This window comes from Nonlabens sp. (assembly GCF_047636915.1).
GTDB lineage: Bacteria > Bacteroidota > Bacteroidia > Flavobacteriales > Flavobacteriaceae > Nonlabens.
Genome location: NZ_JBLIGN010000005.1, coordinates 1 through 57671 on the forward strand (window position 1 = coordinate 1; position 57671 = coordinate 57671).

Sequence of the window (57671 nt, forward strand, 5' to 3'; positions counted from 1 at the left end):
GGCATAGGGCTGAGTAATGACGTGTCTTCTTATTATTCGGCAGATTATGCTAATTATTTATTGAATAAAGAATCTAAATTTAATTTAGGTGCGCAATTAGGTGGGTATTATTATAATTTTGATAATAATAATCTGAGTAAGGAAAGCAAACTTTACGGTTCTTTGGCATTTAGCCTTAGATACCAAATCACCGAAAAGTTTACATTACAAGTGGACTCCGGTACAAAAATCCCATTGGGAAAACCAGAGGTGGCGTTTATAGATAGCATGAATAATAAAATTCCCGATTCTGAGATTGGAGTTCATGCGTTTACCATGCCTTTGCTCACTTATGATTTGAATGATGATTTTGGAATATTCTTAGGGTATCACTTTGTTTTTGAGGATCGACTAGATATGAATACACTTTCATTAGGATTACGATTTTCTTTATCTGGGGACTAGTTTATGTAGAAGCACCCTTGTTTTATGGAATAGAATGTAGCAGAGACTTTAGTTTTTTAAAAAGAAAATAGAAAGCGATATAAACAAACTTCTTACATCTTTAACAACATTAATTTTACCATACCGTCATCTTGCACTACTTTTGATTATTCAAATCTATTCTAAATAGTGCCGGTTTAATTTTGATAATGTCGCAAGGTTAAATTGGAGTTTTTTTTCATCTGTGAAGGGGGAAATAAAAGTCTGGAGTTCCTAATTTCATTTTTCACGAATAAAGAAGGGAAAATGAATGATTTGACACGACCTTATAAAGTTAAATTGGCACCATGTTGAGTACTACTGTAGCACACTTAAAAAGAGGAGAAACGGCAATTATCAAGGAATTTGATGAGATTGATGTGCCCTTAAAGTTACTGGAAATGGGTTGCTTACCAGGTAATCGAGTGACCATGATGCAATCTGCGCCATTTAAAGACCCTATTTATCTAGATATAAATGGAACTCACCTTGCGATTAGAAGAGAAACAGCGGTTAAAATTAGGGTAGAGCTCCATGGGTAAATCAATCAATGTATCGCTAATAGGGAATCCCAACACTGGGAAAACCTCTTTATTCAATAGACTTACCGGTCTCAACCAGCAGGTAGGGAACTATCCCGGTATTACCGTAGAGAAAAAAGAAGGGATTTGTAAACTGGATAGAGGCCTTAAGGCCCATATTCTTGACCTTCCAGGAACCTATAGTTTGAATACCACATCCTTAGATGAAAGTATTGTAGTAGAGACCTTACTCAATAGAAACTCTAAAGATTTTCCTGATGTCGCTGTAGTAGTTTCAGATATTGAGAATTTGAAACGTAATTTACTTGTTTTTACACAGATTAAAGATTTAGAAATCCCTACCATATTGGTCATTAACATGGCAGACCGTATGAAACGTAAAGCCATCTCACTGGACATAGAGTTGATGCAGCAAGAGCTGAATACTACTGTTGTTTTGGTGAGTGCGCGTAAAAATCAAGGAATTCAAGAACTTAAAGACGCTATAGCCGATTATAAACACCTTGCTTCTGAGCCTTGCGTCAATGCGTCAGTTATTGATGTGCCCTATTTTGAGAAACTGAAAAGAACCTATCCCAATCAATTGGTTTATAAATTATGGTTGGTCATTACTCAAGATGTAAACTTTGGTAAACTGGACCGCAACAGGGAAATAGAAGACCTTAAAAAACATAAGTTTGAAATAAAATCAGAAGCTGATTTAAAAAGAATGCAACACAAAGAAACGGTGGTGCGGTATCAGTTTATAAATAATTTGCTCAAAAAGGTACTGACCGTTGATGCTTCAAATGCAAAAGATTTAAGAACACGACTCGATCGTGTCTTACTACACAAATTTTGGGGTTATTTGATATTTTTTGTAATTCTACTGGTCATTTTTCAAGCTATTTATGACTGGAGTACCTATCCTATGGACTGGATAGATGGAGCTTTTGCAAGCATGAGTTCTTGGGTAAATAATGTTTTCCCTTCAGGACCTCTCACCGACTTGTTAGCCGAAGGTATTATTCCAGGTTTAGGCGGTATTGTTATTTTTATACCACAAATAGCCTTTCTTTTTCTCTTCATTGCGATTTTAGAAGAAAGTGGTTACATGAGCCGGGTGGTATTCCTTATGGATCATATCATGAAACGTTTTGGTTTGAGTGGTAAAAGTGTGGTGCCCTTAGTTTCTGGAACAGCCTGTGCGATTCCAGCGGTTATGGCTACTAGAAATATTGAAGACTGGAAAGAACGATTGATCACTATTCTGGTGGTTCCATTCACAACCTGTTCCGCTAGATTGCCTGTTTATTTGATTATTATCTCTTTAGTAATTCCTGATCAACGTATTTTAGGAGGTGCTTTTAATATGCAAGGTCTTACTTTAATGCTATTGTACCTTTTAGGCTTTGCAGCTGCCATCTTTTCTGCCTGGGTGCTCAATCAAATCTTACCTATAAATCGCAAATCCTTTTTTGTGATGGAAATGCCTTCCTATAAATTGCCGATGTTTAAAAACGTGGTGATTACCGTTATTGAAAAGACCAAGAGTTTTGTGGTTGGAGCAGGAAAGATCATCATGGCGATCTCTGTAGTGTTATGGATTCTGGCCAGTTATGGGGCAGGAGAGCAGTTCAATAATGCAGATTACATCGTAAGACAGCAGTACAAAGATCAAAATCTTAGTGTTCAAGAAATGGATCAAAAGATTGCTTCTCACGAGTTGGAATACAGTTTTATAGGGTATATGGGTAAAGGAATAGAACCAGTGGTACGACCCTTAGGTTACGACTGGAAGATAGGTATTGCTATTGTAAGTTCGTTTGCAGCTCGCGAGGTTTTTGTAGGAACGCTGGCAACTATTTACAGTGTAGAAAGTGATGGCGAGGAAGAACAAACCATTAAAAAACGAATGGCAGCAGAGACCAATCCTATTTTAGGAGGACCCTTATTTAATTTTGCAAGTGGAATTTCCTTATTATTATTTTATGCTTTTGCTATGCAATGCATGAGCACGCTTGCTATTGTAAAACGAGAGACCAATAGCTGGAAATGGCCGGCAATTCAGTTTTTCTTCATGACGGCCATGGCCTATTTTGCCGCACTGGGCGCTTTTCAAATTTTGAAATAATGTATATTGTACAAACCATAATCGTAGTTCTTCTTGCTGTTGCAGCGATACTTTGGCTGTTTAGAAAATCTATATTTCCTAAAAAATTCGATTCTTCTGACTGTGGTGATGGAGATTGTGGCTGTCATTGATGTTGCTATAGATTACCTAGGAGTTTATATCGAGATGCGAAAGTGTGCCTGTAACAATTTATAAAAATTTACTTTAATATGTTATTATATTCGCAGACTTATTAAAAACATTATGAAATTTAAATTATTAGGTCTTTTGTTATTATGTGCAAGCATGTATTCATTTGCACAACTAGAGGTAGGAAATGTTAACATAAATTTCGGCAAAGAAGTAACGGCTAAAAAAGGTACTGTTGTTCAAATTGCTGGTGAGATCGATGGTGTTACTTATGCGCTAGCGAGCAAAAAGGAAACCTACTATATAGAAACATTTGATGCTACTACTCAAGATTATTTGAATAGTGAGCAAATTGAGTTTGATAAAGTAAATGGTTCTAAAGTGTCTATTGAAGACCTTGCGGTTATGGAAGACAAGATTTATGTCTTTGCAAGTTACTATGACAAGAAAAATAAGCAACACATATTTGCTGCCTATGAAGTGAGTAAAGATTTAAAGCTAGGTGCTGTCCGGAAAGTGATGGCAGTAGATGTAGTGAGCAAGTCAAAAAGAGGTCAGTATTTTTTTGAACCTTCTCATGATGGGTTAAAGTATCTTTTAATGCATGTGAATATAGATGATCGTAAAGAACAATTGCGATACGATATTAATTTAATAGATAAGGATCTTATTTTAATTCAGCAAGATTATAGCGAGCACCAATTTGAAGATCGTAAAGATTTAGAATTTAGTTTAGACGACTTTGAAGTGAATGAATATGGGGATATATTTATAGTTCTAAGCGATAGTTGGAGAAATAAAAAGGAAAAAACGACGGAGACTCATCTTACTGTACATGCCTATTACGCTTCTAAAAACTATGTAAGAGAAGTGATCAATGTAGATCTTAAAGGGAAAAAGGTGCTTAATTGTAATGTGATCAATACACTAGACGGGAGGCTTCAATTAATTGGCTTTTATTCTGGTTTGAGAAAAAGTGGTAAATCGGAATGGCGTATTGAAGGTATTTTCGATGTTGCTTTAAATACGGCAGATAACAGTGTCGTTAAAGAAGTTTTTAATGAATTTACTTTTGATGTTAAAAGGAAATTAATAGGAGAGCGTAGGGCTAAAAAAGGGAAAGATCTTGAGCCTTTCTATCGCAATACACATTTAATAGAGCGTGATAATGGTGGCGTAATTGTACTTTCAGAATGGTATACAAGACAAATAGGCCGTGCCTCTGGCGGTTTAATATCTTTCACTCCTATTACATATAATACAAATGAAATTATAGTGACAGCTCTCGATGCAAATGGTCGTCTAGAATGGAGTAATGTAGTGCCTAAAGAACAAAATGTAAGTGTGGTACAAATGTCTATAGGTTTATTTGCTGGTGGCAGTAATGGCTCTGTAAGTGTAGGAGTAGGTGTTATGTTTCCGCTATCAGTGTTAGGAGAAGGGCCTGAGTTTTTAAGCTCCATTCCTCTATATGAAAACGGTAAGTTAAGTTTGTTAGTTAACGACGATCCTAAAAATATAGGAATAACAGATATGGATGATGTGCGCAAAGTAAGTAATGTTAAGAAAATGATTCCTGTACTCTTCGTATTTGACGATGCAACGGGTAAAATGGAACGTTTTGATCCAACCGAATTTAAAAAAAGACAATTAGTACTTCGTCCTGGGGTAACCTATAAGAGGGGTCCGGGAGAGTATTTAATTTTTGCTACTAACAAAGAATCTAAGCAATTAGGAAAACTAATTGTCCAATAATAATGGACGTTAAGTTTTAATAAAAAAAAGCCTTATAAAATTTATAAGGCTTTTTTTTGATGATTAGATTTAAAAAATGCTCGGGGTATTTATTACTAAACAAACAGGAGTTACTCTAGTAAAACCATTACTTTTATGCATTATGAATAACAATCCAATAGGTTTTTTTGACTCTGGTGTAGGAGGAACGAGTGTATGGAAAGAAGTAATAGAATTACTACCTCACGAAAACACCATCTATCTAGCCGATTCAAAACATGCGCCCTATGGCCGTAAATCTAAGGAAGAGATTGTTAGGCTTTGTATCAAGAATACAGAATACCTCTTGAGTCAAAACTGTAAACTCATCGCAGTACCTTGCAATACAGCAACCACTAATGCGATTTCTTATTTGAGGACTCATTATGAGGTCCCTTTTATAGGAATTGAACCCGCTATAAAGCCTGCAGCGCTTAAAAGTGATACGAGAAAAGTAGGCATTCTTGCTACTCGAGGAACCTTGTCTAGTAAACTTTTTAATGATACTCAAAAAGAGTTTACACAGTATGTAAATACTATTGAAATAGTAGGGACTGGAATTGTAGAATTAATTGAAGCGGGTAAAAAAGATACAGAAGAAATGCGGGACCTTCTCGTAGGGATTACTGAGCCATTTATGATCTCTGGAATTGACTATCTGGTTTTAGGTTGTAGCCATTATCCCTATATAAAAGGAATGCTTCAAGAACTCCTTCCTACGAGAGTTCATATTATTGACTCAGGCGCTGCAGCTGCCAGACAGACTTTAAATATTTTAAAGTCACAAAATCTATTAAATTTGAGCAGTACAGCTGGAAAGCACTTTCTTTATTCTAATCTGCAAATAGAAACTCTAGATTCTTTAACTAGTGAAATTGGGAACAGAGAGGTATCGTTATTGGATTTTTAAAACGTTAGGATGTTTCTGTCCGAGTTATAAGTAAACCTGTTCACTAGAGGTATATAAATCTAATTATTTGTCCGGTCCTAAATCCTTTTCAAAGGCGCTGTATGGAACATGAGTTGAAATGAAAAAACTTTAATTTCTCTTCCCTTTGAGGGAAAATAAGAGAAAGGTGTTTGGTGTTTTTTTAATCCATAAACCTTTTAAAAAAGCAACAGGGAAAGTATTTCTTTTGGCATTTTTAGTAGAAATCGGTACGATCAAATACTATTCTCAAAATGACCATCGAGATGATATCTAGACCATACCAACACTTATGAATGGCAGGTCACATCTTAGCGTTCCATTTTATTAAAAAAAAACTTTTAGAGACCAACATATCAAATCTGAAAAGCATTTGATAAACGAGTAGGCTGATTTTTTTTTAAAGAGGCCTCCTAACTAAAATACCCAAACAAGCCCAACTTCTTACTTGGGCTCACAGGAAGCTCCACAGTTCCCAGCATCACACTACCACCTTTTCCTTTTTTATAGGCCGTAACATGAGAAACATTGATGAGGTGGGATTTATGAATACGCGCAAAACCTTTATCAGACAACATGTCGTCAAAGTGTTTTAAGGTTTTAGAAACTAGTTTTTTGTCGTTCTTTAGATAGATATGTGTATAATTGTCGTCTGCGCTGCAATAGATAATATCTTTAATAGGAAGTACTTCAAAGCCTTGTTGTGTAGGAATGGTAATTTTATCGGTAAGCTGCGAGCTGTTTTGTTCTTTGATGTTTAGGCCTACGTTGATTTCGTTTTCACGTTCTTTAATCGCAAATACGATCTCTGTTGCCTTGATCAACTCATCGATATCGATAGGCTTGGTCAGGTAATAGGCCGCCTGCTGATTGAGCGCATCTTTTGCATATTGATCGTAAGCCGTTACAAAAACAGTTTCAAAAGTACGGTTGGGTAATTTATCCAGTAAATCAAAGGCCGTTCCATAAGGCATTTCTACATCTAGAAAAACCAAGTCTACTTCGGTATTTTGAAGCAACACAAAAGCCTCTTCTACGTTAGTGGCTTCGTTGAGAATTTCTACTTGAGCGCAGTATTTTGCAATATAGTTTTTCAAGATATCTCTTGAAGTCTGCTCGTCTTCAACGATTATGGCGGTTAGTTTCATGTTATACGTTTAATTTATAGGTGGTATCAAGGCTTTTTATTGGGTTCAGACAGGTCGATTCTTGTCTTTAAAAATTCAAGGTATTTGGGATCATCTTCAGAAAACAGTTCTTCTCCTTCAAGAGCATAGGCACGAGTTAATTCATCAGCCGCTTGATCTAGGTCGCCTATTTCAAATTGACATTGTCCTAGCCTTAAATGTAGAAACGGATTTCCGATGGCTCCCGGGCAATGCATAGCATTACTTATATTATCTATTCCCGCTTGGTACTCTTTTTCTAGAAAGTTAGCATCTCCGATGGCAGCTAATACCCAAGTGGTAGCTTCCCATTCATCCTTGGGCTCTGGAATTAAATCGAAAGCGTTCCAGTATTCTATAAGCGCTTGAGGATAGTTTCCTTTTTCGGCTAGGGAATCTCCTAGTTGGGATAAGGTTTTAATTTCCGAATGTGTAATATGATCTAATTCTTTCATGATTTCATTTTTAACGGCATCACTAGGATGCCATTTTAGCATTCAAATGCCGCATATAAACCCTTTTTTTTCGTTCCTTATTCGTTAAATAACAATTCCATAACACCCGCTAATAAATAAATTTCTGCCTTAATAAACATAAAAAACTTGGGCTGAGCGGCGTCGAAGTACCATTCTATTTATTCATAGGCCATTTAAAAACTAAAGGGGTATTAATTCTTAAAACTCACACGAACCATGGTCCCCACATCTGGAGTCAGTCCAGCATCAGTCACCTTCATATGGATCTTGCAATTGTGCAATTCATTCAACAGTGCTACACGGTTTTTGATATTGCCCAGACCTTTAGAATCGCGTTTCTTTTGGTGTTCGGTTTTTATTTCTTTGGACTTTTCTCTACCTATACCGTTATCTGTTATGGTGACTAGGATTCCTTGTTCCGCTTTCGCGAAAGCAACATGTAAAAAGCCCTTTTCCCTTTTATATCTCAACCCATGCCATACCGCATTTTCTATGATAGGTTGCAACAACATAGGCGGCACTTGCATTTTAGCGTTTTTTAAAGAAGGGTCAATCTTTAAGGTAAAATCAAATTTATCTTTAAAACGTTCGTGTTCCAGTTTCAAATACAGTCCTAAAAGATCAATTTCTTTCTCTAAAGGTATAAAATCCAACTCGCTATTTTCCAAAACGCTGCGCATGAGTTTAGAAAAGTCTGCTAGGTATTTGTTTGCCGCACGCTCGTCATTTTGAGCTATGTAATTATTTACAGAGTTGAGGGCATTAAATATAAAATGCGGATTCATCTGACTGCGCAATGATTTTAAAGCTAGTAAATGGTTGTTGATTTTTTGCTGCTTATTGTTGCGGTACATAAAGTAAGCCAGTGAAAGCAACAATAAACTCAAGGCTACAAGTGAGTAAATGATCCAGCGCTGTCGTTGGTTCATCTCTGCGGTAAGTTCACGCTCTGTATTGATCAAGGCGATTTTATTTTCGGTAAGCTCACGGTCTTTTTCTAGTGTGAGAATTCTGGTCTGTTTAGAGACCAGTTCTTTAGCTTTTCTAACGGTCTCTTCTAGTGCATTTTCTTTTTCTAGATAAAGCGCATCGACCGTATGGATATATAATTCATTGTAAGCAAGCGCTTTCTTAGTATTTCCAGCCTTTTTGTTGAGTTCGTACAGACTTTTTGCAGCGTCTTTTTTTACGTCCAGATCGTTATTTATGGTCGCTTCTTCCAGACTGGATTCGTAGTAAGTCATCGCTTCTGCAATTTTATTTTGAGCCTTTAAAGCAACGGCTATATTGAGTTGTTCTTTTTGTTTAGACAAGCCATTGATTCGACCGAGTTTTGAAGGCTCATAAGAATTTACGACAATAGCATCTTCTTCAGAGACATCTTCTAAAGGGTCTTCAGTGATAAGATTTTCGGTTTCGGCCACTTTTATTGTGCTATCCATAAAACCGACATTAGGGTCATCAACTGAAGTTTTAGAAACTCTTTTTTCAGCCTTTTTATCAGCTTCTAAATTCTCTAGAATCTCGATGTTATTTTTACGAAGTGCTATTTCTTTATCAAACTGTGCGTTGCTGCGGTAAAAGTCGGCTGTTTGGGATTGTGTGACCACGTTTGCAGCAGCGCCCTCTTTTTTAGATTCTTTGATCGCCGTGTTGTAATAGACTTCGGCATCATCTACCTGGCCCAATTCATTCAATAGCGCTGCAATTTTAGAATTGATAGAAGTAATTTGCATTTTTAAATTCCCGTTTTGAGCCAGTTGTAAAGCACTTTTATAGGTGTCTAGAGCTTTGCCGGCTTCATTTGTCTTTGCATAAGCTGCCGCAAGTCCCGTCCGTCTTTTTAGTTCCAATAGGGTAGAAATGCGGGTTCCCTTACTTTTTTTAGACCTGTTAGTTTTTGAAATATCGGGCAATAGATAAGCAGTAATTGCTTCTTGATAATTACCATTAAGGCGCAACACATCTGCTTTTTTAATGGTGAGCTGAGGTGTGCTGTTCAAATCTTCGGCTGGTGTATAGTTATCAATGGCAAGATCGTATTGTTTATGGAAGCTATACAAATCGCCCAGCTTTTCATAAGTGGCACTTTTTTGAATTTTAGTAAGAGATTTAGGGTTGTTAGAAAGTGCTGCAATAAGGAAATCTGCCGATTTCTGTGCATCTATCTTAAGATAAACTTGTGCACTATCCATAGCAATACCGTAAGAAATGGCACTTAGTTTTTTCTTGTCTTGTTCTTCATTTTTCACCCGTATTTCTATACGGTCCATACTTCTTATGCGGTAATAAACGGTTTCAAAATCAAGACCTCTTATAATGACTTCTTCTCCTATGTTTGCGGGCAATTTAAACTTACCCAGTACGTCTGTGGTAGTATAGCGTCCCATTCTCCCTTCTATATTCACTCCAGAAACAGGCCTTCCTTTAGGGTCCAGAATACGTCCTTCTAGTACCATGCTGGTTTCTGTACTTCTCGCTGATTGGAGTTCCGTGTTTTGTGCTGCCGTTATCTGGACAGTAAAAAATAGGATCAATAAAGTAACTATCTGTTTCATGGAGCTGTAAACTTAGTCATTAAAAAAGATATGACTATTGTTAAAAGGGTCCTTTAGGTAGGTATTAATGGTGCTTGGCACGCTTTTGCGAAAGCTTACTCATCAACAATCCTGTTATACTCATTCAAATCATCGGTATACTCATTCTAGTTATTTATAACTTTTTAACCGCCATAGATTTGGTTTAAAATAAACAAGAAATGAAAAATACGTTCACCTCAATCTTAATACTTACTGCATGGATAATCAATGCCCAACACATGGGTAATTTCAATAATAAAGTGTCAAAAATGGAAATTTCTAGAGCAAATATTGCGATGAGTATGGGAAATGATGCTGTTTACGGCCATCCTAATATGCAACAATATGTCGCGCCGCAACCCAGTGATATGCTTTATATCAATTTGCGATCCCTTTATAATGTAGATGCAACAGATTATACGGCTGTTTTCAATATAGTGCAAGTAGGTAAAACGGCTGAGGAAACCACACAATTTTTGAATGATAAGATAGACCTGATAAAAAAGGAACTCAGCTCTAAAGGTTTTCAAGGACAGTTTGCACTGGACATGATTTCTTTTGTTCCTCAATACGAGATGGAGGTAACCAAAAAGCTTTTTTCTAAAACCTACACAGAAGTACCTATAGGTTTTGAATTGCAGCAAAATTTATTGATCAGCTACACAAAAGACAGTGATTTTCAAAAAATCCTAACCGCTTGTGGTAAAGCCGAAGTCTACAACCTTGTTAAAGTAGATTATTACGTAAAGAACTTAGAAGCTGTTTATGAAGATTTACAAAACAAGCTGCTCGCTGAGGTGGTAAAAAAGAAATTATACTATAAAGAACTGGGCTTTGACATGAAGGATTACAACGTCATCATGGCTGATAAAAAATATTACCACACTCCTAAAGACTTCTATAAAAGCTACCTCGCGGCAGAGAATATAAGCATGGAATCCCTCAAAAATCAAAAGAGCGTGACGACAGTAAGAAAACCTACTTCTTATTATTACGATCCCATTTCTTATAGCGGCTATGATGTAGTGGTGAATGCAGCGATAACAAAACCAGTGATTCAATTAGGAATGGATTTAAGCCTGCGGTATACGCTCAAACCTATTGTAAAACAACCAGAGCCAAAACCAGAGCCAGTAAAAACACCTCAACCTAAAGTTTATGTAGTAAGTCCTAATGGTCCCATAGATATCAAGCAAATACCCAATAATTAGAGGAGGAACATAAATGAGAATGTGAATTTCCAGTGTGATTACGGAGACACTCGAAGGCTGATCATTAAAATCAGGAGCGTTTTGTTTTTGTAGTCTTTAAAGTCCTTAAAGCTTTCGTTAGGGAACGCCACCAAAAAAAAACCTCGCAGAGGTCTCTTCACTTAGGGAATACGCAAGAGGCGATTTTTAAATTCAGTCGAGAACCTAAATTGAAAAACGCTACCACCATCTCTCCTTTGGAGAGACAGGAGAGCCGCCACAGAGATGGAGATAAAACATAAAATGAAACTACTATGAAAAACACAAAAATCATGACCGCAATTGCTTTATTGGGATTGCTAACATCCTGCAAAGGCAGTAATCACGAAAGCGAAATAGCAGCAATTATACCGGCTATAGAAAACCCTTCAAATGTAATGGTAGAAGACATAAAACCAGCTACTATTCAGATTGCCTTGCTCCTTGACACCAGTAACAGTATGGATGGATTGATCGATCAAGCCAAAACGCAACTCTGGGATATTGTAAATAAAATGTCTAGCGCACATTGCAACGAGCAACAAGCTTTGCTAGAAATTGCATTGTATGAATATGGCAATAGCGGTCTAAGTCACAAAGATGGATTTGTGCGCAAAGTCTTGTCTTTCTCAACAGATCTTGATTTGATAAGTAAAGAGTTATTTAGTTTAAGAACCAATGGTGGTGAGGAGTATTGCGGGACTGTTATCGATAGATCGCTGAAACAATTAGAATGGAAGAATGGCAAGAACGATCTCAAGATGATCTTTATTGCGGGTAATGAAGGCTTTAATCAAGGTGCGACGCCATTTTCTTCTAGTATAGCTCAGGCGATTGAAAAAGATGTCGTTGTAAATACTATTTTTTGCGGCGACTGGAATACAGGAACGCAGCTCCAATGGAAAAAAGGAGCTGTCTTAGGTAAAGGAGAATATATGAACTTAGATCACAATCAAAAATCTACCTATGTCGCGACTCCTTATGACGATGAAATTTTAGAATGGAATAAAAAACTGAACGATACTTATGTATATTACGGCCGCCAAGGTCAGGATAAAAAAGAGGTTCAAATTTATATGGATGAGGTGGTTGAAGAAGTTTCGACACAAGCAAATGTCAAGCGCAGTGTAGCAAAGTCGTCTGTTAATTATCGCAATTCTAGTTGGGACCTTGTAGACGCGATGGATGATAAAGACGCCAAAAAGGAGGTTTTTAAGGAAGAGAATCTAGCCACTTTGCCAGACAGTATTCGGCATAAAAGTAACGAGGAGATTACCGCTTTCGCGAAAGCAAAAAAACAAGAACGCATCGCTATACAAAACAAGATCAAAGAACATAATAAAAAAAGAGATCAATACATCGCGGCACAATCACTTACCGAGACCAACGCATTAGAATCTGCTATGTTCCAAGCGATAAAGAAGCAATCTGTTTCTAAAAATTACCAATGGAAAAAGTAGGAACACGGGTTACATTTAATTGGAAAACTGTATAAATAGCGGTTTACTGTTGAAAAATGTTGATTGGTTTTGAGTTGATGACAGTGGCTAAATCGTATTTTTGTTTTTATAAAAAAGTATAGATTTGGCGACTAACTCAAAGAAGGTAACTCCTTTAATGCAGCAATACAACAAGATCAAGACCAAGTATCCTGATGCTTTGTTATTGTTTAGAGTGGGCGATTTTTATGAGACCTTCGGAGAAGATGCCATAAAAACTGCGCGCATTCTCAATATCGTGTTGACCAGTCGCAACAACGGTGGTGATCATGTGGAGCTGGCTGGTTTTCCCCACCATTCCCTAAACACATATTTACCCAAACTTGTAAAAGCAGGAGAACGCGTTGCGATTTGTGATCAGTTAGAAGATCCTAAACAAACTAAAAATATTGTAAAAAGAGGTGTTACAGAATTAATAACGCCGGGTGTTTCTCTCAACGATGAAGTACTCAGTTCTAAAACTAATAACTTTCTAGCGGCACTTTCTGTAAATAGGAATGTTTATGGTGTGGCGTTCTTAGATATTTCAACGGGTGAATTCCTGGTTTCTCAAGGATCTAAGGAAGAGGTAGATAAGCTTTTACAAAACTTTAATCCCAGCGAGCTTTTAGTAACACGTACAGATAAGAAAACACTAGCGATAGAATTTCCTTATGATTTGCCCTTCTATCATTTAGACGATTGGGTGTTTCAAATAGACTTTGCTAAAGAGTCACTTCTCAAACATTTTAAGGTAAATTCTTTAAAAGGTTTTGGAGTTGAAAAGTTAGATCAGGCCATGATTTCTGCAGGTTCGATCTTGTATTATCTGGAAGAAACGCAGCATGATAAATTGGACCACGTGTCTAATATTTCTCGCATAGAAGATGATAATTTTGTATGGATGGATCGGTTTACGGTTCGCAATTTAGAATTATATACCGCACTAAGTCAAGGCGCAGTAACCTTAATTGATGTGATCGATCAGACGACTACTGCGATGGGTGGGCGCATGCTTAAGCGGTGGATGGCTTTTCCATTAAAAGATGCAGCTCAAATTAAAAAACGCCACGATGTGGTGGAGTTTTTTACAAGCTCGCTAGAAAAGCAGGAAGAAATCAAAACCTATTTAAAACGCATGAGCGATCTAGAACGCTTGATTTCTAAGGTGGCAGTAGGTAAAATATGCCCCAGAGAAGTGGTGCAGCTCAAAAACAGTCTGGAGGCGATTATTCCAGTAAAGGAAAAAGCACTGGCTTCTGATAATAAGGCCTTGAATATCATAGGGGAGAGTTTAAACCCTTGTGTTCATTTAATAGATCTATTTAAACAAGCCTTAGATGAGCAGGCTCCGGTAAATATTTTAAAAGGCAATACCATTGCTCAAGGGTATCATGAAGAGTTGGATGAATTGCGAGGTTTGGCAAATTCTGGAAAAGATTATTTAGATAAGATGCTAGCCAGACATGCCTCAGAAACTGGGATTACCAGTCTTAAGATTTCTAGTAACAACGTTTTCGGTTACTATATAGAGGTTAGAAATACACACAAAGATAAAGTTCCAGAAGAATGGACAAGAAAGCAAACTTTAGTAAATGCAGAGCGTTACATCACAGACGAGCTCAAAGAATACGAAAGTAAAATCTTAGGAGCAGAAGACCGGATCAACGCTTTACAACAGGAGCTTTTTGATAAAATAGTACGAGAGATCCTGCCTTCTATTAAAACCATTCAGAACAATTCTCAGTTGATCGGGCAGCTGGATTGTTTGATTTCTTTTGCGTCTCATGCCTTGAAATCCAACTATATCAGGCCCCAGATTTTAGATAATGACGAATTAATTATAACAAACGGTCGCCATCCAGTCATAGAAAAGATGCTCCCCCCAGACTTGCCGTACATCCCTAACAATGTGCAGTTAGATCGCGATAGTCAGCAAATCATCATGATTACAGGTCCCAACATGAGTGGTAAAAGTGCTATTTTAAGGCAGACAGCCTTGATTGTTCTTCTCGCTCAAATGGGAAGTTTTGTTCCAGCTGAGGAAGTTAAAATGGGAATCGTAGATAAAATATTTACTAGAGTGGGTGCTAGCGATAACATTTCACAAGGAGAATCTACGTTCATGACAGAGATGAATGAAAGCGCCAGTATTCTAAACAACATCAGTGAGAAGAGTTTGGTGCTACTGGACGAAATAGGTCGTGGGACGAGCACTTATGACGGTATTTCCATTGCTTGGGCGATTACAGAATACTTACACGAGCATCCATCAAGTCCTAAAACACTTTTTGCAACGCATTATCACGAGCTCAACGAAATGACCTCGCAATTTGATCGCATTAAGAACTTTAATGTGGAGGTGAAGGAATTAAAAGATAAAGTTCTATTCATGCGCAAATTGGTGCCAGGAGGAAGTCACCACAGTTTCGGAATTCACGTGGCAAAAATGGCAGGTATGCCTCAGCAAGTGATTTCAAAAGCAAATAAAATCCTTAAAAGGCTTGAGAAAACTCATAAACAAGAAGATTCTAAGGAGGCGATGAAAGGCTTACAAGAAGAAGAAATGCAATTGAGTTTCTTCAATCTTGATGATCCATTGCTGGAAAACATCAAACAAGAGATCTTACAAGTGGACATAAATACGCTAACACCAGTGGAAGCATTGATGAAATTAAATGAGATCAAACGCATGCTTGTTAAAAAAGAGAAGCTAAGCTCATAATTTTTCATTTTTTTCTTTGCAGTATAAGGAAAGTTGTTAAATTTGCAACCGCTTTGAAAAGTAACGTATTTTTCAAATCTGCGAAAGTAGCTCAGGGGTAGAGCATCACCTTGCCAAGGTGGAGGTCGCGAGTTCAAATCTCGTCTTTCGCTCTAAAATTTGTTATTAAATATATTTTATAGTACCAATGATGTGTCGCTGACACAATCGCTCGAGTGGTGGAATTGGTAGACACGTTGGACTTAAAATCCAATGGGTAGTAATGCCCGTACGGGTTCAAGTCCCGTCTCGAGTACTTAAACCCCTTGTAATCTATTGATTATGAGGGGTTTTTTCATTTTACATTAGTACAATTCCCCACATAGTCCCCATAATAGATAAATAATGAGTTTTTAATAGTAGGACTTATAAGGTTTGCTTTTATCGTTTACCCTTGGTATAATCTTAGGTTTAAATGACACTATCAATGTAACTTGACCAATACTGTGGGTTTTATTTGGATATCTAAAGGTTAAAACCTTGGTTTCCGTTACTATAATTATCTAAGTAGACACCTAAATTATTTGATACCTCATCATATTGTTGAGGTTCTACCAGTAGTATAAACTCGTATAAGGTCATAAGAGGTAAGTAACCTCTTTATAAATCCAACAGCAAATAAAAGGGACGCAGTGTTTACTGCCGAGCTTGCCTCGGTGCCCGGTTCGAGTACCTTTTATCTCGGGCAGTTGTGATACGAGTGTATAGATTGCGCATAGGTAACGCGTTTCAAAAAGGGGTAGTAAATAAAATCACTTTGGAATAGCAGCAATCAACTTCTTGGTATAAGCACTCTGCGGATTTGCATACAACGCATCAGCTTCATTTTTTTCTTCTATTTTCCCTTCGTTCATCACGATAACTTGATCGCAGAAGTATTTTACTACCGCTAGATCGTGAGAGATAAATAGATAAGAGAATCCAAAATCTTTTTTAAACTCATTAAGTAAGTTCAAGACTTGTGCTTGTACAGAAATATCCAGTGCGCTGACACTTTCATCACAAATGATTAATTTGGGTTCTAAAGCAACTGTTCTAGCGATTCCTATACGTTGTCGCTGTCCGCCACTAAATTCATGCGGATACCGATTGTAATGTTCTTCTGTAAGGCCTACACGTTTTAATAAGTTCAGGACTTTTTCTTTTCTATCGCTGTTGTTCTTGCCTATTCCATGCCATTTCATAGGTTCTATAATCGATTGTCCCACTGTAAGACGTGGGTTTAATGAAGCAAACGGATCTTGGAAAATAATCTGTATTTCCTTTCTCAACTTGCGCATAGGAAGACCAGAAAGGTGAGTAATATCTTGCTCTCGGTATATGATGCTACCACTGGTCACCTCTTTAAGGCGTAAAATTAGATCGCCTAAAGTACTTTTACCGCAACCACTTTCTCCCACCAGTCCTAGACTTTCTCCAGGATAAAGATTAAAACTCACTCCATTTACAGCTCTAAAATACTTTTGTTTTGAAAAGAGTCTTTTCTTTAATGGATAATCTTTCACCACATCTATTACCTGTAATAAAGGCAGGGTTTGGTAGATTCTTTGATGTGATTCTTCCCGCTGTTCTTTAGTTATAACCTCGTCAGAAACGCTGTTTTCTATAAAATCATTTATTGTAGGTAGTTTTTGCAAACGTTTTTTCGTACTGGGTCGGGAGGCTATAAGTGCCCTGGTATAGGTTTCTTTTGGGTGATCAAAAATGGCTTTTGCTGTTCCTTGTTCAACAATTCTACCTTGATACATCACTATAATCCTATCGGCTATAGATTGTACAAGGGAAAGATCGTGAGAGATAAAAAGAATGCTCATGCCGTATTCCTTTTGAAGCTGTTTAAGAAGTAATATAATTTCTTTTTGAACCGTTACATCGAGCGCTGTAGTTGGCTCGTCCGCAATGAGTAGTGCTGGTTTGCAAGCGATTGCCATAGCAATCATGACGCGTTGCATCTGTCCACCGCTTATTTCATGAGGGTATTTTGAAAATGTGATTTCTGGGGTAGGAAGTTTTACCTTTTCAAAAAGCCGTAAGACTTCTTTTTTTGAAGGAGCAGAACTGCTGTTTTGGTGTTGTTGTAATACTTCTGCTACTTGATTTCCACAGGTGATCGTAGGGTTGAGAGAGCTCATAGGCTCTTGGAAAATCATGCTGATCTCGCTTCCGCGAAAGCGAGACCATTCTCCATCTTTTAGGGGTAATAAATCTTTCCCTTGTAAAGTAAGTTCTTGAGCCGTAACCTGTGCCGTTTGAGAAGGAAGTAGTCCCATAAGCGCCTTACTGGTTACCGATTTACCGCTTCCTGATTCTCCTACCACGGCAAGAATCTCGTTTTTATAAATGTCAAATCCAATATCGTACAATACTTGAACGTTCTTTTTTCCATTAGAAAAACTAACGTTAAGGGCTCTGATAGAGGCGACAGTATTATTTGGAGATGATTTGTTCATCAGTGAGTAAAGGTTCTTTGCGTAATTTAAGTACGATTTGTGCTACTGCCACAACATCTTTTTCACAATAGGTAGCAATGCGTTGTATATCATGTTCATTGTAAAATACATCTCTGACCTGGGAGCCATCTATGTCGTCTTTAGGAGAAGGGATTTCCAAAATACGAGTTAATAATTTTAGGCTGGTATAATGTTTATAGTCCCCAAATTTCCACAATTCCAAGGTGTCCAGGTGTGGTACTTCCCATGGTTTCTTGCCAAATAAATTAAGCTTTTCTGGTATTTCTACATCCATAATAATCATCCTTCTAGCGATATATGGGAAGTCAAATTCTTTACCATTATGGGCACACATCAAATGATTTCTTTTTGAAAAATGCTCCTTTAATAAATGGGCAAATTCTTCTAACAACTCCTTTTCTCCCCCTGTAAAGCTGCGAGTTCTAAATTGTTGTCCCTCAGTACGATTTACAAAATAACCAACAGAGATACAGATTATTTTGCCAAATTCTGCCCAGATACCAGCGCGATCATAGAAGGCTTCTGGTGTGACATCTTCCTTGCGCTGGTATTTGGTCTTATCTGTATATAATTGCTGGTCTATAGGCTCCAGCTTATCAAAACTTTCCTGTTGAGGTACGGTCTCAATATCTAGAAACAATATATGATCTAAAGAAAGTTTTGAAATCATTATATCATGTCTAATTCGTTAGAGCTATCGTTAGGTTGACTGTTATCTTTTAAAGGATCGTTACCTAGACTTCGTTGATACGCCTCACAATCGGTTTCTATGGATAAGTCTTCTGGCTTTTTAAAAGGTTCTTTAGAAATATCCAGTGTTTCATCGGCGTAGATGCGTTTCATATAACTTCCCCATATAGGAAGTGCCATAGTAGCTCCTTGGCCGTATTTAGTTCGTGCAAAATGAACCGCTCGATCATCTCCACCTACCCAGACTCCAGTGACTAGATTAGGAACCATTCCCATAAACCATCCATCAGAATTGTTTTGAGTTGTTCCTGTTTTACCAGCGATATCATTCTTAAAATCATAGGGGTAATCGGTAATGACTTCCTTATAAAAAGGATCGTTAATAGCCCAGTTACCTCTCAATCTTGCACCACTTCCTATTCTAGTGACGCCTTCCATGAGATTAACAGTAACATAAGCCGTTTCTGGATTCATAACATCTTTACTTTCGGGGATATATTGATATATAACAGTGCCGTTTTTATCTTCGATACTCGTCACTAAAACTGGTTTGTTATAAATCCCACCGTTGGCAAAAACGCCATAAGCAGCCACCATTTGATACAGGCTTACGTCTGCAGTTCCCAAAGCAAGTGAAGGTACTACATCCATGTTTTCAATATCTATTCCCAGCTGCCCTACCCGATCAACGACGGGCTGCGGCCCCACTTCGTCCATTAATCTTGCAGAAATAGTATTCTTTGACTTAGCTAGTGCTTCTTGTAGGGTCATTGTATTGCCATAATCTCCATTAGAATCTTTAGGTGTCCAGTCATTAGTATTGCCATGTTTTCCTGCAGCAATAGTGTACTCACCGTCAGAGTATTCTTTGCAAGGACTGTAATGTAACAGATCTATGGCTGTTGAATATAAAAAAGGTTTGAAAGTAGATCCTGCTTGGCGTTTACTTAGCTCTACATGATCATATTTAAAGTGCTTGTGATTGATGCCGCCTACCCATGCCTTTACATGGCCAGTTTGTGGCTCCAATGACATCATTCCTGTATGTAAAAACTGCTTGTAATAACGTATGGAATCCATAGGTGTCATGATGGTATCACGTTCTCTATAGTCTGCTTTCCAGTCAAAAATGGTCATATCAGTTTTTATACTGAAGCTTTTGATAATCGCAGTTTCGGCAATGCCTTTTCTCTTCATCTCTCTCCATCGAACTGATCTTTTCATGGCAGACTTCATTGTGTTCTCAATTTGAGAGTCGGTAAGGTCTGTAAAAGGAGCCGTTTTGTTGCGCGTCATTTGATGGTCAAATTCGGCTTGAAGCCTTTCCATATGCGCGTACACCGCTTCTTCAGCCATCTTTTGCATTCTGTAATCTATGGTTACATTTATCTTTAACCCGTCGTTGTATAGGTTGTAGGGTTTATCAGTTTCTGGATTGATTTTTTCCTTTGCCCAATCTGTTAGCCATGACCTTAGGTTCTCCCGGAAATAAGTTCCCATACCTTCATTGTGATCAGCTGAAGTGTAGTCTATTTTAATAGGAATAGCACTAAGGCTATCTTTGACGGCTTCGGTCATTTTACCATTGCGCACCATTTGAAAAAATACTTGGTTGCGTCTGTTTAAGGATTTTTCTTTTGAAATCTCACGGTGTGGATTGAACTGTCTCGGATTTTTGAGCATGGCTACTAAGACAGCACTCTCAGAAACGCTAAGTTGGATAGGTTCTTTATTAAAATAAATATTAGAGGCACTCCGTATTCCTATAGCCTGAAATATAAAGTCAAACTCATTTAAATATTGAGTAATGATTTCTTGTTTGGTATATTGTTGTTCTAATCTAGAGGTAATGATCCATTCTCGCATTTTTTGGATCAAACGTTCAAAGGTATTGCTGCTGGCTTGATCTGTAAAATAAAGTTTTGCGAGTTGCTGGGTGATGGTACTTGCGCCACCTGCAGTTCCTAAATAAGCAACAGCTCGTGTGGTTCCATAGCCATCTATACCGCTGTGATCCCAAAAGCGCTCGTCTTCGGTAGAGACCAATGCATCTATAAGATGTGTAGGTAGATCATCAAATTTTACGGGCTTCCTGTTGTCGTTGTAGAAACTTCCTAGCGGTTTACCGTCTGCCGTTACGATTTCTGTGGCTAGTTCTGTCTGCGGATTTTCTAAAACCGTATGGTCAGGTAAATCTCCAAAAACCTCCCAAGCGGCTAATAGGAACATAAGGATAATAAACCCTACACCTAAGGCATATATTTTCCAAAATAAAGATACGTTTTTCTTTTTCCCTTCTTTTTCTGTAGCTATTTGTGCTTTAGTTACTGCCATTTTGCACTTGTTTTTCTATACTATATCCCACTTCGAGTATGCCTTTTAACTGACTGTCTCCCTTTACTTCTCCTGTTTTTCTCATCGCGTGTTTCAGTGCTATTTGATAAGTTCCGTTTTCGCGAAAGCGTATTCCTTCTTTTAACCAGAGTTTATTTTCTAACACATCACTATAACCCGTCCCTAGAAATGTGCCGTCAGACTCAGTCATGCGATACTGCAATGTATCCGTAACGACTTTTCCGTGCGGAAATTTTATTTGCGAGATCAACCAGAGGTTATTGTACTCATAATCGTGTGTATTGCGCAAATTGATAAATAGATTATAGGCTGCAATGCTGTCTTGAGGTACGATTTGAAAACTCGCCACATCTTCAATAGACCAGCCAGATGGCTGCACATCGTGATACTCTGCACTCACCAGTTGTTCATCACATGAGCAAAGGGAAATAACTGCGAAAAAAAACAAGTATTTGTACACTATTCTTCTTTTTTAGGCGGCTGGTTGCTATCGTTGTTGCGATTGCGACCTTTATTGCGGTTAGGTCTAGGTTTGTTGGGCTTTGTGTCTTTATCAGAGTCAGCCTTTTGATTGGGCTGGTCCCTTTTCTTTGCAGGAGCACCGGGTTTATTGTTAGGTCTGGGCTTGCGTTTGGGTTGTCCCTCTTTAAGGGTAGTGTCAGTCGCTGTGGCCGCTGCAGTCGTAGTAGCCTCTTTGTTAGGTCTATTCGTGTTGCTTTGGGGTTTGCGCTTTTTACTGCGTTTGTTGCGCGATTTAGGTTGGTCAAAACGCGTCAGACTGTCTTGGCCAACTACATTTTCAAAACTCACTGCTTCTTCAACTATCCACTCATTGGCATATTCTTCTATACTAGCAACGGTTTCTTTAGCTTTGTTTTTTGCAACTATTTCATGAACTTGATCTGTAGTAAGGGTGTGCCAGCTCATCCACTCGCCATCATAACAAAACCACATCAATCCTTTGAAAATATCTACTTTCTGACAGATAGCAGTTCCTTTATCAGTGTAAAGCTTTTGGTTTTGTTTCGGGAAATTACTCAACGCATCCATGTAAGAATCTAGCTCGTAATTGAGACAGCATTTGAGTTTTCCACACTGACCAGCCAGTTTTTGTGGATTCAATGATAAATTCTGATAGCGTGCCGCCCCTGTCGTAACCGATCTAAAATCTGTTAACCAAGTGCTGCAACACAATTCTCGTCCACAAGAGCCTATTCCTCCTAGACGCGCTGCTTCCTGTCGCAATCCTATCTGGCGCATTTCGATTCTGGTTTTGAACTCACCAGCATATTCTCTAATAAGCTCACGGAAATCTACGCGTTCATCTGCGGTATAGTAAAAAGTAGCTTTAGATCCATCTCCTTGAAATTCAATATCAGAGATTTTCATCTTTAGTTGAAGACGTATCGCTATCTCACGAGCACGTATTTTCATGGGGTCTTCTTTTTCCCTTGCAGTCACCCATTTTTCCACGTCTTTTTCACTTGCGATGCGGTATACTTGCGGGATTTCATCATCGATTTTAATACGCTTGCGTTTCATTTGTACCCGGACTAATTCTCCTGTAATGGTGACAATGCCTATATCATGGCCGCTTTCTGTTTGTGTAGCAACCACGTCTCCTATTTTAAGTTGGAGTTCCTCTTTATTCAGAAAGAATTCTTTCCGGCTATTTTTAAATCGTATTTCTACATAAGGGAACGGTTTCTGACCATCGGGCAATTCCATATTTGCTAACCAATCAAAAACGGTTAGTTTATTACATCCACTTGTTCCACAGGTACCGTGATTTTTACATCCACCAGGCGTACCACCACCAGTTCCACAACTATTACAGCTCATTTTTGTATTCTATATATTGAAATTGAAACGATTAACTCGTTCAATTGAAATCATTCCTTGAACCGTAAATATAAGAATTAAAAATATGGGAATATGGCACCTAACAGGCTTGTGAAAAAGATAATAGGAATGGATATATTACATATATGGTGGCACATCTGATTTAAAATGATTAGAAAACCGATAGAATAATTTGCTTAAGTACTAATTAATCAATAAAATACACCTTCAAAAAGGTCTTTTAGATTAGTTTTACAAGCTCAAAAGAATAGTTAATCCATTTAGTTAATTAGATTTAAAACTTCTTACATGAAAAACATTTTAGTTCCTATTGCCACAAGAGAAAAAGGTATTAATAATTTAACCTATGCAGTTAATTTTGCTTCGATCACTCAGGCTAGAGTCTATGTGACCTGTATCAATTCTGACGGCACTGCTGAGCAAGTTTTGAGAGATGTTCTTGAAGCTGTCCCGGTGGTAAAAAGTGTGCAAGTAGTTTCAAAAGTTCTTTCTGGAGATATTTTTGAAGGAATACAAGAATTGTCTAGAACGTTAAAAATTGATTTAATAATTTTATCTCCAAAGAGTATTGATATAAGTGACAAGCTTTATTTAGGAAAAGTAACCGGTAAAATTGTGAAGCAAAACGATGTCCCGTTACTGATTGTGCCGGCTAATTTCTTGTTTAGAAAACTAGACAAGGTTCTTATGGCGTTTAAAAACGCTAATTATAAGAATGACGATAATTTCTTGATGTTAGAAGATTTTTTAAACATATTTAACTCGCAACTGCATTTACTTCATGTCAACACCCCAGATGCTCCCGAGGAGGCAAAAGAAATATCTAAAGGCTTGATGGGCCGCAGCTCTTCTTTAACGGAGTCTGATAATGCGACGGTTTTTCAAGGTATTCTAGAGCATTATCAGCATATTAATCCAGATATGATTTGTGTACTGCGCAGAAGAAAGCAAAATATTTTTGAGAAAATATGGCAACGTAATGAAATTTTCAAAGAAGAATTTCACACTACAAAGCCATTATTAATTTTGAAGGAAAGAGAGTAATCTTTTTAAGTGTGCCTTACGTAACCAGTTGTTGCTTATGGCTTACTTACACTTTGTTTTGGTGTGACTCTATTTCAGGACTACACAAAAATATAAATAGAAAAGCCTTTATAGCAAGGTGAGGGCTTTTTTAATTTTCAGAATGTCACTTTCCTAATAAAGTAGAACGTTTTAATCTCTCGTTTAGAAGTTTCCATAGACTTTTTGATTTATGCTGATTGTCCATGGTATTATAAAAGGTCCCTTATGTGTAAACACTTTAAAGTCATTCAATCTTAAGCTTCATAGCTATAGTTGCTTTGTTTTTATTTCTTTCCTTTTGAATATTGATATTCCAATCACTCGTATAAATGTTGCCTGTAATATTTATGATGTTGTCCTTTTTTACCGCCAAAAAAGTAACTGGTTTTGAAATTCCTTTGATGGTAAGATTGCCTTCTACCTTGTAAGTCCTGTCTTTGTTTTCTTTAATACTGTTGCTTTCAAAATAAATTCGAGGATAGTCACTTCTGTTGAAATACTTTTCCCACATTAGGTGACCGTCGCGTAAAAAGTTACCCGTTTCTAAACTACTGACACTTACGGAGCCTTTTATGATGGATCCTTCAATCTGGGTGAGATCGATTTCAGATTGTGACTGAATATCGCCTATGGTTCCAGCAACACCTTCGCTGTCGAAAGTAAATGTTATTTTAGAATCTGTACTGTTAATCTTGTTGTTCAATAGAAATGATGCGCAAACAAGGAGTAGTGCTATTGTTGTTTTCATAGGAGTAGTACGCTAGTTAATGAAATTTAAAAAAAGCCCTTTAAAGAATCATCTGTTCAAAGACTTATTGAGAGGGTTTTGGTCACCACCTGCGGTGACCTCTTAAAACATCTGTCGGTCTAATCCCTCTTTTACTTTCATTGAATTGCAAGTAAATGAAACCTTTAGAAATTCTGTTATGGTTCAAAACCTTTTTTGTTTGCCTATCCAGATCAATAGCTTGTGATTAAGGTAAAACAAAAAATCCCAACCATTTCTGATTGGGATTTTGCTCCTCTTTCCCGATATAAAATCGGAACAGGCATTGGGCTTCTGGTCCATAGACTTTGTGGTATAAAAAAACCTAATCATTAACCAAACTACAAAAAGCTATGGGACACCCAGGTTTAAACGTTAGTTTAAGCTACTTGTGGGGTCTTGAAATAGCTGAACTGAAGGAATAAGATATGCCTATGGTATGAAAAAAGCCCCCAAAAGGAGGCTCTTAGTTGTTTTATGTTGGTGAAATTAATTTACCATTTACCAACCACAGTTCTTGTTTTAGTTTTTACCATTTCGGCATTACCATCAAACTCCTCAATAAATTTATTCCAAGCAGTATTTTTAGCTGACGAAATACGGTCCCTAAATTTCTTCATACCAAAAGCGTCTTTAAAAGAATTTACTTCAGATAATACATAATGCGTTTCTCCATTTGTACTTCTTCCAAGATTAAATTGTCCAAATGTCACTCTTCTGTCTTCGGGGTTAGATATAGTGTTGTAGTTTTCCCAAGCCGCTGCAAACTTTCGTCCATTTTTTACTTTTAGTATATAAAGATTTTGAACAGGGTAATTTCCAGGTACTCCAAAAGAAATTAAGCTTCTTCCTGCTGCTGACGAGTGACTTTTAGTATATCTATTCAACTTAGAGAGGAACAAGTCCCAACTTAAATCATCTCCTTGAGAATATTGCTTACCCATAGCATCTAATGTTCCTGTAAAAGCTATAGTATGCGAAGCATTATTTGAAATATCCTTAAAATGATTTTCAAATAAGAAAACTGTTACTCCCTCTGCTTTGGAATTTGGCGAACTGAAATAATCATTAGTAAGTTTAGCGACGATTTCTTCATCTTCTACGTCTACATTAAAATTGTAACTTGTCCAATAGTTTTCTTGAGCAAATAAATTTAATGTTGTAAGCAGTAAAAGGGATAAAATAATTTTTTTCATTTTAATTGTTTTGTGTTTGTTTAACAAATGTAAAGTATTAGAGATAAATAAATAATTTGTTCTGCGTTATTTTAAATTATTTTTAGAAATACAGGTGTATTCTGTGATTTAAATTCCATTACCATCTCATTAATAATACTTTCTAGTATATAAAACCTTGTCATTGACGATCAAAGACGATGTAGTAAGGGAAAAGTTAGATTTTATCATGGATTGAATTTATTAATTGAAACATCTAAAAGGTCGCTCAATTGTTTAAGGTTTTTTAGGAGGGTGAAGTTTTTCAGCTACCCAATTTAAAATTATACTCCTTTAGACTCCGAGCTGACTACTTTCCATAATTAGCAATTCTATGAAGTAATCTAATTGCTCTGGACTTTTGAGATTATACTTCATATTAATTTCCTTATTCCATCTTTCAAGCAATAACAAAGCAATTGCCAATATTTTTTCTTTACCAGCAAATGTATATTTTACAGAGTGAAGGATACATGCATAAAAATCACTGGTGCCTGGTAAAAGCATTTGGTCTTTAGAATCCTTCATCAGTTGATTGAAAAGCTTTGCTGTATCTACCTCCTTAATTAATTTATGAAATTTACGGTCACCTATTTATGAACGATAATAATCTAGAAACTCTATTGCTTTTTTCATATTGAATAATTGATTGGGTTAATTTAGTTAAAAATAAAAAAGCTCTATTACAATGAGCAATAGAGCTTTTAAATCATAAATATTTTCAAACGTATCCTTGTGTAGATTTTCTTTTTCCTCTAGGAACAGGAGAGGTACAGGCTTTGAAAGTACCTGTAGCTTTACTCGCATCTGCAACAGATTTAAAGGAGTTAATGACTGCACCCCTAGATTCCTTGCATAAAACATTCTCACAAACCGAAATCTTTTAGTGATAAAATTTAAGTTGTAGATTTGGAAAAGTATCAAGAACGCAAATAATGCGTACCAACCGAGCACAACAGCCGCGGTGGTTTAGTATACGGACAGTCGTCAAAACAAATGATTACCTCACTGTTCTCTATATTTTCTTGATGTATAAACGTTAAAACTATGCATTATGAGCGAATCAAATATCTACTATACTGATAAGGAAAACCTTGTTTTATCCTTTGCTTACCTAATATTCAATGTTGAGAGTATAAATAAGAAATACGGAAGCCTCTCCTCATTTGTCAGGGATTTCAATCTCTTTGGTGAAACAAATGGCAAGCTGTATATCCTATCTGAAATGGTCATGCCACATATGCATTTGGCTGAACTAGTGCAGGAAAGAATGAGATGGACTAGGCTTAGAGAGAAGGAGGACTATGTGTTTGGATGCGAACATATAATTTACGGAGTAAATCATTCTGTAAGCAATCTACTCAACTGTGAAATACCGGAATTGAAGAATATAGACTGGCTGGGAAGTATTATCACTCATAAGGGAAATTACGTTTGGTTCAATAAAAACCCTAATGAGAACCAAGATCACATTCTTACTTTTAGAGAAAATCGATTGGAAGGTGCGGTTCCTAAAAAATATTATCAGCAGCTCCTTTTAAAACATTTAGAATATTATAACCCTGATAAACTCAAATTTAACCCCAAGGTTTTTAAAGTTGATAATTACTACGTCTTTTTCGATATGGATAAGTATTATGGTAAAAACGCTATTGCCAGACAAACATTAGAACGATTTAGGGAAGATTCTATATTTGGCAATGGATGATTAGAATACTACTAACAATTCTTTGATATCAACATTAAGAATTTATTCCTTGTGACCTCGGCAAAAGGAGGTTTTACAGGTTTATGATAAAAAGGTATAAGAAACCATTAAGGCAAATTAACCAATTAGAATAATGCACCAAATGCAGCTATAAAAACAACTTTTATTTTTAGTTTATTTATCATTTGTAGGGAAAAATACAAACTATCATTATGTTTGATTTTAATTAAACTTAAGATTATGAAAAAAGTATTAATTGTATTAATTGCTATTATCTCAGTTTCTAATGTTTATAGCCAAACAGCAGAGACTTACTACAATAAAGGGAATTCTAAAAATGAATTGCAAGACCATAGAGGAGCAATAGCGGATTTTAGTAAAGCTTTAGAGCTTAATCCTAATGATGCTAGTGCTTACTACAATAGAGGGAATTCTAAATATGAATTACAAGACTATAGAGGAGCAATAGCCGATTATAATAAATCTATAGAGCTTAATCCTAATGATGCTGAAGCTTACCTCAATAGAGGGCTTTCTAAATACTCCTTAAAAATGAAAGATAGCGGATGTTTGGATTTATCTAAAGCTGGTGAGTTAGGATATGAAAACGCTTATGAAAAAATTAGAAAGCTTTGTAATTAGCCGACTTCCATAAACATTACATTACAGAAGTAGAAAAAAATAAGCAAATGAGTAAAGATATTTATACTAAAGTTATAGAGGAGTTAATGGATAAATTTATAGGTAACCCTTAGAATAAAGATACTGGCTACTGGAGTTCGATGTCGGTAACGCGTGGGCTCAGGGTTTCAACGTTGGTAGTCAGGGCGTTAGTCAGTTCGGCTACACTAAGGGCAGCAGAAGTATTGTGCGCGCTGTTCGGGCTTTTTAACTATTTTTCTATTTGACTGCTTGTAATGTTTTTTTTGGAACACCTTTTCGTTAAAGTAAATGTATAACAACCCACAAAGTGTTATCTACTAAAAACCTACTAGATAAATTCTTAAATATATTCAGATAATGACTTTATACGAGTTTAACCAACTAGATAAGCAACTACAATATGATGAGGTGGTAAATTGTAAGGGCGTTTACTTAGATAACTTTATTAATGGCTCACAGCGTTTTAGTCTTTACGCGATAGATAAATTCTTTATTGAGATTGAGTATAACAGCACCGCAAATAAAATAGTAGGATTGAAGATTTTTAAGACTGGTGACCTACTAGACAGATACAGCCACTTCAAAGGCACATGATAGAATACTGCGAAAATTTTAAAAAGGTGAATATTAAGATAAGAATTAATCGGCTTTATTGAAGTTAATTTGATTAAATCGGATAGGGAATCGGATAAAGCAGAATTTCCAAAATACAAAAAGCCTATAAATCAATGATTTACAGGCTTTCTTTGCTCCTCTTCTTGGACTCGAACCAAGGACCCTCTGATTAACAGTCAGATGCTCTAACCAACTGAGCTAAAGAGGACTGTGATATACACAAACTCAAGCTATTTACTTAAGCGATCGCAAATTTACTATGTTTTTTATTTGTGGCAAACTTTTATATGAAAAATATAATTATTTCTCATAGAAATTACCCAAACAATGCCTTAAACAGGTCATTTCCATTAGCATAGAGCATCAGGGACAATAGTATAATGATTCCTGTTATTTGTGCTCTTTCTAAAAAAGCATCTCCTGGCTTCCGTCCAGTAATGATTTCATATAACAAAAACATGACATGACCACCATCCAGTGCTGGAATAGGCAAGATATTCATGATAGCAAGTATAAAAGATATAAAAGCTGTAGTTGCCCAGAATGCGGTCCAATCAAAGCTGTCTGGATATAACTTTGCAATAGTTCCAAAACCGCCTAACTGACTCGCGCCTTTTGCTGTAAACACATACTTGAATTGGACTATGTAATCATGCATGGTCCAGTATCCTTGAGAAATCCCTTCTGATATACTTTCACTTAACGTATACTGTCTTCTTTCTACAGTCTGGTATGTTGGGTCCGTAGGTTTTTTTGTAAAACCTAATATTTTAGGCTCATCCACTGTTTTGGTAAATAAAAAGAAGGAGGTTTTTTCTATGGTAGAGAAGGCAGCTTCTTTTTCATATCTCTTTCCTTTATATTCCCATACCACTTGAAAAGGCTCTCCATGAGTCACTTTATGATTGATGGCATACGTGTAATCTGTTGTATAAGTAATGGGATATCCAGCGACAGATAAAATTTTTGATCCTGACTGCAACCCTATAGCAGCCGCCTTAGAACCTGAAGCGACGTTGTTTACTATAAATGGAACTCTAGCCTCTAAAGAAGTAGAAACACCTGCTTCAAACATTCTACTTCCTATATCTTCAGGAATAGAAATATCAACCTTATTACCATCTCTTAAAACGGTTACTGTTTCAACATCTCTAAAGATTAATTTGTGATTGAGGGAAAGTGCGTTTGCTATGGTGTCTTTATTTATCAAAAGAATTTTATCGCCTTTGATAAAACCTACTTCTTCCAGAGTTTCCGGAAAACCAAATCCATATTTAAAGTCATTACCATTTGCTTGTGGAAGTCCATTAGAGGCAATAAGACATATATAGATTAAAAATCCAACTACTACATTTACAAACACTCCTCCTAACATGATGATCAATCGCTGCCAAGCCGGCTTAGATCTAAACTCCCATTCTTTAGGTTCTTGAGCCATTTGCTCTTTGTCCATGCTTTCATCGATCATCCCAGAGATCTTTACATAGCCACCTAATGGCAACCAACCTATTCCATAAATGGTTTCTCCTATTTGTTTTTTGAATAGAGAATATTTGATGTCAAAAAACAAATAGAATTTTTCTACGCGGGTTTTAAAAAGTCGAGCAGGAATAAAATGACCTAACTCGTGCAATACAATGAGTAGGGAAAGACTCATTAAAAAATTGATGGCTATAATTAGATATGGATGCATTGATGTTTTAGGTTTAAAAAGCGCAAAAATAGGTCATTCATGACAGTTTGCATAATAGGTTTTGAGAATTACAACACAACCAGTTTTTGTGTCTGTACTCCTTTATTTGTAGAAAGTTGAATCAGGTAAATACCGCTGGTATTTGGAGCTGTAAAATTCATGTTAGGGTAATTAGCATTAAGGTCTTTGTAATTCAAAACAACTCTGCCATAAAGGTCGTAAATTATAAGATGTATTACATCGGTGTCTTGAGTAATCACTTTAAAATTACTAGCGGTTGGGTTGGGGAATAATATAAATTCCGCTTCTGCGAAAGCGTCACTTAAATCAAGTGCCGTCGCATTATTCTTGCTTATGGTTTCTATATCTGGATCGATCTCCACAGTTGCTGCGACAAAAGGAAGGCTTACATTAAACGTTTCATTCAGCTGCCCAATTTCTAAGTTGATCCACTGTTCTTGACCATTCGTTCCTGTGATTTTTATAGGGAGGTTCACTTCAAATAAACTTACGGAAGAGTGACTGGGCAGCTGTCGATAAACAATATGGATACCGTTCGGTACTTGATTCCACTCTAAGTTATGCTGTGGGTATCCTTCTCCATAAATCCAGTCGTCAAAAAACTCTGTTAAGTTTTGACTGCATGTAGATTCTGCTATGGCTTGAAATTGTGGTGTTTTCGCATAGTTAAATGCCAGTTGAGGATCGTTAAGGTAATTTTGTAGTGTTTGCTTGAAATGAGTGTCCCCTACTTTTTTACGCAACATGTGCAGTACCATAGCGCCTTTATTATAGGATAAATTGCCGTTAAATACTCGGCCTACATTTAAGGTGTCTACTGCGGGCACATAAACGCTGCCGTCTACTGGTGTAGTTGCTCTGTTATTTGCATTGTTGCGCCAGGATTTAAAACTGCTCGCTCCGTCTAAGTGCTCCACTGTCATTCCTGTTAAGTAGGTGGCAAAACCCTCATTAAGCCATATATCTTGCCAGCTGCCACAGGTTACTTTATTACCATACCATTGATGGGCGAGCTCATGAGCTATCAAACTACGACTAAAACCACCCATAAAACTTATAGTTGTATGCTCCATACCGCCGCCCCAACCGAATTGTGCATGACCATATTTTTCACTTCTATAGGGATAAGGACCGAACGTGTTTTCAAAGAAATTCATAATAGGAACGGTAACGGCCGTACTTGCTTGTGCCGTAGCGAGATCTTCTGGATAGACATAATTATCTATAGGTAATGCTGTTGCACCGCTTCCTACTAGATCGGTATATTTTACATAGTTGGTCACTGCAATAGCGATAAGGTAAGCAGGAATAGGGTAATTGTGCTGCCACCTGAATCTTTTTCCAGTGGCAGTAGTTGTTTCAGAAATGAGTAACCCATTAGAAACTCCTGTGTTTCCAGCTGGTGTATGAATGATAACTTCTGTATGATCAATTTTATCGGTAAGGTCTTGTTTACACGGCCACCATGCTTTGGCACCATAGGGTTCTGAAAGGGTCCATATAATTCCTGCATTATTATGAGTGGTTTGTTCAAAACTACCGAGACCACTTGCAATAGGATTACCACTATATGTAACACTTAGACTGTCTAAAACCCCATTGGTTTGAATTGCTGGAAGATCTATTACCAGTTCATCATTACCGTTATTTACAAAATTGAGGAACATACCTCTTTGAGTTACTTGACTCACGATCATGTTAGAAGCCAGATCAAAAATCACCTCGTCTATATCTCCCACAGCTTCAAAATGTGAAGTTGTCGTGCCAGAAATACGAGCAATATCTGGATCTGTATCTAGTTCGAGGCGCACATATTTAAGGTCATAATTTGCAGTGGATTGGTTTATGGTGCGTGTACTCGGATGTAGTAAAGTAGATTTTAAAAGACAGGCATCAACGCCTTCTTGTGAATAGGTAGGTGGTGTTTGTTGTGACTCTGCTTTCGCGAAAGCGAGAACAGAAACTACTAAGATCACCATTTTAAACTTGTTCATTGAGTGAGTATTTCTAGTAAGGAAAGTTAAGAAACATTCACCAATAAGAGAGTAACCAATTATTCGGTCGTAATTTTGTAAAAAAGTATCACAAATGCTAGAATTCCTCATCAAAAATAAGTGGCGCGCTTTATTTATGGTCATTCTCTGTGGTGGAATAATGGCTGCTTTTCAGTACGCACTTACCCCAGAAAAGACACTTGCTATTCTCCAGCCAGATAAATTTGATCCTACGCTGGTAGACGACTCTATGCTTTTTGTAAAAAAGTACCACAAGATAGCTCCTTTTGAATTATTGAATCAAAATGGAGATACGATAACGCAACAAGATTATACAGGTAAAATATACGTGGCTGATTTTTTCTTTACTACATGCCCTACGATATGTCCTGTAATGACTAAAAACATGCTACTGGTTCAAGAAGAATTTAAAAATGATCCAGAGGTAATGATACTTTCTCACAGTGTTACTCCAGAAATAGATTCTGTACAGGTACTTAAAAAGTATGCCATTAAGAAAGGGGTGCTGGATAGAAAATGGAATCTGGTAACTGGAGACCGCAAGCAAATTTATGACCTCGCTCGTAAATCTTATCTGGCGGCAAAAGAAAATAAGTATGGTGGAGAATATGCGTTGATCCACACAGAGAATTTCTTGTTAATCGACAAAGAAGGCAGATTGAGAAGTCGCTCTTATGATGGCACGAGTGTAAAAGATGTGCAGCTACTTATAGAAGATATTTATACTTTAAAAGATATATATACCGCGCAAAGGCTTTCATCTAATTAAAACGCCTTCCATCTTTTTTTTAATGGTTTTCTATTTTTTTCCATATTTTTTTTAATTTGTAGGTACGTTTGTAGTTATTATGAGAATCATGAAAAAAACATTACTTTTTTTAGCACTTTTATTTACAGTAAGTAATGCGCTAGCACAAACAGAGTCAGAATTAAGGGCTTTGAAAAAGGTAAAGAATGATTCCATTTCTCAAATTCAATCAAGAGTAAATGCCATCCAATCAAAAATTGATGCCCTTCCCGGATGGAAAAAAGCGGTTTTTGGTACCCTAGGTGTGAATCTGTCCAGTTTTGATAGTTGGTATTCCCAGGGGAGCGCAAATGTTTCTTCAGGAAATATAGGGCTTACGGCAAATGCTTATGCAAATCTGAGGCAATCAAAATACTTTTGGAGAAATTCATTGAATATAAACTTGGGTTGGGTAAAATTTGATGATAAAGATGATCCAACGGACGATAACAGATTTCAAGAAGCAACAGACGTATTTAATATGACCTCTTTGTACGGATATAAATTGAATGAAAAAATAGCAATTTCTGCATTAGCAGAATATAGGACGACTATTCTCAGTAATTTTAATGATCCAGGTTATCTTGATATAGGGATAGGTGGGACATGGACTGTCTTTGATAATTTAGTCGTTGTTTTTCACGCGCTCAATTATAACCTTGTATTTGCAAATAATGATGCTGTTTTTCAATCCTCTTTAGGGGCAAAAATTGTCGCGGATTATACAAGAACGATAAGTAAAGTGAGTTTTAAAACAAATCTTTCTATGTTTTACAGTTATGACAGCAGCAATTTTTCTAACTATACGTGGATCAACTCATTTGGGTATACCTTATGGAAAAATATGGGTGTTGGATTCGAATTTGGGATTAGAGGGAATAAGCAAGAAGCCTTGAACTTTGAAAACAATAATCTTGCAATGGGTGCCATTCCGTTTACGTTTGATACGGTTGATAATAAACTACAGTCTTATTACTTGGTAGGCCTGAATTACAAATTTTAAGAACATGCCTAACTTATTCACGTAACAAAAAGCTTTACATTTCTGGAGGTTTTTTTTGTGCTTGCAAATGATTTTTTAGTAAATAAAAGTATTGGCTTATGTATACTAATATGCTTTATCTTCAGTTCTAAGACCGTACCACTTTTTCATTTTCGCTTCTACCAAGTGAAACTTACCGGAACTTTTTTACTAAGCTTTATAAATAGGGGGAGAAGATTTATAGTTTTATTTTCACTTCCTTAAGTGGCAAAACTGATGTTTCAGAAGTGGATGGACAATGGAAACAAATTTGGAAACCTTCTCCCAGCTGCAAAGCCCATTTGCTCGCTACGCTCGTAGTCAACCTGTTTTGCAATATTTTAAAAGGAAAAGGCTTTTAGTTTTGATTATGGATCGTTTCATGCAAACAAACCCTTGCCTTTAAGAAATATGTTTTTATGCTGTTCTTGACACAATTAATGAAATCGATAGTGCTGTTAATAGAGCTGCTCCAATTGCATTGAAACTTGCTGCTTAATTTTGTTCTTTTTGTCCAAATGCAACATCCTATTACGCACAGATTTTGCAATAACAAGTCTGCTCAATTCAAAGAAAAATTATAAAGAATAGGAAGGAGCAAATAGAAGAGTTGGTCCAGCCCAAATTCCATACGGAATGGTTTTTTGTATTTGACAATAGCTTTATATTCCGTCTGCCAGTTTTTTAATTTGCTACATCTAGGGCCTATCGATTATCTCTCTCTTGAGATTTCAAGCTTTATACCAGCATAAGTTTTGATTCTATAATTTTACAGCTACCTGTTTTGAGCATACCTAAGCAAATGGTCTATTCTCTTTTATTAAAGACCGCGCTCTTTTTTAGAGATACGTTCTTCTTCTTCAGGCGTAGTAATTTCATTATTTTCTAGTCTGAAGTTACCGAAGTTATATGTAAAACCTAAAGTTACTGTTCTTGTTTCTGGTAAGGCCAGATAATTATTATCTTGATTTAGATAACGAGTATACATTCGTTGATTTTGAGTGCTAAAGATGTCATTAAAAGCCAGAGTTAATTGTGCTCTTCTTTTCCAGATGCTTTTATTAAAACTTACATTAGTGACAAAAGAACCGCCCCATTCGTAAGTTCCAAAAAGAATACTGGATAAGTAACTCACATCTACATCCATGGATAATGTTCTATCTTCTGACATATTGAATCTATTAAAAGAGTTCAAATAAAAGCCAGTGGTAGAACTCACCACATCCACATTTCCAGACTGGATGGCTTTGGTTTCATTTTCCATGTAGAATAAACTAGCACTTACCCCTGTGTACCAGCTTTTATTTATATATTGATAAGTTGCTAGGTCGATACTATATTGAAGTTCATAATTTAGATTGATACTTTGAATGTTGAGCGTGTTATTCGTGTTATTTTGAAAAGGCACATCGCTTAATAAATCTTTTGTATACAGAAAATAGGTGTCTATAAACCAAGTGTTTTGATGGTTCCAGCTCAATGTAAATTTATTATTAAAAGAGGGTTGTAAATTAGGGTTTCCTGTATTAAAATTGAAATCATTTAGAAAGGTCTTGAATGGATTTAAATCTGTATACCGTGGACGGTCTATGGTTCTTTTGTAACTTAAAGTGTAAGAATTATTTTCATTCAATTGGTGGGTCAGGGCCAGATTAGGGAATAATTCTAGGTATTCCTGAGTGTTTACTTGTCCTAAAGACTGAGAATCTCCTTCCACATCGGTCTGTTCCAAACGTAAACCAGCTGCGAGTGACCATTTCTCCCAACTGCGGTCTATTTGAGCATAGGCTGCAAAAATATTTTCTTCATAAAGAAAAAGATCAGATAATGATGGATTTAGGGTAGAACCGCTATTAGTGTCAAAGAAATTTTGCGAACTGGTAGAAGATACATTAGAGAATTTTAAACCACTGCTAAAATCATAACTTCCTATGGTGGTGATAAAATCCAACTTTGCCGTGTAAATGTCAATCTCCTGAAAAGTATCTGTTAAAAAACTGTTTGTTCCCGTGGTGGTTTGATCGGCATCAAAAAACCTTGTGCTTAAGTTTTGAAGTTGATCACTATCTGTGAATATATAATTTCCTTGAAGCGTTAGGGAAGCACCTTCTTCATTAAGAACATGTTGCCATTGTGCATTTGCAAAACCATTGGTACGGTTATTTTCAAATTGTGAATTGGCATTAAAACCAGTAAACATTGTTGCCCCTTCTTGAAGAACAAGCGTTTCGTTTTGATAGGTTACGTCGTTATTTTGATTGGTACTGAAATTACCAGAGAAGCTCAAAGAATTTCTTTCATTTACGGTCATATCAACAATAGTATTAAAGTTGTGCGCTGCACTCCGATCTACTTTTTCTAACTTTGTGAACCAGCGCTCTGATCGGGAGCCGTCTGGATTAAAGAAACCTATTCGTGCATCGTCTAATTTGAGATCTCTTCTAGGATTATAATTGTAACTTGAATACACATGGAGCCAGTTGTTTTTATAAAAATGCGAGGAACCTAATTGATATTTAGCAAAAGTGCCTTGCGTCCATTGCCCGCTTACATTTCCTTTATAGCCTAGAGAAATCCCTTTGGAAGTATTGATGTTGATTACTGCCACACCTTCGGCATCATAGCTCGCCGGTGGATTTGTTATTACTTCAACACTCTTAATATTATCGGCACTATAACCGCGCAGCAAAGCGCTCAATTCATCACTTGTTAAGTACACTCTCTTGTTATTGATGTAAATCACTGCGGGTGAATTTTGAACCATATAAGTTCCTTCCATTTCAAAAACTCCAGGAGTCTTTTTCAATAGATTTTGAGTGTTTCCTATACTTAAAACAGTGTTTTCTACATTAAAAACCAGTCGGTCTGCTCTTTTATCTATCGTAGGTTTGCTGGCTCTAATAAGAATTGCGTCTAGTTCTTCCGTATTTTCATTCAAGATAATAGTTCCTAGATCGGTAGTTTGATTTAAGCTTAGCTTTCGCGAAAGCGGAACATATCCAACGGAAGAAATCTGTAAAGTGTAATTGCCATTAGAGCAATCTGGGATCTTGAACTGTCCTTCTACGTCTGTGTAAGAAGCTTTATAAAAAACACTATCAGGCATTTTAAATAAGACCACATTGCTGTACGCAATTAGTTCCATCTTATTATTGGAGACCGTTCCTGTAAGGTCATTTTGCGCCGTCGTACTAATAAATACTAGAAAAATAAATAATGGGAAGCATTTCATTTATAACATTTTAACTAATAGCTAAAATACCAAAGATCATGAAAACTTCCCGCGATGTTTTAGATTATATTTGCACCCTATTGAAAGGACTATGAAGAATATACGTAATTTTTGTATTATTGCACACATTGATCACGGTAAGAGTACACTGGCAGACAGGCTATTAGACGCTACACATACGGTTACAAAACGGGAATCACAAGCTCAATTATTAGACAGTATGGATCTAGAGCGTGAGCGTGGAATAACTATAAAATCGCATGCGATACAAATGGACTATACGGCTCCAGATGGCCAACAATACATTCTTAATTTAATAGATACTCCTGGACACGTAGATTTTTCCTATGAAGTTTCTCGTTCTATAGCCGCTTGTGAAGGGGCATTATTAATTGTAGATGCGGCTCAAAGTATTCAGGCGCAAACTATTTCTAACCTTTATCTAGCACTAGAAAATGACTTAGAAATTATTCCTGTATTAAATAAAATAGATCTTCCGAGTGCAAATCCAGAAGAAGTAACGGATGATATCGTAGATCTTTTAGGATGTGATCCTAGCGATGTTATTCCCGCCAGCGCAAAAACTGGACAGGGTATTCAAGAAATTCTTGATGCTATTATTGCAAGAGTTCCACCTCCTAAAGGAAATCCAGATGAGCCACTTCAGGCACTAGTTTTTGATTCGCAGTACAATCAATTTCGTGGTGTAGAGACTATTTTTAGAGTAATAAATGGTTCTATTAAAAAAGGACAACGCATTAAATTTGTAGCTACGGGGCAAAGTTATTATGTGGATGAAGTAGGTACATTGAAATTGAATCAAGTTCCCAAAAAAGAGATAGGGACTGGCGATGTTGGTTATCTGATAACAGGAATTAAAGAGGCCAAAGAAGTAAAAGTCGGTGATACGATCACAGATCATGCAAATCCTACCACAAATCCTATAGGTGGATTTGAAGATGTAAAACCTATGGTATTTGCTGGAATTTATCCTGTCGATACAGAAGATTATGAAGACTTGCGTTCTAGTATGGAAAAACTTCAGCTCAATGACGCTTCGCTTGTTTTTACAGCAGAAAGTAGTGCGGCGCTAGGTTTTGGTTTCCGTTGTGGATTTTTAGGAATGCTGCATTTAGAGATCATACAAGAAAGACTGGAACGAGAATTTGATATGACTGTAATTACTACAGTTCCTAACGTTTCTTATCATGCCTATACACACAAGAATCCAGATGAGATTCTAATTGTAAACAATCCAACTGATCTACCAGAGCCATCTAGTTTAAACAGAGTGGAAGAACCGTATATCAAAGCTACGATTATCACAAAATCTGATTTTGTAGGTAATGTAATGTCTCTTTGTATCGAGAAGCGTGGTATTGTAACAAATCAAACCTATCTCACTACAGAGCGTGTAGAGATGACCTTTGATATGCCACTTGCTGAGATCGTTTTTGATTTCTATGACAGATTGAAGACTGTTTCTAAAGGTTATGCTTCTTTTGATTACAATCCTATCGGGATGCGGGAATCAAAGTTAGTGCGAGTAGATATCTTATTAAATGCTCAAACAGTTGATGCATTGAGTGCATTGCTTCATGCAGATAACGCTTACAACATCGGTAAAAAGATGGTGGAGAAGTTGCGTGAGTTGATCCCAAGACAGCAATTTGACATACCCGTGCAGGCAGCGATAGGAGCAAAAATTATCGCTCGTGAAACGATCAAAGCTTTGCGTAAGGATGTAACAGCAAAATGTTATGGAGGTGATATATCTCGTAAACGTAAGCTTCTAGAAAAGCAAAAGAAAGGTAAGAAACGCATGCGTCAGGTAGGAAATGTAGAGATTCCACAACAAGCATTTATGGCGGTTTTGAAATTGAATGATTAACTTATTTAAACCTGTATTTTTCAGTCTTTTAAGTTCTGTAATTAAAATAAAAGTCAGAATCTTGGTTCGTACATGATAATGCAATTATAAAAAAAAAGACTACCCTATTCTGGGGAGGCTTTTTTATCTGACTACAAATTACTCGCAAGTTGTAATTTGTTGTAATGATGATACATAAGTAGCGTATGCTGCGGTAGTATCTACACCTAGTACAAAGGCATTACCATTTTCACCCTCACATACTTCAAGGACAGGAACATCTATTCCTGCTATTTGATAAGCAGCACAAGTAACACAATCACTGATAGGATCATTAGCATCATCATCAGAAGTATAGGAAGTAAAGCTGATAGCAGTTATAGTGGCTAAGGTTGAGATAATTTTTTCCTGTTGGTATTTTAAGTTAGTTGCGTAGATAGAAAAACATCGTTTAACCGTTGGTTGATTAAAATAATAACGGAAGGAAAATATCTCTAAACTCCTATTAAACCATTTATACTACTTAAAATAAACTGCTTATAAATTTAATAAATGTAAAAAAAAGGCAATTTTGTAACCGTCTGATATGAAGTAAATACCAGATTGTCAAAGTCTGACACCTATAATTAATTATAGAGTATATACTAGCTTATGCTTTTTCATAAGCTAGTACCTGGGTAAAAGTGAAAAGGCTTGTTAAAAAAAATGGTGGGAATGAGGTGTTCATGCAATCAGATGGTTCTAGAATAAAAATATGTTTTGTTGTTGCAATCACTTTTTTTATTACAATGTATTTTCTTTCACACTAACCTCGCCAGTTTCTTTTTCTATAATTTCTTTACCCAAATAAGCAAGAATACTGCCTGATTCAATTTCCATTTTGAGTGACATAGACGGCACAATATCGATTTTATGATCCTTTCTTATAAAGAGAGGTATTATATTATCATCTGTTTTAGTGATTTCTATCAGCCCTTCAAAATGATCTTGAGATTTGATTTTGATCTCATGAATTTTACCATAGTGCCGTGCTACTTCCATCATATTTACATAATCATCTGTAGCAGAAAATAACCCAGAAGCAGGGTTTTTATTAGGGTTATTAACTTCATTTGAATGAACAAGCCTAAAGGCTCCGTTTTCTCCAAAACGATGACCAAAACTCTCAATTGTATATTCATTTATCTGCGAATTTCCAGTAAGTGCGATTAGAAACCCTATGTTATTAAATTCTATATTATCAGAAAATGAATCGGAGTAAATGTCTGCTGCGAAGGCTTCAAGCCCTTGCTCTTTTGCGGTACGTACATTATTGATGTTGGAGTCAATTAAAACTACACTGCGCTCGTGCTGTTTGAGGTAAGAAGCGATAAGTCTAGCAAATTCTGAGGCTCCTATGATCATGATTCCATTAGACTTTTTGAGGAACACACCTACTATTTTTGCAAATAGTCGGGCTGTAGTTGCGTTGAGCAGTACCGTTCCTAAAACGATCATAAAAACCAAAGGGGTTATATATTCTGCTCCTTTAATTCCTTGTGCAGCTAGTTTAGATCCAAAAAGTGAAGCAATACCAGCGGCAACTATACCGCGAGGTCCTACCCAGGAGATAAATAACTTCTCGTTGAGTTTCAAGCCACTATTAATGGAGCTTGCAAAAACCCCTAAGGGTCTAATAACAAAAGCAATTATGGCAAATATAACAGCTGTTTCCCATCTGTAAATTAGATAAAGATCTTCCATATTTATATTTGCTGACAGCAATATAAATAGAATCGAAATCAATAAAACACTTAGGGATTCTTTGAAATATAATAACTCTTTAAGGTTGGGTAAGTTGATATTTCCTAAAACCATTCCCATTACTACAACAGATAAAAGACCGGATTCATGTGCAAAACTATCACTCAGGACAAAAACGCCTAATACGGTAGCAAGAGTAAATACATTTAATAAGTAATGCGGAATCAGTTTCCTTTTAATTGAAAAAGCTAGCGCATGAGCAAAGGAAAAGCCGAAGGTAAAACCGAATAACACAATTTTACCAAATTCTATTAAAGCTACTTTAGTAAATTCGCCACCGGCACCAGCACTGATAAACTCAAAAACTAAAACCGCAAATAATGCCCCTATAGGATCGATTAAAATACCTTCCCACTTCAGAATGGAACTAACGTCCTTTTTAAGCGGTATATTTCTTAAAATAGGTGTGATTACCGTTGGACCAGTGACAATGATCAATGCAGAAAAGAGCAGTGATATCTCCCAAGTTAGTCCAAATATATAATGAGCAGCAATACCACCTCCTACAAAAGTGATAAGTACAGCAACAGATATCAACTTACCTATTACCGGTCCAGTATTCAAAATCTCATCCCGTTTTAAGGTTAGACCTCCTTCAAATAAAATGATGCTTATGGCTAATGAAACAAAGTAAAATAGACTATCTCCTGGGAAAAGACCTTGAGTACCATTCCAAATGGGTTCGATAATTTTCAAGCCATCTTCTGTAAATAGGGTAGCAACAGGGCCTACTAAAAGCCCTATTATTATAAGGGGTAATATAGCTGGGATTTTTAGTCTCCACGCCATCCATTGTGCTAGTATTCCTAATATGATGATTCCGGCTAATTCTAGCATAATTCTTAATTTTTATTAAAATTACGACCTTTTTAATCGGTTCTATTATTGTTCTGCTTTCGCGAAAGCGAAATAAGCCTATATTTATGATTTTAATCAAATATTTATCATTGAGTGATACCCCATTTAAAAATATAGCGATAGGAATCGCATTTTCTCCTACTTTAGAGCCAAACATAAGTGAAGCAGCAAGATTAACCTGCATGATGGGAGCAAAGCTATCTCTCATTCACGTGGGAAAGGCAAGTGCAGATAAAATCCAACGTATTGATACATTTATAGGTAATTGTGGACAACAGCAATTATCGTATGAAGTGATCTTTAAGGAAGGCGACCCTGTTGAAGTGATATTAGAAACGGTTAAAGAACGCAACATAGACCTTTTGCTACTAGGAGCCCTGAAAAAAGAGAAATTTGTAAAATTTTATTTGGGTTCTATCGCTCGCAAAATCACGAGAAAAGCCATTTGTTCGGTACTTTTGATTACTAATCCTAGGGTAGAAAGAAAATCATGCAAAAACATGGTGGTAAGTGGTTTAAAAGGCGCGCACACAAAACGTACCATAGAAACTGCTTTTTTTGTCGCGCATAGATTGGGCTGCAATCAACTGACCATTGTTGAAGAAATAGAACGACAAAAAGTATCTATTAAAGTGGATGATGACCAGAGTTTACGCAAAGCAAATTTGTTGCAAGAGAAATTAAAAAGGCAGGAAGAAACAAGAGTGCGCAAAATCTTAAGCCATATTCCTGAGGAGCATAAGAAAGATATTCATATCGAGACACAAGCCATTTTTGGACAACGAGGGTATTCTATAGGTCATTATGCTGAAATAGTACACGCCGATCTCCTAGTTATGAATGCCCCTCAGAAATCCAGTTTTCTCCATAGATTTTTCCCGCACGATTTGGAACATATTTTAAATGAATTACCTACGGATGTACTTATTATAAGATGACGAAAAAGAAAACAGACATCAAAGGATTTTTTAAAGCATTACCTAAAAACATCTTTAGTGGTTTTGTGGTAAGTCTTATTGCTTTACCATTAGGTTTGGGCCTTGCAATGGCCAGCGATGCACCACCTATTGCAGGTGTTATAGCTGCTGTAGTGGGAGGCGTTGTAGTTTCTATTTTAGGGGGTAGTCATGTGACTATTTCAGGGCCAGGTAATGGTCTGGTAGGAGTGATTTTAGTTGCTGTAGCTACTCTAGGTTTGAACGGCACTTATGCAGCTATCATATGCTCTGGGGCGTTGTTAACGCTTTTGGGTTTCTTAAGAATGGGAAAACTAGCAGACTTTTTCCCGTCTAGTGCTATTCAAGGAATGCTCGCGGCTATAGGACTTATTATTCTTGGGAAACAGTTTCATATCATGATGGGGAATGAAATGAAATTAGGAGGTAGCGTGGAGTACCTTATTGCTATTCCGTCTACGATTATAGGGGCCTTTTCCTATGACAATTCTGGTTTTACATATGCTGCAATAGCTGGTATTCTTGCATTAGCAATTATGGTGTTTTATCCTAAAATAAGAAACAAATATTTTCATCTGGTGCCAGCACCTATGTGGATTGTACTGCTTTCGATAGGCTGTAGTTATTTTTATGAGTTGGTATTGAAGCAGCCCCATCCAGTAGACCCAGATTACATGATTTCTGAGATTCCTACTGGAGCACAAATTCTATCAGATATTCCTAAGCCAGATTTTAGTTTGGTAAATTCTTTTGGTTTTTGGGGTAGCGTTCTTGCCATTACTCTAATAGCCAGTATAGAATCCTTATTAAGTATTAAGGCGGTAGATCAATTAGATCCCCAAAAAAGAAGGTCTAATGTAAACAGAGATTTAAAAGCGCTAGGGATAGCTACTGTAGGAAGTGGTTTTTTAGGGGGTCTTAATGTAGTTGCTGTAATTGCACGTAGCTCTGTAAATGTCAATAATGGAGGAAGTAACCGTTCTTCCAACTTTGCACATGCCACCTTTTTAGTGATCTTTATACTGCTTTTTAGCACGCAATTGACTCGCATTCCTTTGCCTGCGTTGATGGCTATTCTTGTGTATACAGGTTACAAACTTGCTTCTCCTAGAAACATAGCTAAGATATTTAAAATAGGTAAAGAGCAACTTATTATTTTTTTCACAACGCTACTAGTGACCCTATTTGTAGGGTTGATCTCTGGAATTTTGTCAGGGGTATTCATGACCTTTGTCATTCATGTGATAATCAACAAAGACTTAGAGCTTTTTATCAAAAACTGGAGCAAGCCTAACGTGTTGATGTTTAAAGAAAAGCGAGGCGATCAGAATTACTACATACATGTAAAACATTATTGTACTTTTTTAAATTTTTATAAGCTCAAAGAAAAATTAAATGCTATACCGGAGACTAAAGATGCTGTTTTAGACCTGTCATTGTGCGAGTTTGTAGATCATACCGTAATGGAGAATCTAAGCGCTTATCAAGAAGTGTTTCATAAACGTGGTGGACATTTAGAAATTATAGGCCTAGATCTTCACGGTACGGATTCAGAGCATCCGTTTGCTCTAAGAAGATTGATTCCAGGAATCCCTTTTCTTACAGATAATCTTACTAAAAGACAGACCACCTTAGAAGAGATTGCAAAGGATTATTCCTTGAATTACGAGGCAGATGTAAAGGAGGATACGGAAGTATTGGACGATTTTATATATTTCAGGACGAAGCGTATTGAAAAAGTTTACAATAGATTGTTTAATAAGGATCACTCTTTTTCCGTTTTTGACATTCACTATTCTGAAGGTGAATTTATCGCAAAAGAAGACGTGCGAACAACAATGTTACATATAAAACTCAATCATCAGATTCCAGAATTCACACTAGATAGAGAAGGATTTATGGAGCGTCTCTATGCTATTGCTGGTTATGATGATATTCCTATCGACAATCATTCTGACTTTTCTAAGCGTTTTTACTTACTAGGAGATAAACCTAAAATGGTTCAAAACTACTTCAATGATGATCTGGTGAGGTTTTTTGAAAGCAACTCTTATTACCACGTAGAATCTGATGGGAATTCCTTACTTATTTTTAGATCGCAACGCACGGCTGGTGTCAAGGAGATTAAGAAATTGCTCGCCTTTGGTGAAAGATTGGCCGAAATCGTTTTGAGAGAAGAAGGCCTCTATATTTAGTGGAAAGGAATTAATTTTTTTATTTTTTCATAAAGCCTTTGTCTATAATACGGTTGATTTCGTATTTTGCATCACCTATGAAACTACACTCGATAGAAGCTGGTAATTTTAAGTTGGACGGTGGCGCCATGTTTGGTGTTGTTCCTAAAAGCTTATGGACGCGCACTAACCCTGCAGATTCAAACAACATGATTGATATGGCAGCGCGATGCTTGCTTATTGAAAATGGAGACCGGCTTACCCTTATAGACACAGGTATGGGTAATAAGCAGTCAGAGAAGTTTTTTGGCTATTATTATATGGACCATAGATTTGACTTGGATAGCTCTTTGAAAGAGAAAGGTTTTTCTAGAGATGATATTACAGATGTTTTTCTGACACATTTGCACTTTGACCATTGTGGTGGTGTCATTCAGAAAAGTATTCAGGGTGATTTTTTTGAGCCCGCTTTTGCGAAAGCGGAAATCCACACCAACTCCAGTCATTGGAACTGGGCCACAGAGCCTAACAACCGAGAGAAAGCTAGTTTTTTGTCAGAAAACATCAACCCCATAAAGGAAAACGGTCAATTGAATTTTATTTCTCAGGGCAGTTCTTTTGAGAAACAAAATGAGATGGATTTTGATATTCTATTTGTAGATGGACATACAGAAAAAATGATGATTCCGCATATTCATATAAAGGATAAGACATTTGTTTTTATGGCAGATTTGCTTCCTACTGTAGGACATATACCTTTGCCTTTTGTTATGGGTTATGATACCAGACCATTGCTTACCCTTGGAGAAAAAGAAACCTTTCTTAAGGAGGCGGCAACAAAGGGGTATTACCTTATTCTAGAGCACGATCCGTATAATGAAATAATAACTGTAAAACATACAGAGAAAGGTGTTAGGCTAGATAAAACTTTTAGGTTTAAAGACTTAGTATAAAAATTAATCAAAACAATAATTAATAACAGATGAAATATTCAATTTTAAAATCGACTTTGTTAACCGTTGCAGCTGCAGGTTTATTAGCTAGTTGTGGTAGTGGTGGAGCAATAGTATCGCCTCCTATAGGAAATATAGATAGTACACCTTTAAAGACTCAAGCGCTTACAGAAGAACAAGCTCAAAACTGGAAGGACTATGACCTAGTTACCGATACTATTCCTGGTATGAGTATCAACAAAGCTTATACGGAACTATTAAAAGGCAAAAAAGGGGAGACCGTTATTGTTGCAGTAATCGATTCTGGTATAGATATTGAACATGAAGATCTAGATGGAGTCATTTGGACCAATGAAGGCGAGATTCCTAATAATGGTAAGGATGATGATAATAATGGATATATAGATGATGTTCATGGTTGGAACTTTCTAGGAGACATTGTAGATGAAAACTTAGAGTATGAAAGAATTGTGAGAGACAAGGCAATGCTACCGGAAGAGATGGTTGCAAAAGCACAAAAGGAGTACGATGGTAAGGTTAATGAAGCAAAACAACAAAAAGCATTTTATGAGCAGCAAATTGCAGCTGTAAAAGGTTTTGATTCAAAACTTCAAATAGCCACAGGGAAGAAAGATTATACCTTAGAGGATATAAATGCTGTTGACGCAAAAGATGATCAAGACTTAGAGCAAGCTAAAGGGATCGCTGGAAGAGTTTTCCCACAATATGATAGTTTTAAAAATCTAATCGATTTGCTGCAAGGAGAAGTAGATGGGCTGGTATCTCTTTTAAACGGAGATAAACTTAAAACCAACTACCGTAAAGACATTCTTAATGATGATGCTTATACATGGGATACTCCAGTTTATGGAAACAATGAATATTCTGGTCCAGATCCAGAAAAAGCAGACGCATTTCACGGCACCCACGTGGCGGGAATTATTGCTGCAGAGCGTGACAATGGTCTAGGGGCAAATGGGGTAGCAAATAATGTAAAAATTATGGTTTTAAGAGCCGTCTCTCAAGCAGATGAATATGACAAGGACATTGCTAAAGCAATACGATATGCAGCAGACAACGGTGCAAAGGTGATCAATGGAAGTTTTGGTAAATACCATTCCCCTAATGCGCAATGGGTTTGGGATGCTATTAAATATGCCGAAACTAAAGATGTTCTTTTTGTAAATGCAGCTGGTAATGAAGGTTTAGATACCGATTTTACTCAAGTATACCCTCAAGACCAGGTGCTTGTAGGTGAAGAGATTTCTGATAACTTTATAACCGTAGGAGCATTAAACTTTGAATATGGGTCCGGTCTAATTGCGGGTTTTTCTAATTACGGTAAAAGTAGTGTAGATGTATTTGCGCCAGGTGTAGCCATTTATTCAACAGCGCCTAATAATAAATACCGCAACGCAGGAGGTACTTCTATGGCCTCTCCAGCAACTGCTGGTGTAGCTGCTGTTATAAGATCTCAATATCCTAAACTTAAGGCTTCACAAGTAAAGCAGGTGATAATGGATAGTGGTCTTACAACCAGCGCAAGAGTAATTTTAGGCGGTAAAGAGGCAGATATGAAGTCCTTTGGTGAAACGACAGTTTCTGGGAAAATGGTGAATCTTTACAACGCATTGATTCTCGCTTCTAGCTTGTAATAAAGAGTCTATTTTATTAGTAGTAGCGATCAATTTTCACTTTTAAAATTGATCGCTATTTTTATAATAGTATAAGTAAAATGTAAATTCCTTTAAGCCCTTAAAGGAACTGCAATTAGTCATAATGGTTTTGTTTATTTTTTCTATCCGTCTTTTGTTACCGATTAAAAATTTATGAAAACCGATTAAGTACAACAAAATTAGATATAATCAATAGATTATAAATCTTTTTTGCCCTTTTTCATTTTAATAGTTAAATTTACGGGTATTTAATATAAACAATGACATTAATTCAATTTTCCTCTTTTTGTATGATGTTGCTTCAGCAGGCACCACCACCCCCAGATGTCCCTGCTAAAATGGACGTTTCTCCTCCAGGAGGTACAGTGCCATTGGATACGAGTATTTGGATTTTATTAATCGTAGCAGTTGCTTTGATCCTCTATGTAACTCTCCCTAGTGTTAAAAAAGAGATTTAGAGACTCATCAACCTTTTTACATATTTTCCGATCACATCAAATTCTAAATTGATTTTATCCCCTACTGATAAAGTTTTAAATCCTGTGTGTTCATAAGTATAAGGGATAATAGCAACAGAGAAGGAGTTTACTTTTGAGTCTACCACAGTTAGACTTACTCCGTTGATACAAATACTACCCTTTTCAATAGTTACATTATTTAATTTAGAATCATATTCAAAACTAAAAATCCAAGAGCCATCATTGTCAATTGCCTCAGTACATATGGCAGTTTGATCTACGTGACCTTGAACAATATGACCATCTAGACGCGCATTCATTTTCATAGCTCGCTCTATGTTCACTATATCACCTTCCTTGAGGGTTCCTATATTTGTTTTGTTTAGGGTCTCTTCGATTGCCGTCACGGTATATTGATTTCCATCGATGGCGACCACCGTAAGACAGACTCCGTTGTGAGCTACACTTTGATCAATTTTTAGTTCTTGAGTCAAGTCGCAACTCAGACTCATATGTAAATTTGTATTGTCTTTTTTAAGTAGGACAACTTTTGCAGCACTCTCTATAATTCCTGTAAACATAACTGATTAAAAAACTTTACTTTTATACACACAAAAATAAGCTTAAAAGAGCTCAATACATGAATAAGAACGAGAATATCAAAGTAGGAATAACCATAGGTGATCCTAACGGAATAGGAGGAGAGATTATATTGAAGGCATTTGAGGATCCTAGAATGTTAGAAATATTTACTCCAGTAGTATTTGCCAGCACTAAACTGCTTTCTTTTTACGTAAAAATATTTAATTTAAAAACTAAAATTCACGGAATTACTAAATTGGAAGATGTTGTTCCAGGAAGGTTTAATGTAATTAGATTAATCAAAGAACCTTTTGTAGTAAAATGGGGTGAAGTGAGCAAGGAAGCTGGAGAACTTGCCATAAAAAGTCTTGAAGCGGCCACAGCAGCTCTTAAGGCAAATAAGATAGATGTGCTTGTTACAGCTCCTATTAACAAGGAGTCCATTCATTCTGATAACTTTAAATTTCCAGGACACACAGATTATTTGAATCAGCAGTTAGATGGTGAAAGCTTAATGTTTATGGTTTCTGATGAATTAAGAGTAGGACTACTTACCGATCATGTTCCCATAAAAGATGTTCCTTCAAATATCAATGCAAAAGTGATCAAGACAAAAATTGGTACCATAAAGGAGTCGCTTAGAAAGGATTTTGGAATTAGGAAACCTAGAATAGCAGTTTTGGGTATAAATCCACACGTTGGAGATAATGGTATTATAGGAACAGAAGATCAGGACACATTAATTCCGGCATTAGAGGAATTAAGAGAAGATGGAAACATTATTTTTGGTCCTTATGCGGCAGATTCCTTCTTTGGAAACAAGAAATTCAAAGAGTTTGATGCAGTTTTAGCAAGTTATCACGATCAAGGATTGATACCTTTTAAAACAATTTCCTTTGGGCATGGTGTAAACTATACTGCGGGATTAAGTCATGTGAGAACAAGTCCAGATCATGGGACAGGCTTCGATATTGCTGGAAAAGGTGAGGCTAGTCCAGAATCATTTATTGCAGCTATTCATGTAGCAATTAAGATTTATCGCCAACGTAAAGAGTATGAAGTACTGAACGAGAATCCATTAAAAAATCTTTCTCGTAAACGAAGATGATATTAACACTGAGTTTTTAATAACTTTTATTATCTTTGCCCGCTCTTTGAAAGAGTAGGACTATGGAACTTAAAGCTTTTATATTATCTTTTGCAGGATTAAAGCAAGGTAAACACCAGTTTAAGTACGAGGTAGATAATACGTTTTTTGAAAATTTTGAATTTGAAGAGTTTAATAGTTCATCTATTGTAATCGATGCCCAGTTGGATAAAAGAAATACCATTATGGACCTTCTTTTAAAAGCTACTGGATCAGTTAATGTGAATTGTGATGTTACTAATGAGCCTTTTGACTTAGCTGTAGATACTTCTATGGACTTAGTTATCAAATTTGGAGATGCTTTTAACGATGATAATGAAGAATTATTGATCCTTTCACACGGTGATTATGAATTCAATATCTCTCAGTACGTATACGAAATGCTTGTGCTTTCGATGCCTCAGAAAAGAGTTCATCCAGGCGTTGAAGACGGTTCCTTGGAATCAGATGTATTAGATAAATTGGAGGAATTAAGTGTTTCAAGTCCAGAAGAGAATAGTAATAAAGAAATAGATCCCAGATGGGAAGCATTAAAGAAATTAAAAACGGATAATAATTTATAGCCATGGCGCATCCTAAGAGAAAAATCTCGAAAACGAGAAGAGACAAAAGAAGAACTCACTACAAAGCAACAGTTCCTCAAATTGCTACAGATTCATCAACTGGTGAAGCCCACCTCTATCACAGAGCACACTGGCATGAAGGCAAATTATATTATAGAGGTAATGTTCTTATTGATAAAACAGAAGTCGCTGAGGCTTAAATTTGAATTATATTTTTCGTAAGAAACATTCGTTTTTTACAGGAAATCATAAAAATGACACGTTTTTATTATAAATGTGTCATTTTTTATGGTTTCTAGAGCTTTTTTAGTAGCTTTCAAGCGCTAAATAAATTATTAGTTTCACCAGTATGAGTAATATCAAAGCGGCGATAACGGCAGTAGGTGCCTTTGCTCCAGAGTACAGACTTACAAATGCCATTTTAGAAACCATGGTCGATACAAACGATGAATGGATAATTTCTCGTACAGGGATTAAAGAACGTCGCATCCTAAAAGATGCTGATAAAGGGACTTCTTATTTGGCTATTCAAGCAGCTAAGGATCTTATAAAAAGTTCTAATTTAGACCCATCAACCATAGATTTAGTTCTAGTAGCTACCATAACACCAGACATGCCGGTAGCCTCTACTTCCGCTTTTGTGGCTTCAGAAATAGGAGCGGTTAATGCATTTTCTTATGACCTAATGGCGGCCTGTTCTGGTTTTCTCTTTGGAATGAGTACTGCAACTAGTTACATAGAGTCGGGACGTTACAAGAAAGTGCTTTTGATAGGCGCTGATAAAATGTCTTCGATTATAAATTATGAGGATAGAGCCACTTGTATCATCTTTGGTGACGGTGCAGGTGCGGTTCTTTTTGAGTCTAATTCTGAAGATTATGGTTTTGAAGATGAAATATTGCTCAGTGACGGTATTGGACGTAATTTTCTTAAAATAGACGCTGGCGGTTCACTATTACCTAGTTCTCATGAAACAGTAGATAACAAACAGCATTACGTCTTTCAAGATGGGAAAAACGTGTTTAAATATGCCGTGTCAAAAATGGCCGATGTGACGGAGCAGATTGTTAAACGCAACAATTTGACTAATGAGGACATAGATTGGTTAGTGCCACATCAAGCAAATAAACGTATTATTGATGCAACTGCCAGAAGAGTAGACCTCCCTGAAGAAAAGGTAATGATTAATATTCATAAGTATGGGAATACTACGAGTGCTACGTTGCCATTATTATTAAAAGAATATGAGACCCAGTTAAAGAAAGGAGATCGACTTGTATTTGCTGCCTTCGGTGGTGGATTTACATGGGGTTCTATCTTATTAACATGGGCTTACGATAAGCAAACCTAATAACCACCCTAATTTATGGACATTAAAGAAATACAAAATTTAATCAAGTTTGTTGCAAAATCTGGAGCAAGTGAGGTAAAATTAGAAATGGAAGATATAAAAATCACCATTAAGACCGGTAGTGAAGCTGGCGATGTAACTTATGTTTCTCAAGCAGCTCCTATGCAAATGACTTCACCTCAACAAGCTCAAGCGCCAGCCGCTCCTGTTTCAAGTGATGTTCCAGCTGCACCTTCAGCAACTGATGTTAGTGAAAATAATTATATTACGGTAAAATCTCCCATTATTGGAACTTTTTATAGAAAAGCATCTCCAGAAAAACCTACTTTCGTTGAGGTAGGAGACAGTATTAAAGAAGGTGATACCTTATGTATTATTGAAGCCATGAAACTTTTCAATGAAATTGAAAGTGAAGTTTCAGGTACGATAGTAAAAGTGCTTATTGACGATTCCTCACCTGTAGAATTTGATCAGCCATTATTTTTAGTAGATCCTTCTTAAAAAACAGAAGGATTTTTTATGTCTTAGAGTCTGTTTTTTCCGTTTTGCAAAAACGGGAGAACAGCCTGCACCTTAACTAAAAAGAAATATCATGTTTAAAAAAATATTGATCGCAAATCGTGGGGAAATAGCCTTAAGAGTTATACGCACTTGCAAAGAAATGGGAATCAAAACAGTGGCGGTGTATTCAACTGCTGACGCTGAAAGTCTCCACGTTAAATTTGCAGACGAAGCGGTATGCATAGGGCCGCCTCCTAGTAATTTGTCGTATTTAAAAATGTCTAATATAATAAGTGCTGCAGAGATAACAAATGCAGATGCCATCCACCCAGGATATGGTTTCCTTTCAGAAAATGCTGACTTTTCTCGTATTTGTGAAGAACATCAAATAAAATTTATAGGTGCTAGTGCTGAAATGATCTCCAAAATGGGGGATAAAGCTACGGCAAAGAAAACTATGAAAGAAGCTGGGGTTCCTTGTGTTCCAGGTTCTGAAGGAATTATTGCAGATTTCGAAGAATGTATTAAAATAGCAAAAGAAACTGGTTATCCAGTTATGTTAAAGGCAACTGCTGGTGGTGGTGGTAAAGGTATGCGTGCCGTATGGAACGAAGAAGATCTTCAAGATGCGTGGGATAGTGCTCGTTACGAGTCTAAAGCAGCATTCGGAAATGACGATATGTACATGGAGAAACTCATTGAAGAACCACGTCATATTGAAATACAAGTGGTAGGAGATAGCTATGGAACAGCATGCCATTTAAGTGAGCGCGATTGTTCTGTACAAAGACGTCACCAGAAGCTTACTGAAGAAGTGCCTTCTCCATTTATGACTAAGAAATTACGTAAGGAGATGGGTGAAGCTGCGGTTAAAGCTGCTGAATTTATCGCTTATGAAGGTGCGGGTACCGTAGAGTTTCTAGTTGATAAAAACCGAAATTTCTACTTTATGGAAATGAATACCCGTATTCAAGTAGAGCATCCTATTACGGAGCAAGTCATCGATTTTGACCTTATTAGAGAGCAAATTCTAGTCGCTGCTGGAGTTAAGATTTCTGGAAAGAATTATGAGCCTGCTTTACATTCCATCGAGTGTAGAATAAATGCAGAAGATCCGTATCATGATTTCCGTCCTTCACCTGGGAGGATTACAACACTACACGCTCCAGGTGGTCACGGTGTAAGATTAGATACGCATGTTTATGCTGGGTATTCTATTCCGCCTAATTACGACTCGATGATTGCCAAATTGATTACAACCGCAAGAACACGTCAGGAAGCTATTGATAAAATGAAACGTGCTCTAGATGAGTTTGTCATAGAAGGAATTAAAACAACCATCCCGTTCCATAGACAGCTTATGGATGAGCCAGATTATGTGGCTGGTAACTATACGACTGCATTTATGGATACCTTTAAAATGAAGCCTCAGGCTTAAAGAGACAGCCCTTTTATTCACAAAACCTATCTGGTACATCTAGATAGGTTTTTTTATGCAATTAAACTTCAAATGAGACTATAGTACTAGCTAATTGAAATATTTTTGAAGAGGAACTGTTCTAAGTAAATCTAGTTGAATTTTGAATGTGCTGGAAAATAAAACTTAGGTCATTTATTTATTTGAAACAGTAAAATGAAAGACATTACTATTGCCGCACTTGCCTGCATAGAATGTATTTAAGCATATAAGTAGAAAATAAAAAAGAACTTTACTGTGGTAAGTTCAAACCTTAAATGGTATAATTATGAAGTTGAAGTTGTTTTTTATTCTAGTGTTTTGCTGCTTTATAGCAAATGCACAGGAATATACCAACTTAAAAAAGAAACGTGTAGCCGTTAGAGATTCTATTCCATTAGATTCTATCAGTATAAGTCCTGCTTATTTTAAAGTGGTAGACAAAATAGGAATCCCTATCGACAGCTCTAGTTATAGCATTAATTTCTCTACGTCAATTTTAACTTTCAAAAATAAAATGAAAATAGGAACTGATTCTATAGACGTCACTTATTTACCTCTCCCTAATTTCCTTACTAAAACCTACCGCTTTTATGATCCGTCTATTATTTTAGACAATGACAGCAGGCAAGAGCAGTTAGTGGCGCTGCAAAAACCTACCGCAGTAACTAACTTTATACCTTTTGACGGGTTACAAACTTCTGGAAGTATTACCAGAGGTGTGCGAGTTGGGAACAATCAAAACAGCGTTGTAGATTCTGAACTTGATCTAAGGATTACTGGTAAATTGAGTGATAAGGTTTCTCTTCGAGCTTCTATTCAAGATGCAAACGTGCCGCAAACCCAAAATGGATACTCTCAAAGGCTGGATGAATTTGATCAAATATTTATAGAGTTATACAGTGACGATTGGAATATAAGGGCTGGAGATGTGGATTTAATCCAAGAGAATTACCAATTTAATAACTTTACAAAACGTGTTCAAGGAATTTCTGGACAAGTAAAATTTAATGGAGAGGACTCTTCTGGTTATGCAGGAGCTGCAGGAGCCTTGGTACGAGGCACTTTTAATATAAGTAGGTTTACAGGACAGGAAGGCAATCAAGGTCCTTACAAGCTCACAGGTCAGAATGGGGAGTTGTTTATTCTAGTGGTTTCTGGAAGTGAGCGTGTTTTTGTAAATGGTGTCCCTTTAAAAAGAGGAGAGAATCAAGATTATGTCATAGATTACAATGCTGGAGAACTAAGGTTTACACCCACATTTCCTATTACCAGCGAGATGCGTATTTCTATAGAATATCAATACAGCGAGCGTAATTTTACCAGATTCATAGGGTATGGAAAAGGTGGTTTTAAGTCTGCAAAGCTCCAAGTAGACAGTTACGTATATACGGAGAGTGATGCAAAGAATCAACCACTTCAACAAAATTTAAGTGAAGATCAAGTAGCTATTTTAATACAAGCTGGTGATGATCCAGATCTTGCCATTGCGCCCAGCTCGACACCAAGCGATTTTTCTGAAAATCAGATCCTTTACCGCAGAGAACTAGTGAATGGTGAAGAACGATTTATTTTTTCACAAGATAGAACGGTGCAACTTTTCAATGTAAGATTTAGTTTTCTAGGAGCTAATCAGGGAAATTACCTATTGGTTAATGACCAGGCTATTGCAAATATTTATGAATACATTGCTCCTGTAAATGGGGTTTCTCAAGGAAGTTATGATCCAGTTATTCAATTGTTTACTCCAGAAATATTAACTATTGCTGGAGTTAAAGCAAGCTATCAGCCTATGTCAGGGACTACTATTTTTACAGAGCTGGCAGCTAGTAATAAGGATTTGAATAAGTTCTCTTCTATTGATGACGATGATAATAAAGGTGTTGCGGTAAAGCTTGCGCTACAGCAACAGCTTTTGAAAAAAGACAGTTTGCAGTCTTTAAATGTGACGCTTAATACCGATTACATTCAAGAGAATTTTAGAAATGTTGAACGTGTTTATAATATTGAATTTAATCGAGACTGGAATATAGAAACAACGCAAGGAAGCCAGTTGTTCACCACGTTAGGACTTAATTATCAACTAGACTCTACCATAACGGCTTCGTACCGATTGGAACATTTAGAATTTGACGACTTTTACAAAGGGAACAGGCATGAGATAGCTGGAACTTATCAGGATAGTTTATGGAAGGCTCGCTTTAGCGGAAGCGTGCTGGATACAAAATCTACAGGACAAGAATCTAAATTCAATAGAATAAATGCTGACGTTTTAAGGAGAATCAACTCCTATTATATAGGGACGCGACTAGAGAATGAAGATAACCAACAGCGGCTGTTTGCAACAAATCAACTCACTGGTTTATCACAAAAATTCACAGGTTATGAAGTATATGCTGGGCGCGGTGATACAACAACCACTTTTGTACAAATAGGATACAGAAATAGAGTAAATGATAGTTTGCGAGAAGGAAATCTTTCTAGGGTGAATAGTTCTAATAATTATTATATAAAATCACAACCCATTAAAAACAAGATCAGTAATTTACTTATTTATGCCAATTACCGAAAATTAAAAAGCGCACTTGACGGTATTTCAGACGAGGTTTCTTTTAATTCTAGAATTCTTTACAAACGTAAGGTTTATGGTGGTAAAATATTGTGGAACACCACTTATGAAACCAATAGCGCGCGTATTCCAAGACAGGATTTTACCTATGTATCTGTAAATCCTGGTCAGGGAACTTTTACATGGATCGATTATAATGGTGACGGAATTCAAGATCTCAATGAATTTGAAGTCGCTCAATTTCAAGATCAAGCGAGTTTTGTAAGGATCTTATTGCCTAATCAGGTCTTCTTGCCCACGCACCAAAACAAATTTTCTCAAACGCTGACTCTAAACCCCATCTCCTGGACCGATGAAAAAGGCTATAAAAAGTTTCTTTCTCAATTTTATAACCAGGCTAGTTATTTAATAGATCGCATGGTGGCTAGAGAAGGAGAGAAATTCAATCACAATCCATTTCAAAGTAGTGAGGAGCAACTAGGGCTTAATTTAAGTTTTAGAAACAGTTTATTCTTTAACCGAGGCAAGCAAAATTTCACCACTAACTACACTTATTTGAGTACGGCAAATGAAAATTTACAAAGTATAGGGAGTATTTCAAACGACATAGAAAGTCATCAATTGAGATTTTTACACAAGGTTAAGGATACCTGGTTGATTACGGTAAATGCACAATCTGGTGTTAATACCAGCAGTAGCGAGAATTTTAGCAACAGAAATTATGAGATCAATGATCTGTTGTTAAAGCCTCAATTGTCCTATTTATTTGATAATAGCAATAGGGTTGAGTTGTTTTATCAATACCAGAATAAAGACAATCAAATCAATGAAATAGCCCTTTTAAGTCAGCAAAATATAGGGGTCGCCTGGGCCTTTAATAAAGCTCAAAAGTTTGCTGTAAATGGAGAGATTAAATATGTAAAAAACGATTTTGAA

42 protein-coding genes, 3 tRNA genes and 1 riboswitch (1 of these 46 running past the window's edge) are annotated in these 57671 nt (G+C 36.6%); of the genes, 28 read left to right on the forward strand and 17 right to left on the reverse strand.

Translation table 11 applies throughout. The features are described from left to right. The 5 genes from ACJAT0_RS01585 to murI form a co-directional block, all read left to right on the forward strand. On the forward strand, positions 1-444 hold a 444-nt coding region (locus ACJAT0_RS01585), incomplete at its 5' end, for a hypothetical protein (protein ID WP_415180243.1). Positions 445-773: 329 nt separating this feature from the next. Next, positions 774-1004 (forward strand): FeoA family protein, encoded by a 231-nt coding sequence (locus tag ACJAT0_RS01590; RefSeq protein WP_415180284.1) that lies wholly within the window; start codon positions 774-776, stop codon positions 1002-1004. Beyond that, complete coding sequence (feoB, locus tag ACJAT0_RS01595; protein WP_415180244.1) at positions 997-3117, forward strand: ferrous iron transport protein B; 2121 nt, start codon at positions 997-999, stop codon at positions 3115-3117. Before ACJAT0_RS01590 ends, feoB begins: the two co-directional genes overlap by 8 nt. A gap of 243 nt (positions 3118-3360) precedes the next feature. Then, a complete protein-coding gene (locus ACJAT0_RS01600; protein ID WP_415180245.1) occupies positions 3361-5001 on the forward strand; it encodes a hypothetical protein in 1641 nt (546 codons plus the stop codon). A 142-nt stretch (positions 5002-5143) separates the two neighbouring features. After that, positions 5144-5929, forward strand: a complete 786-nt coding sequence (murI, locus tag ACJAT0_RS01605) for a glutamate racemase (RefSeq protein ID WP_374002403.1) — start codon at positions 5144-5146, stop codon at positions 5927-5929. A 431-nt stretch (positions 5930-6360) separates the two neighbouring features. Here the strand turns inward: murI and ACJAT0_RS01610 are convergent, their stop codons facing one another. The 3 genes from ACJAT0_RS01610 to ACJAT0_RS01620 form a co-directional block, all read right to left on the reverse strand. Then, positions 6361-7095 (reverse strand): LytR/AlgR family response regulator transcription factor, encoded by a 735-nt coding sequence (locus tag ACJAT0_RS01610; protein WP_415180246.1) that lies wholly within the window; start codon positions 7093-7095, stop codon positions 6361-6363. Between the two features lie 26 nt (positions 7096-7121). Next, on the reverse strand, positions 7122-7568 hold the full coding sequence (locus ACJAT0_RS01615; protein ID WP_415180247.1) for a hypothetical protein: 447 nt from the start codon (positions 7566-7568) through the stop codon (positions 7122-7124). A gap of 212 nt (positions 7569-7780) precedes the next feature. After that, on the reverse strand, positions 7781-10147 hold the full coding sequence (locus ACJAT0_RS01620) for a histidine kinase (RefSeq protein WP_415180248.1): 2367 nt from the start codon (positions 10145-10147) through the stop codon (positions 7781-7783). Between the two features lie 200 nt (positions 10148-10347). Between ACJAT0_RS01620 and ACJAT0_RS01625 the strand changes: the two genes are divergently transcribed. The 5 genes from ACJAT0_RS01625 (at position 10348) to ACJAT0_RS01645 (ending at position 15895) form a co-directional block, all read left to right on the forward strand. Beyond that, on the forward strand, positions 10348-11379 hold the full coding sequence (locus ACJAT0_RS01625; RefSeq protein ID WP_415180249.1) for a hypothetical protein: 1032 nt from the start codon (positions 10348-10350) through the stop codon (positions 11377-11379). A gap of 293 nt (positions 11380-11672) precedes the next feature. Beyond that, the gene (locus ACJAT0_RS01630; protein ID WP_415180250.1) at positions 11673-12857 is read left to right on the forward strand and encodes a hypothetical protein; all 1185 of its coding nucleotides are present in this window, start codon (positions 11673-11675) and stop codon (positions 12855-12857) included. A gap of 124 nt (positions 12858-12981) precedes the next feature. Then, positions 12982-15600: a DNA mismatch repair protein MutS gene (gene mutS / locus ACJAT0_RS01635; protein WP_415180251.1), complete on the forward strand. Its 2619-nt coding sequence runs from the start codon at positions 12982-12984 to the stop codon at positions 15598-15600. A gap of 80 nt (positions 15601-15680) precedes the next feature. After that, positions 15681-15752 (forward strand) — tRNA-Gly (locus ACJAT0_RS01640). 57 nt (positions 15753-15809) lie between these two features. After that, positions 15810-15895 (forward strand) — tRNA-Leu (locus tag ACJAT0_RS01645). 496 nt (positions 15896-16391) lie between these two features. Here the strand turns inward: ACJAT0_RS01645 and ACJAT0_RS01650 are convergent. From ACJAT0_RS01650 to ACJAT0_RS01670, 5 genes are read right to left on the reverse strand one after another with little or no spacing between them, the layout of a single operon-like run. Beyond that, the gene (locus ACJAT0_RS01650) at positions 16392-18089 is read right to left on the reverse strand and encodes an ABC transporter ATP-binding protein (protein WP_415180252.1); all 1698 of its coding nucleotides are present in this window, start codon (positions 18087-18089) and stop codon (positions 16392-16394) included. Next, entirely contained in the window at positions 18067-18780 is a 714-nt protein-coding gene (locus ACJAT0_RS01655) for a 3'-5' exonuclease (RefSeq protein WP_374002395.1), read from the reverse strand. Before ACJAT0_RS01655 ends, ACJAT0_RS01650 begins: the two co-directional genes overlap by 23 nt. Further along, positions 18780-21134, reverse strand: a complete 2355-nt coding sequence (locus ACJAT0_RS01660; protein WP_415180253.1) for a transglycosylase domain-containing protein — start codon at positions 21132-21134, stop codon at positions 18780-18782. The genes ACJAT0_RS01655 and ACJAT0_RS01660 overlap by 1 nt, the downstream gene beginning before the upstream one ends. Then, positions 21121-21615 (reverse strand): gliding motility lipoprotein GldH, encoded by a 495-nt coding sequence (locus tag ACJAT0_RS01665; RefSeq protein ID WP_415180254.1) that lies wholly within the window; start codon positions 21613-21615, stop codon positions 21121-21123. The genes ACJAT0_RS01660 and ACJAT0_RS01665 overlap by 14 nt, the downstream gene beginning before the upstream one ends. Then, positions 21615-22997: a PSP1 domain-containing protein gene (locus ACJAT0_RS01670; RefSeq protein ID WP_415180255.1), complete on the reverse strand. Its 1383-nt coding sequence runs from the start codon at positions 22995-22997 to the stop codon at positions 21615-21617. The genes ACJAT0_RS01665 and ACJAT0_RS01670 overlap by 1 nt, the downstream gene beginning before the upstream one ends. A 309-nt stretch (positions 22998-23306) precedes the next feature. Between ACJAT0_RS01670 and ACJAT0_RS01675 the strand changes: the two genes are divergently transcribed. Continuing rightward, positions 23307-24062: a universal stress protein gene (locus tag ACJAT0_RS01675; RefSeq protein ID WP_374002391.1), complete on the forward strand. Its 756-nt coding sequence runs from the start codon at positions 23307-23309 to the stop codon at positions 24060-24062. Positions 24063-24327: 265 nt separating this feature from the next. On the opposite strand, the gene ACJAT0_RS01680 is transcribed toward ACJAT0_RS01675, so the two are convergent. From ACJAT0_RS01680 to ACJAT0_RS01690, 3 genes are all read right to left on the reverse strand, one after another. Then, on the reverse strand, positions 24328-24831 hold the full coding sequence (locus tag ACJAT0_RS01680) for a YceI family protein (RefSeq protein ID WP_415180256.1): 504 nt from the start codon (positions 24829-24831) through the stop codon (positions 24328-24330). A gap of 512 nt (positions 24832-25343) precedes the next feature. Next, positions 25344-26045: a hypothetical protein gene (locus ACJAT0_RS01685; protein WP_374002389.1), complete on the reverse strand. Its 702-nt coding sequence runs from the start codon at positions 26043-26045 to the stop codon at positions 25344-25346. A 312-nt stretch (positions 26046-26357) separates the two neighbouring features. Further along, complete coding sequence (locus ACJAT0_RS01690; RefSeq protein ID WP_415180257.1) at positions 26358-26591, reverse strand: hypothetical protein; 234 nt, start codon at positions 26589-26591, stop codon at positions 26358-26360. A 384-nt stretch (positions 26592-26975) separates the two neighbouring features. Beyond that, positions 26976-27068, forward strand: a riboswitch (SAM-I-IV-variant riboswitch). Between the two features lie 49 nt (positions 27069-27117). Here ACJAT0_RS01690 and ACJAT0_RS01695 point away from each other — a divergent pair. The 3 genes from ACJAT0_RS01695 to ACJAT0_RS01705 all read left to right on the forward strand — a co-directional run bounded on the left by ACJAT0_RS01695 (position 27118) and on the right by ACJAT0_RS01705 (position 29028). Next, complete coding sequence (locus ACJAT0_RS01695; RefSeq protein ID WP_415180258.1) at positions 27118-27771, forward strand: hypothetical protein; 654 nt, start codon at positions 27118-27120, stop codon at positions 27769-27771. A gap of 240 nt (positions 27772-28011) precedes the next feature. After that, the gene (locus tag ACJAT0_RS01700; RefSeq protein ID WP_415180259.1) at positions 28012-28413 is read left to right on the forward strand and encodes a tetratricopeptide repeat protein; all 402 of its coding nucleotides are present in this window, start codon (positions 28012-28014) and stop codon (positions 28411-28413) included. Between the two features lie 378 nt (positions 28414-28791). Next, positions 28792-29028: a hypothetical protein gene (locus ACJAT0_RS01705; protein ID WP_415180260.1), complete on the forward strand. Its 237-nt coding sequence runs from the start codon at positions 28792-28794 to the stop codon at positions 29026-29028. Positions 29029-29183: 155 nt separating this feature from the next. Here ACJAT0_RS01705 and ACJAT0_RS01710 read toward each other — a convergent pair. The 3 genes from ACJAT0_RS01710 to ACJAT0_RS01720 all read right to left on the reverse strand — a co-directional run bounded on the left by ACJAT0_RS01710 (position 29184) and on the right by ACJAT0_RS01720 (position 32757). Then, positions 29184-29257, reverse strand: a tRNA-Asn gene (locus ACJAT0_RS01710). 108 nt (positions 29258-29365) lie between these two features. After that, positions 29366-30742: an RIP metalloprotease RseP gene (gene rseP, locus ACJAT0_RS01715; RefSeq protein ID WP_374002529.1), complete on the reverse strand. Its 1377-nt coding sequence runs from the start codon at positions 30740-30742 to the stop codon at positions 29366-29368. Between the two features lie 68 nt (positions 30743-30810). After that, the gene (locus ACJAT0_RS01720) at positions 30811-32757 is read right to left on the reverse strand and encodes a M1 family aminopeptidase (RefSeq protein WP_415180261.1); all 1947 of its coding nucleotides are present in this window, start codon (positions 32755-32757) and stop codon (positions 30811-30813) included. A 94-nt stretch (positions 32758-32851) separates the two neighbouring features. Between ACJAT0_RS01720 and ACJAT0_RS01725 the strand changes: the two genes are divergently transcribed. Then, positions 32852-33547 (forward strand): SCO family protein, encoded by a 696-nt coding sequence (locus tag ACJAT0_RS01725; RefSeq protein WP_374002531.1) that lies wholly within the window; start codon positions 32852-32854, stop codon positions 33545-33547. 88 nt (positions 33548-33635) lie between these two features. Next, the gene (locus ACJAT0_RS01730) at positions 33636-34568 is read left to right on the forward strand and encodes a DUF3078 domain-containing protein (RefSeq protein WP_374002532.1); all 933 of its coding nucleotides are present in this window, start codon (positions 33636-33638) and stop codon (positions 34566-34568) included. An 838-nt stretch (positions 34569-35406) separates the two neighbouring features. Here the strand turns inward: ACJAT0_RS01730 and ACJAT0_RS01735 are convergent. Beyond that, positions 35407-37818, reverse strand: a complete 2412-nt coding sequence (locus ACJAT0_RS01735) for an outer membrane beta-barrel protein (RefSeq protein ID WP_415180262.1) — start codon at positions 37816-37818, stop codon at positions 35407-35409. A 91-nt stretch (positions 37819-37909) separates the two neighbouring features. Between ACJAT0_RS01735 and lepA the strand changes: the two genes are divergently transcribed. Continuing rightward, entirely contained in the window at positions 37910-39709 is a 1800-nt protein-coding gene (gene lepA / locus ACJAT0_RS01740; protein ID WP_415180263.1) for a translation elongation factor 4, read from the forward strand. Positions 39710-40471: 762 nt separating this feature from the next. Here lepA and ACJAT0_RS01745 read toward each other — a convergent pair. Further along, a complete protein-coding gene (locus ACJAT0_RS01745; protein ID WP_415180264.1) occupies positions 40472-42328 on the reverse strand; it encodes a cation:proton antiporter in 1857 nt (618 codons plus the stop codon). Between the two features lie 86 nt (positions 42329-42414). Here ACJAT0_RS01745 and ACJAT0_RS01750 point away from each other — a divergent pair, with 86 nt between their 5' ends. From ACJAT0_RS01750 to ACJAT0_RS01765, 4 genes are all read left to right on the forward strand, one after another. Next, positions 42415-43287, forward strand: coding sequence for a universal stress protein (locus ACJAT0_RS01750; RefSeq protein WP_415180265.1), 873 nt, complete (start codon positions 42415-42417; stop codon positions 43285-43287). Continuing rightward, positions 43284-45500, forward strand: a complete 2217-nt coding sequence (locus ACJAT0_RS01755) for a SulP family inorganic anion transporter (RefSeq protein ID WP_415180266.1) — start codon at positions 43284-43286, stop codon at positions 45498-45500. Before ACJAT0_RS01750 ends, ACJAT0_RS01755 begins: the two co-directional genes overlap by 4 nt. A 77-nt stretch (positions 45501-45577) precedes the next feature. Further along, on the forward strand, positions 45578-46432 hold the full coding sequence (locus tag ACJAT0_RS01760; RefSeq protein WP_415180267.1) for an MBL fold metallo-hydrolase: 855 nt from the start codon (positions 45578-45580) through the stop codon (positions 46430-46432). 29 nt (positions 46433-46461) lie between these two features. Beyond that, on the forward strand, positions 46462-48087 hold the full coding sequence (locus ACJAT0_RS01765; RefSeq protein WP_415180268.1) for a S8 family peptidase: 1626 nt from the start codon (positions 46462-46464) through the stop codon (positions 48085-48087). A gap of 475 nt (positions 48088-48562) precedes the next feature. On the opposite strand, the gene ACJAT0_RS01770 is transcribed toward ACJAT0_RS01765, so the two are convergent. Then, positions 48563-49147, reverse strand: a complete 585-nt coding sequence (locus tag ACJAT0_RS01770) for a riboflavin synthase (RefSeq protein ID WP_415180269.1) — start codon at positions 49145-49147, stop codon at positions 48563-48565. Between the two features lie 59 nt (positions 49148-49206). Here ACJAT0_RS01770 and pdxA point away from each other — a divergent pair, with 59 nt between their 5' ends. From pdxA to ACJAT0_RS01805, 7 genes are all read left to right on the forward strand, one after another. Next, complete coding sequence (gene pdxA, locus ACJAT0_RS01775) at positions 49207-50256, forward strand: 4-hydroxythreonine-4-phosphate dehydrogenase PdxA (RefSeq protein WP_415180270.1); 1050 nt, start codon at positions 49207-49209, stop codon at positions 50254-50256. Between the two features lie 62 nt (positions 50257-50318). Then, complete coding sequence (locus tag ACJAT0_RS01780; protein WP_374002797.1) at positions 50319-50858, forward strand: YceD family protein; 540 nt, start codon at positions 50319-50321, stop codon at positions 50856-50858. A 2-nt stretch (positions 50859-50860) separates the two neighbouring features. Further along, positions 50861-51058, forward strand: a complete 198-nt coding sequence (gene rpmF / locus ACJAT0_RS01785; RefSeq protein ID WP_374002796.1) for a 50S ribosomal protein L32 — start codon at positions 50861-50863, stop codon at positions 51056-51058. Positions 51059-51207: 149 nt separating this feature from the next. Further along, positions 51208-52209, forward strand: coding sequence for a beta-ketoacyl-ACP synthase III (locus ACJAT0_RS01790; RefSeq protein WP_415180271.1), 1002 nt, complete (start codon positions 51208-51210; stop codon positions 52207-52209). A 15-nt stretch (positions 52210-52224) separates the two neighbouring features. Then, a complete protein-coding gene (gene accB, locus ACJAT0_RS01795) occupies positions 52225-52710 on the forward strand; it encodes an acetyl-CoA carboxylase biotin carboxyl carrier protein (RefSeq protein ID WP_415180272.1) in 486 nt (161 codons plus the stop codon). A 91-nt stretch (positions 52711-52801) separates the two neighbouring features. Then, on the forward strand, positions 52802-54148 hold the full coding sequence (accC, locus tag ACJAT0_RS01800; RefSeq protein WP_415180273.1) for an acetyl-CoA carboxylase biotin carboxylase subunit: 1347 nt from the start codon (positions 52802-52804) through the stop codon (positions 54146-54148). A gap of 307 nt (positions 54149-54455) precedes the next feature. Beyond that, positions 54456-57671: the 5' portion of a hypothetical protein gene (locus tag ACJAT0_RS01805; RefSeq protein ID WP_415180274.1), read on the forward strand. Its footprint extends 192 nt past the window's final position; only the first 3216 of its 3408 coding nucleotides appear in the window; its start codon is at positions 54456-54458; its stop codon lies beyond the right edge, outside the window.

What these genes read in the sequence shown, in the direction of transcription:
- accB (WP_415180272.1), top strand. Translation starts at nt 52,225, where the DNA reads ATGGACATTAAAGAAATACAAAATTTAATCAAGTTTGTTGCAAAATCT.
- ACJAT0_RS01735 (WP_415180262.1), bottom strand. Translation starts at nt 37,818, where the DNA reads ATGAAATGCTTCCCATTATTTATTTTTCTAGTATTTATTAGTACGACG.
- ACJAT0_RS01705 (WP_415180260.1), top strand. Translation starts at nt 28,792, where the DNA reads ATGACTTTATACGAGTTTAACCAACTAGATAAGCAACTACAATATGAT.
- ACJAT0_RS01690 (WP_415180257.1), bottom strand. Translation starts at nt 26,591, where the DNA reads ATGAAGGATTCTAAAGACCAAATGCTTTTACCAGGCACCAGTGATTTT.
- pdxA (WP_415180270.1), top strand. Translation starts at nt 49,207, where the DNA reads ATGAATAAGAACGAGAATATCAAAGTAGGAATAACCATAGGTGATCCT.
- ACJAT0_RS01725 (WP_374002531.1), top strand. Translation starts at nt 32,852, where the DNA reads ATGCTAGAATTCCTCATCAAAAATAAGTGGCGCGCTTTATTTATGGTC.
- ACJAT0_RS01700 (WP_415180259.1), top strand. Translation starts at nt 28,012, where the DNA reads ATGAAAAAAGTATTAATTGTATTAATTGCTATTATCTCAGTTTCTAAT.
- ACJAT0_RS01660 (WP_415180253.1), bottom strand. Translation starts at nt 21,134, where the DNA reads ATGGCAGTAACTAAAGCACAAATAGCTACAGAAAAAGAAGGGAAAAAG.
- rseP (WP_374002529.1), bottom strand. Translation starts at nt 30,742, where the DNA reads ATGCATCCATATCTAATTATAGCCATCAATTTTTTAATGAGTCTTTCC.
- ACJAT0_RS01685 (WP_374002389.1), bottom strand. Translation starts at nt 26,045, where the DNA reads ATGAAAAAAATTATTTTATCCCTTTTACTGCTTACAACATTAAATTTA.
- ACJAT0_RS01670 (WP_415180255.1), bottom strand. Translation starts at nt 22,997, where the DNA reads ATGAGCTGTAATAGTTGTGGAACTGGTGGTGGTACGCCTGGTGGATGT.
- ACJAT0_RS01745 (WP_415180264.1), bottom strand. Translation starts at nt 42,328, where the DNA reads ATGCTAGAATTAGCCGGAATCATCATATTAGGAATACTAGCACAATGG.
- ACJAT0_RS01770 (WP_415180269.1), bottom strand. Translation starts at nt 49,147, where the DNA reads ATGTTTACAGGAATTATAGAGAGTGCTGCAAAAGTTGTCCTACTTAAA.
- ACJAT0_RS01610 (WP_415180246.1), bottom strand. Translation starts at nt 7,095, where the DNA reads ATGAAACTAACCGCCATAATCGTTGAAGACGAGCAGACTTCAAGAGAT.
- accC (WP_415180273.1), top strand. Translation starts at nt 52,802, where the DNA reads ATGTTTAAAAAAATATTGATCGCAAATCGTGGGGAAATAGCCTTAAGA.
- feoB (WP_415180244.1), top strand. Translation starts at nt 997, where the DNA reads ATGGGTAAATCAATCAATGTATCGCTAATAGGGAATCCCAACACTGGG.
- rpmF (WP_374002796.1), top strand. Translation starts at nt 50,861, where the DNA reads ATGGCGCATCCTAAGAGAAAAATCTCGAAAACGAGAAGAGACAAAAGA.
- ACJAT0_RS01600 (WP_415180245.1), top strand. Translation starts at nt 3,361, where the DNA reads ATGAAATTTAAATTATTAGGTCTTTTGTTATTATGTGCAAGCATGTAT.
- ACJAT0_RS01760 (WP_415180267.1), top strand. Translation starts at nt 45,578, where the DNA reads ATGAAACTACACTCGATAGAAGCTGGTAATTTTAAGTTGGACGGTGGC.
- ACJAT0_RS01620 (WP_415180248.1), bottom strand. Translation starts at nt 10,147, where the DNA reads ATGAAACAGATAGTTACTTTATTGATCCTATTTTTTACTGTCCAGATA.
- ACJAT0_RS01675 (WP_374002391.1), top strand. Translation starts at nt 23,307, where the DNA reads ATGAAAAACATTTTAGTTCCTATTGCCACAAGAGAAAAAGGTATTAAT.
- ACJAT0_RS01655 (WP_374002395.1), bottom strand. Translation starts at nt 18,780, where the DNA reads ATGATTTCAAAACTTTCTTTAGATCATATATTGTTTCTAGATATTGAG.
- ACJAT0_RS01615 (WP_415180247.1), bottom strand. Translation starts at nt 7,568, where the DNA reads ATGAAAGAATTAGATCATATTACACATTCGGAAATTAAAACCTTATCC.
- ACJAT0_RS01730 (WP_374002532.1), top strand. Translation starts at nt 33,636, where the DNA reads ATGAAAAAAACATTACTTTTTTTAGCACTTTTATTTACAGTAAGTAAT.
- ACJAT0_RS01630 (WP_415180250.1), top strand. Translation starts at nt 11,673, where the DNA reads ATGAAAAACACAAAAATCATGACCGCAATTGCTTTATTGGGATTGCTA.
- ACJAT0_RS01790 (WP_415180271.1), top strand. Translation starts at nt 51,208, where the DNA reads ATGAGTAATATCAAAGCGGCGATAACGGCAGTAGGTGCCTTTGCTCCA.
- ACJAT0_RS01780 (WP_374002797.1), top strand. Translation starts at nt 50,319, where the DNA reads ATGGAACTTAAAGCTTTTATATTATCTTTTGCAGGATTAAAGCAAGGT.
- ACJAT0_RS01650 (WP_415180252.1), bottom strand. Translation starts at nt 18,089, where the DNA reads ATGAACAAATCATCTCCAAATAATACTGTCGCCTCTATCAGAGCCCTT.
- ACJAT0_RS01755 (WP_415180266.1), top strand. Translation starts at nt 43,284, where the DNA reads ATGACGAAAAAGAAAACAGACATCAAAGGATTTTTTAAAGCATTACCT.
- ACJAT0_RS01750 (WP_415180265.1), top strand. Translation starts at nt 42,415, where the DNA reads ATGATTTTAATCAAATATTTATCATTGAGTGATACCCCATTTAAAAAT.
- ACJAT0_RS01720 (WP_415180261.1), bottom strand. Translation starts at nt 32,757, where the DNA reads ATGAACAAGTTTAAAATGGTGATCTTAGTAGTTTCTGTTCTCGCTTTC.
- ACJAT0_RS01625 (WP_415180249.1), top strand. Translation starts at nt 10,348, where the DNA reads ATGAAAAATACGTTCACCTCAATCTTAATACTTACTGCATGGATAATC.
- ACJAT0_RS01680 (WP_415180256.1), bottom strand. Translation starts at nt 24,831, where the DNA reads ATGAAAACAACAATAGCACTACTCCTTGTTTGCGCATCATTTCTATTG.
- ACJAT0_RS01695 (WP_415180258.1), top strand. Translation starts at nt 27,118, where the DNA reads ATGAGCGAATCAAATATCTACTATACTGATAAGGAAAACCTTGTTTTA.
- ACJAT0_RS01765 (WP_415180268.1), top strand. Translation starts at nt 46,462, where the DNA reads ATGAAATATTCAATTTTAAAATCGACTTTGTTAACCGTTGCAGCTGCA.
- lepA (WP_415180263.1), top strand. Translation starts at nt 37,910, where the DNA reads ATGAAGAATATACGTAATTTTTGTATTATTGCACACATTGATCACGGT.
- murI (WP_374002403.1), top strand. Translation starts at nt 5,144, where the DNA reads ATGAATAACAATCCAATAGGTTTTTTTGACTCTGGTGTAGGAGGAACG.